Source organism: Streptomyces sp. NBC_01003 (assembly GCF_045162695.1).
GTDB lineage: Bacteria > Actinomycetota > Actinomycetes > Streptomycetales > Streptomycetaceae > Streptomyces.
Map to the genome: position 1 here is coordinate 4,459,004 of NZ_CP108707.1, position 57,291 is coordinate 4,516,294.

Below are 57,291 nucleotides of genomic sequence, written 5' to 3' on the forward strand. Positions count from 1 at the left end.
CCGGGCGGGCGGAGGTGCCGGCAGCGGTCTGGGCCTGGCGATCGTGCAGGGGGTGGTGTCGGCGCACGGCGGCGAGGTGTCGGTGCGGACGGCTCCGGGGGCGGGGGTACGGGTGACGGTGGTGCTGCCGGGGGGTGGGGGGCCTGTGGGTGAGGTTCCTGCTGTGGCTGAGGGGGATCCCGTGAGTGAGGCCTCGTCGGATCCGGTCAGATCCAGCCGAGCTGCCACAACCGGAACACCCCGGTTCCGTCCGACAGATACTGCCCGCCGGTGATGTCCTCCGTGCTCAGCACGTACTCCTTGCGCTGCCACAGAGGGATGAGCGGGACGTCGCGCGCGACCGCTTCCTGGAGCTTGCGGAAGTCGCCCATGGTGCGGCTGCGGTCCTCGTACTGCTGACTGGCCTGGATCAGGCCGTCGACCTCTTTGCTGCTGTATCCGTTGTGCATGCCGGACCCGGTGCGCACGAGCTGCGCGGTGAACGTGTCCGGATCGGGGAAGTCCGGCAGCCAGCCGACCGCGTACGCGTCGAGCTTCCCGCTCGCGTACCGCGTCTGGAAGTCGGTCCACTCGTAGTAGCGCAGGCTCACCTTGAACAGCCCGCTCGCCTCCAGTTGCCGCTTGATCTCCTTCGCCTCTGACGCGGACGCGGCGCCGCGCGAGTACGCGAACTCGAAGCGGACCGGCGCGCTCACCCCGGCCTCCTGGAGCAGCTTGCGCGCACGGGCGGCGTCCGGCTTCGGATACGCGTCGAAGAACGCGGTCGTGTGCCCGGTGATGCCGCGCGGGATCAGGGAGTAGAGGGAGTCGACGGTGCCTTGGTACGTCGAGGAGACCAGCCGGTCCCGGTCGAGGAGCGTGGCGAGGGCCTGCCGCACCCGGCGGTCGTGCAACGGGCGGCCCGTCCGCACATTGAGGACGAGATTGCGGGTCTCCGCGCTCTCGACCTCGGTGAGCCGCTCCCCCTTGTCGCTCGGCGCGTACGAGGCGAGCAGCGCGGGCGGCAGCTGCCGAGCGGCGACGTCGACCGAACGGGCCTTCCAGGCGGACTCGAGGGCGGCCGAGTCCTTGAAGTAGCGCAGGGTGGTGGGCTTCCCGACGCTCTGGACCGCGCCCTGGTAGTGGGAGTTGGGGACGAGCTTGGCCTGTTTGCCGGGCGTGTACGAGCTGAGGCTGTAGGGGCCGGTGCCGTCGACACGGGTACGGGTACGCAGGCTGCGCGCCGGGTACTGGGTGCTGTCGACGATGGAACCGGCGCCCGTGGCGACCTTGAACGGGAACGTCGCGTCGGGCGAGGACAGCTGGAAGGTCACCGTCCGCGCCCCGCTCGTCTCGACCTTGCCGAGCGTGTCGAGCAGGGTGGCGGGGCCCACCGGCGAGTTGATGGCCTTGACCCGGTCGAAGGAGAACTTCACGTCCTTGGCCGTGACCGCGCGACCACTCGGGAACGTCAGCCCGTCACGCAGCTCGCAACGGTAGGTGAGCAGCCCCTGGCCGACGAACCCGCAGTGCTTCGCGGCATCCGGCACGGGCGCGGCGCCACCCGCGTCGAACGTCAGGAGTGACTGGAACACGTTGCTGTACAGCGCCCATGATCCGGCGTCGTACGCACCGGCCGGATCGAGCGACGTCACGGCATCGGTCGTCCCGACGGTGATCGTCTTCCCCTGCTCGTCCCGTTCCGGAAGCAGCTGCCAGGCGCCGGCTCCGGCGGCGGCAAGCACCATGAACGTGGCAAATACCCGCATGCGAATCGACCGCATCGCGCCCCTCCCCAGTGACGTGGATCACTGAATCACAGGAGTTTGAGCCGTGGGAAGAGGAGGTGACGAGCTTTTGAAGACCTTGAGGCACCCTGTGAGCAACTTGTGGGCAAGGGGGTTTCGAGCCTGTTTCGGGGCGGGGTCTTTTGGGGGGACGGAGGGCGACTGACGGGCTTCTTTGGGGCGGCGGGCCTTTTCGGGGCGGTGGCTTTGGGTCGGGGCGGCGGGCTTTTCGGGGCGGTGGCTTTGGGGTTGGGGCGGCGGGCTTTCGTGGCGGTGGCTTTTTGTTGAGGGCCGGGGAGATGCCTCCCCCGGTCCCCAACCTCACGCCTGCTTCGACGCCAGCTCGACGACCGTGATGTCCGAGGGAGCGCCCACCCGGACCGGCGGGCCCCACGCGCCGGCCCCCCGGCTCACGTACAACTGCGTGTCGCCGTACCGCTCCAGGCCCGCCAGCGTCGGGTTGGCCGCGTCGGCGATGAAGTTGCCCGGCCAGAGCTGGCCGCCGTGAGTGTGGCCCGACAACTGGAGGTCGACGCCATGCTTCACCGCCTCGTGGATCATCACGGGCTGGTGGGCGAGGAGAACGGCGGCGCGGCCGGGGTCGCGGGCGCCGAGCGCCTTGTCGTAGTCGGGCCCGTCGCCGTAGTTCTCGCCGGTCACGTCGTTCACCCCGGCCAGGTCGAACGCGCCCATCTCTGCACGCGCATTCTCCAGAGGCCGCAGGCCGATCTCACGGACGTGCTCGACCCACGGCTCGGCGCCCGAGAAGTACTCGTGGTTGCCCGTCACGAAGTACGTGCCGTGGCGGGCCCGCAGTCCCGCGAGCGGCGCGACGGCCGGCGCCAGGTCCTCGACACTGCCGTCGACCAGGTCTCCGACGACCGCGATGAGGTCGGGCTGCGTGGAGTTGATCGTGTCGACGACCTTCTGGGCGAACCCACGCCCCAGAACCGGTCCCAGATGGATGTCGCTGACGACCGCGATCCTGAACCCGTGCGCCGAACGCGGCAGCCGTGCCAGCGGAACCGTGACCCGCTTCACCTTGGGCCCGCGCAGCACGCCGTACGCACCGGTCCCGACGATCCCGGTGGCCGCGACGACGGCGGCACCACCGACGACGCGAGAGACAAAGAGCCGACGCGAGGGCTCGGACGCGACCGGGGACATATCGGGCTTGAGGGTGTGGCCGCTGGTGTTGGTGCTGGTGTTGGCGTTGGCGTTAGTGGGGGTGGAGGACGCGGCGGACGGCTCGTCGGGCTCGCGCGTCGGAACCAGTACGGGCTCCGGCACGGGCCCCGCCTCCGCGCCGCCCGGCGCGGACCTGCGATCGAGGAAACGCCGCAGCAGGGGGCGCACCACCTCACCCACGAGGACCGCGAGCACCAGATAGAGGGAGAAGGCCATCCACAGGAACCCGGGCCAGGACAGGACCTGCTGCAACCAGAACGGCGCACCGGCCCGCTCGCTCGCCACCGCCGCGAACATCAGCAACGGCCCCAACACGAACACGACCGTGCCCGCTCGCCGCGCGAGACCGGCCCGAGCCGTGGTGTCGCGCACCAGGCGGCGCCACGCGTACCAGTGCAGACCGGCGAACGCCGCGAGCGACGCAAGCCCTGCGATCACTAATACGGCGATCACTACACCGCTCCCCCCGTTGCGTTCGTCGCGCTGTCCGTTGCGGTGTTCCTCACGTCACGCCCGACGCAGGGCACGCAGCCCGCGGAACCCGATGACCCCAACCACCGTCCCCAAGACAAAGGAGACAACGGCGAGCGTCAGATGCACCCAGAAGTAGGCGGTCGGGTCGCCGGCGTCGTCGAAGGCAAGCCCGCTCCCGTCCTTCCACAGGTTCTTGACGAAAGTGACCCAGATGACCCAGCTCCAGACACCGAAGGCGAGCAGGAACCAGGAGACGGGGCGGCTGAGCTTCATACCCTCAGTATCGCCAGTCCTCCGTCCGCACCGCCGCCGGGGTGGGGAGCAGGAGACACAGGACACCTCGGCGAAGACTTACGAGCCCCAGCCATGTACGTTCACGACCGTGCCTGCCTCGAATGAGTCGTATTTCACGACCGCCTCTGCCAAGATCGAGTCTCTTTTTGAGCGTTCCGGTCTGAAGCGTTCCGGTCCTCGGCGCTCCGGTCCTCGGCGTGCCGGGCGCTGGTCCGCCGTAGCCGCCACGGTCGCCGCCTCCGCCACTCTCGTCTCGGTCTGCTGCGCATCACCCGCACTGGCAGACGACAAGCCGGGGTCTTCCAAGGACAAGGCGAAGCCGCCGGCCTCGATGTCGACGGTGGGCGGCGCACAGCTGGGCAAGCCGGGCACACAGGTGAATCTGGCGAACGGCGCCCCCGTCCTGCCCAAGAATCTGAGCGCGCGCTCCTGGATCGTCACGGACGCCGAGTCGGGCCAGGTACTCGCCTCGCACAACGCGCACTGGCGCCTGCCCCCCGCCAGCACCCTCAAGATGCTCTTCGCCGACACGGTCCTCCCCAAGTTCCCCAAGACGCAGACGCACAAGGTCGTCCCTTCCGACCTGGCCGGCATCGGCGAGGGCTCCAGCATGGTCGGCGTCAAGGAGGACTACACCTACACCGTCCACGACCTGTGGCTCGGCGTGTTCCTCCGCTCCGGCAACGACGCGGTCCACGTCCTGTCCGCCCTCAACGGTGGTGTCCCGCAGACCGTCAAGGACATGCAGTCCCACGCCGACGAGCTCCAGGCCCTCGACACCCACGTGGTCAGCCCCGACGGCTACGACGCCCCCGGCCAGGTCTCCTCCGCCTACGACCTCACTCTCTTCGCCCGCTCGGGCCTGCAGAAGAAGGACTTCCGCGAGTACTGCGCGACGGCGACCGCGAAGTTCCCCGAGTCACAGAAGAAGGGCAAGACCACCAGCTCCTTCGAGATCCAGAACACCAACCGGCTCATCACCGGCGACATGGGCCTCGACCCCTACAAGGGCATCGCCGGGGTCAAGAACGGCAACACCACCAACGCCGGCGCCACCTTCACCGGAGTCGCCGAACGCAACGGCAAGGTCCTCCTCGTCACCGTCATGAACCCCGACTCCGGCGAGAACCAGGCCGTCTACCAGGAGACGGCCCGTCTCCTCGACTGGGGTTTCAAGGCCGACGGCAAGGTCACCCCGGTGGGACAGCTCGTCGCGCCCAAGAGCGCCGACACCGGCGGCTCCGGCGGCTCCTCCGCGAGCCCGAAGGGCGACAACGGAGCTGCGGCACCCGGCAAGGCGTCGACCGCCCACGCCTCCGTCCAGAACGGCTCCAGCGGCGTGGGTACCGCCCTGGCCATCACTGGCGGCGCCCTCCTCCTCCTGGCCGCGGCCGCCTTCCTCGTCAACCGCCGCTGGCCCCTGCCCGAACTGGTACGCCGCCTCCCCCGGCGCTGACGGGCCCCCGCCCGGGGCGCCACCTCTGCCCGGCTCAAGTGCACCGGCGCCGTCCGTCTCAGGCGGCGCCGGCCCGCGCCACCCCCGGCGGTTCCGCCCCCGGCTCGGCCTCGTCCAGTACGTCCGAATCGGGCCGCCCCCGCGTGGCCGTCCAGGCCGCGCAGAACAGCAGCAGCTTCGCCGTGAAGTTGATCCACAGCATCAGGGCCACCGGCGTACCGAACGCCCCGTACATGCTCTTCGACGCCACCTCCTTCATATAGCTGCCGAGCAACAGCTTCAGCAGCTCGAACCCTGCCGCCCCGATCAGCGCCGCCGTCAACAGCTCCCGCCTATGCGGGTGAACACCCGGCAGCAGCGTCAGGACATAGAGCAGCAGCAGGAAGTCCGCGAGCACAGCGATCGCGAACGCCACCGCCCTGAGCAGCGCGCCGCCCCATCCGTCATGGGCGATGCCGAGCTGGTCCGCCGTCCACCCCACTGCGGTCGAGGCGAGCATCGACGCCGCCAGTGAGGCGAGCCCGGCCCCACCCAGCCCCACCAGAACCCCGGCGTCCGTGACCTTGCGCATGACCGGGTTCTCGTCCGTGTCCTCCAGCTCCCAGACGGCGCGCAGGCACTCTCTTATCGAGCCGACCCACCCGATGCCGGTGAAGAGCAGCAACGCCCCCGCCACCAGACCCACCGTGCCCGCGTTCGCGACGAGCGAGCCCAGGTCCAACTGGTCGGAGATGCCGGGCACCTGCTCCGCGATCTTGTCCTGGAGCGTCTTCTGCCGCTCCGCGCTGAGCGTGCCGGCCGCGATCGCCGCGGCCACGGTCAGCAGCGGGAACAGCGCCAGGAAGCTGATGAACGTCATCGCCGCCGCGAGCCGCGTCCAGTGCACCTGGTCGAGCCGCTCGTAGGCGCACCACGCGTGCGTACGCATGAGCCGTACGACGATCGGCCCGACGCCGGGGAGTCTCTTCAGCCAGTCCATGATCCGAGCCTGCCCTCCCTGACCGTTCTCGCACGTCTCGCCGGCATCGCCGCCCGGAAGACAAGGGTCCGAGTACCCCAGAACCGCAAAGCCGTGGCCAGCACCATGCCCACCCCCGCCCCGGACACCGTGTCCGCGCGCTGCGACGTGAGCCCCAGCCCGTAGTGCGACACGGCGATACACAACAGCTGCACCAGCGCCCCCGCAACATTGACCGCGAAGAACACCCCGTACCGCCGCACCCGTGACACCTCGACCACCGCCCGGCGATAGGTACCGAGCGCGTTCCCCACGTACGCGACCGTGCAACCAGCAAGGAACGAAAGCGACTTGGCGACGATCGGATCCCACCCCACCGACCCTCTCAGCCACACGAAGATCCCCAGGTCGGCGACGTACGCCCAGCTCCCCACAATCGCGAACCCCACCAGCTCGCGCCCAAGCCTCTTCATCCACCACCATCCCCGAACCCACCACGACCGCTCATCCCCCACGCCCCACGTGCCGCGCCCTCCCGGAACGGGCCTGCCCTCAGCACGCCCTCACTCGACACGCCCTCACTCGACACTCACCAGTTGGCGACCGCGAGCCCGTACATCGCCACCCACACCAGGCCGATCACGGCCAGTGCTCTGTCCCGCAGAACGACGTCCTCCGGCTCACCCGCCGTGCCACGGTCGGCGAAGACCGCGTAGCGCAGGACGGCGAGAATGAAGGCCACCATCGACAGCTGTCTCCACGGCAGCAGACTTGTTCTCGCCACCCCGCCTTCCTCCATGGCCCAGAGGCAGTAGGCGAGAACGGCCACCCCTGCGGCAAGCTGCCAGACGAACCGCAGATAGCCGGTCGTGTACTCCGACAGCAACGCCCGCGTCGCCCCCGACTTCCCGGCCATCTGCACGGCCTCGGAGTACCGCTTGGCCGACACCATGAACAGCGCCCCGAACCCCGTCGTGATCAGGAACCACCGTGACAGGGGAATCCCCAGCGCGAGCCCGCCGATCATGGCCCGCATCAGAAATCCGGCGGTCACCACGACGAGATCGACGACGAGAACGTGCTTGAGACTGATGCAGTACGCCAGTTGCATCCCGACGTAGGCGGTCAGCAGCACCGCCGTCATCGGGGTGCACAGGGCCGCGGCCACCAGCGGCGCGAGAACCGCGAGCCCGCCCCCGACCACATAGGCCACCGCCACCGGAACGTGCCCCGCGGCCACGGGCCTGTTCCGCTTGACCGGGTGCGCCCGGTCCGCCTCGGCGTCCCGCGCATCATTGATCAGATACACGGCGGAGGCGGCCGCCGTGAACAGCAGGAAGACCATGACCAGTTGTGCCGCCGCGTGCCACGAAAACAGCTCACCGGCCGACGCGGGTGCGGCCACAACGAGCACGTTCTTCACCCATTGCCGCGGCCTCGCCGTCTTCAACAAGCCGGCCGGCAATCCGGGCATCGTCGCCGCGCGCGGCCCCGGCATCGACTGCCCCCGCGGCCGGTCCAACAACGCCGTGGGCGCCCTGTGCCGCGCCTGTTCGGACGCGTGCGCCAACGACGTTCCGTCTTCCGCTCCCCCCGCATCCATCGCGTTCCCCACCTCTTCCCTTCGCTCAGTCCGTTCCGTCATCGCCGGGCACCCCCGGCCACCCAACGAGCCCCGAGCCGCGCGGCGACCGCCCCGAGCGCAGCCCCCGCGGCCACGTCCGACGGGTAGTGCACCCCGACGACCATGCGAGAGACGCACATCGCCGCCGCCAACGGCGGGACGAGCCGCGCCCCCACCGGCCGCAACGCCCCGTACGCCACTGCCGCAGCGGCGGCCGAAGCCGCGTGCGAGCTGGGGAAGGAATGCCGCCCCGCCGTCCGCACAAGCGGTTCCACACCGATCTCCACGCCCGGCCGCGGCCTCCGGACGACCCGCTTGACTCCCATGCTGGCCAGGTGCGCCGCGGCGGTCAGCGCCGTACCGCGCAGCCACGCCCCTCGTCGCTCCCGGTCGGCCACCGCCCCCAGCAGCCCCGCACCGAGCCAGAGCGCCCCGTGCTCCCCGCTCCAGGACAGTGCGCGCGCGGCCATTGCCACGCGCCGGTCCGTACCGCAGTCGCGCAATGCCGACAGCAATCGGCGGTCCATGTCGTCCACGTGGCTCACTCTGCGGGCCAAAACCCCCATATCTCAGACAATTTGTGATGACATCCACTCAATCACCCATTTCAGTGAGAGCTTGGTTCGTTTGGGGCGAAGGCCTCATCTATGGGCGATACGGTCGCATTCATGGCTGCCGATCCCGCTCCCCCCGCTGCCCGCACACCCACCGTCGCCCCCGGCGTCACACCCCCCGGCCCAGCCGCCCCTGCCGCGCCGCCCACATCTGCGCCCACATCTGCGCCCGCACCTGCGCCCGTCTCACCGGCCGCCCCAGCACCGAGCACTCCCCCGACCGCTTCGCCTTCCCCCGACGCCGCCCACGACGGTCCCTCCGGCGGCATCCTCGACACCGTCCCCGTGACGGGCTGGGGCCGCACCGCCCCCACCGCCGCCCGCATCGTGCGCCCCCGTTCCTACGCGGAAGCAGCAGCCGTGGTCCGTGCGTGCGGGACGTCGGGCCACCGGGGCAACATCGCCCGTGGCCTGGGCCGGGCCTACGGAGACGCGGCGCAGAACGCCGGCGGCAGCGTCCTGGACATGACCGGCCTGGACCGCATTCACGCGATCGACGCGTCCGGCGGGACCGTGCTGTGCGACGCGGGCGTCTCCCTGCACCGCCTGATGGAAGTCCTCCTCCCCCTGGGCTGGTTCGTCCCCGTGACCCCCGGCACCCGCTACGTCACGGTGGGCGGCGCGATCGGCGCCGATATCCACGGCAAGAACCACCACGTCTCGGGCTCGTTCTCCCGCCACGTCCTCGCCCTGGAACTGCTCACGGCCGACGGTGAGGTGCGGATCGTCGAGCGCGGCAGCGAGCTCTTCGACGCCACAACCGGCGGCATGGGACTCACCGGGATCATCCTCACCGTCACCCTCCAACTCCTCCCTGTCGAAACCTCGTTCATGTTGGTCGACACCGAACGTGTCGTTGACCTCGACGGCTTGATGGCCCGACTCACCGAGACCGATCACCTCTACCGCTACTCAGTCGCCTGGATCGACCTCCTGGCCCGCGGTGCCGCGATGGGCCGCTCGGTACTCACACGCGGTGATCACGCCCCGCTGGATGCCGTTCCCGCACGGGCCCGCAGGGCGCCTCTGACGTTCCGCCCCGGACAGCTCCCAGCACCGCCCGGATTCGTGCCCGAAGGGCTCCTGGGCCGGAGGACCGTCGGCCTCTTCAACGAGCTCTGGTACCGCAAGGCCCCTACGTCACGCGTCGGCGAGATCCAGAAGCTCTCCTCGTTCTTCCACCCCCTCGACGGCGTACCGCACTGGAATCGCATCTATGGGCGCAGTGGATTCGTCCAGTACCAATTCGTCGTCGGATTCGGCCAGGAGGAAGCGCTTCGCCGCATCGTGCAGCGCATCTCCGAGCGCCGCTGCCCCTCTTTCCTGGCGGTCCTCAAGCGCTTCGGCGACGGGGATCCCGGCTGGCTTTCCTTTCCCATGCCCGGCTGGACGCTGGCCCTCGACATTCCCGCGAACCTGCCGGGCCTCGGCGCGTTCCTCGACGAACTCGACGAGGAAGTGGCCGCGGCGGACGGACGCGTCTACCTCGCCAAGGACGCGCGGCTAAGGCCCGAACTGCTCTCGACGATGTATCCCCGCCTCGACGAATTCCGTGCCCTGCGAGCCACGTTGGACCCGCGAGGCGTATTCCGCTCGGATCTGTCCCGGCGCCTCGGACTCTGAATGGATCGGGAACGAGCGCCACGACCAGGGCCCTCGCACATGCCGGCAATCGCTCCCCCACATCGCGCGCACGTCGTACCCCCCTCACCCGGCACGGCCCCTCCGCACCGATTCACTTTTGGTACACCGCTCGCGCCGTCCGGGTTCCCATCCCGCCCCCACCGATTTCGGTCCCGCCTATTTGGAGTTCGGTTCTCATGAAGGACGCTTTCGGCACCCCCCAGTCCCTGCTCGTCCTCGGCGGCACCTCCGAGATCGCCCTCGCCACCGCCCGACGCCTCGTGGCACGGCGGACCCGAACGGTGTGGCTGGCCGGCCGCCCGTCCCCCGCCCTCGACCGTGCGGCCGCCGAACTCCGCGACATGGGCGCCGACGCCCGTACCGTCGCCTTCGACGCGCTCGACTCCGAGGCCCACGAGGTGACGCTGGGCAAGGTGTTCGCCGAGGGTGACATCGACATGGTGCTACTGGCGTTCGGGATCCTCGGCGACCAGGCCCGCGACGAGGACGAGCCGCTCTCCGCCGTGCGCGTCGCGCAGACCAACTACACCGGCGCCGTATCGGCGGGCCTCATCTGTGCCCGCGCCCTGCAGTCCCAGGGCCACGGCTCGCTGGTGGTGCTCTCGTCGGTCGCGGGCGAGCGGGCCCGCCGGTCCAACTTCATCTACGGGTCGAGCAAGGCCGGCCTGGACGCCTTCGCGCAGGGCCTCGGCGACGCGCTCCACGGCACCGGCGTGCATGTGATGGTCGTCCGCCCCGGCTTCGTACGGTCAAAGATGACAGCGGGCATGGCGGAAGCGCCGATGGCCACCACGCCGGAGGCGGTGGCACAGGCGATCGAGACGGGGCTCAGGCGCCGGTCGGAGACCGTGTGGGTGCCGGGGGCGCTGCGCATGGTGATGTCGGCGCTGCGGCATGTCCCGCGTCCGGTGTTCCGGCGCCTGCCGATGTAAGCCGCGTCGGACAGCGGCCGGCCGAGTCGCTTCGCGTCAGCGAGCCGGCTGTCGGCCCCGCTTCGAACGGTCGGGACCCTGCGCGGGCACGGCCGGGCCGCCGAAGGGGAACTCGCGCAGCTTGCGCCAGATACCGTCGGCGCCCTGCTCGTACAGCGCGAATCCGGTGCACTGCCAGGCCGCCTCATATCCGGCGAGGTCCTCGTATGCCCGGTCCATCGCTTCCTCCGCGATGCCGTGCGCCACCGTGACGTGCGGGTGATACGGAAACTGCAGCTCGCGCGCGACCGGACCCGACGCGTCACGTACCTGCTTCTGCAGCCACGTGCAGGCCTCGGCGCCCTCCGCGACCTGTACGAACACAACGGGAGACAGCGGACGGAAGGTTCCCGTCCCCGCGAGCCGCATCGCGAAGTTCCGCCCCGCGGCGGCGACCTCCTCGAGATGGGCCTCGATCGAAGGCAGCGACCCGTCCTCCACCTCTGTCGGCGGGAGCAGAGTGACGTGCGTGGGGATGCCGTGCGCCGCGGGGTCACCGAAGCCCGCGCGCCGCTCCTGGAGCTGGCTGCCGTGTGGCTCCGGGACCGCGATCGAAACGCCGATCGTTACGGTCCCCACGTCGTACTCCTGTCGTCGTGTGGTGGGCGGGTGGCGGTAAGGCCGTTCAGGCGGGGCTGGGGCTCAGTGCTTCGCGGGCAGCAGCCCGACCTTGTCGTATGCCTGGGCGAGGGTTTCGGCGGCGACAGCACGCGCCTTCTCCGCGCCCTTGGCCAGGATCGAGTCGAGCGTCTCCGGGTCGTCCAGGTACTCCTGGGTACGGGTCCGGAACGGTGTCACGAAGTCCACCATGACCTCTGCCAGGTCCGTCTTGAGCGCACCGTACATCTTGCCCTCGTAGTTCTGCTCCAGTTCCGGGATACCTGTGCCGGTGAGGGTGGAGTAGATGGCGAGGAGGTTGCTGACGCCCGGCTTGTTCTCCGGGTCGAACCGGATCACGGTGTCGGTGTCGGTGACCGCGCTCTTGACCTTCTTGGCGGTGATCTTCGGCTCGTCGAGAAGGTTGACGAGCCCCTTCGGCGTCGATGCCGACTTGCTCATCTTGATCGACGGGTCCTGGAGGTCGTAGATCTTCGCCGTCTCCTTGAGGATGTACGGCGCCGGGACCGTGAAGGTCTCGCCGAATCGGCCGTTGAAGCGCTCGGCGAGGTCGCGCGTCAGCTCGATGTGCTGACGCTGGTCCTCGCCCACGGGCACCTGGTCGGCCTGGTAGAGCAGGATGTCCGCGACCTGGAGGATCGGGTACGTGAAGAGGCCGACGGTCGCGCGGTCGGCGCCCTGCCTGGCGGACTTGTCCTTGAACTGCGTCATGCGGGAGGCCTCGCCGAAGCCCGTCAGACAGTTCATGACCCAGCCGAGCTGCGCGTGCTCGGGGACTTGGCTCTGCACGAACAGCGTGCAGCGGTCCGGGTCCAGGCCGGCGGCGAGGAGCTGCGCCGCGGCGAGCCGAGTGTTGGCCCGGAGCTCCTTCGGGTCCTGCGGCACGGTGATCGCGTGCAGGTCCACAACCATGTAGAACGCGTCGTGAGACTCCTGCAGCGCCACCCACTGGCGGACCGCGCCGAGGTAGTTGCCGAGGTGGAACGAGCCTGCGGTGGGCTGGATTCCTGAGAGCACGCGGGGACGATCAGAGGCCATGCTCCTCATTGTCTCAGGTGTCTCTCATTGGTTGGAAACAGGTGGGCGACGGATGCACGACAAGTGCCGAACCGTGTACGGAGAGCCGTCGCCCACCCCGCCCGGCGTGTCGCCGGGATCTGGCTCCGAGATCTCGCTTCGGACCTGTCTGCGGAGCGAGTTCGGAAAACCTGTGCGACGGGTGGGAACCGATGCGCGGGGTGCGGTGTATCAACGATGTGAGGACACAGGGGGAGGTCCTGGAGGGGGGCCGCGTCGTCGACGACGAGCGTGCGGTGATCGCTCGCGTGCGCGCCGGAGATGTGGAGGCGTACGCAGTGTTGGTGCGCGCCTTCACCGGGCTGGCGCTGCGGGCGGCCCGGGCCCTCGGGGCGGGCGCGGACGCGGAGGACGTGGTGCAGCAGGCCTTTTTCAAGGCCTACTGCGCCCTGGGACAGTTTCGGGACGACTCGTCGTTCAAGCCGTGGCTGCTCGCGATCGTCGCCAATGAGACGAGGAACACAGTGCGCTCGGCGGTGCGACAGCGTTCGGTCGTGGGGCGGGAAGCGACGTTGATAGAGGCCGAGCCGCTGATACCCGAGACCACGGATCCGGCGGTCGCGGCCGTCCACGACGAGCGGCGGACGGCATTGCTCGCCGCGCTCGAGGAGCTGAGCGAGGAGCATCGGCTGGTCGTCACGTACCGGTATCTGCTGGAGATGGACGAGGCGGAGACGGCCGAGGCGCTCGGCTGGCCGCGCGGCACAGTGAAGTCGAGGCTCAATCGCGCGCTGCGGAAGCTGAAGCGGATTCTTCCGGCCGAGCTGGACCCGCGGGAGGGAGGTGATGAGCATGAGTGAGCCGCGCCACGAGCACGACGGGAGCCACGGCCCCAGCAAGGCGCACGGGCCCCGCGCGGGTCGCGGGCTGCCGGATGAGCTGCGGGCGCTGGGCAGGTCCCTGGACGGTCTGGGCCCCGGCGGCGAGTCGATGGCCGAGCGGGTACTGGCGCAGATACTCGCCGAGTCGGTTCCGGCGCCGGTGGCCGAGCCGGGGGCGGCCCCTGCCCAGGTGCGGCGGGCGCGCCGCTGGATACGGAAGCGGTGGCGGATGCTCACTGCGGGGATGTGCGGAGTGCTGACCGTGCTCGTGCTCACGCCTCCGGTGCGGGCCGCGGTCGCCGACTGGTTCGGCTTCGGCAGCGTGGAGGTCCGGTACGACCCCTCGGCCCTGCCGTCGTCCGGTGCTCATGTCCCCGGGTGCGGTACGTCGCTCTCGCTGGGTGAGGCCCGACGAGAAGCCGGATTCGAACCCCTGGTGCCGGACGAGCTGGGGATGCCTGACGCCGTCACGGTGACGCGGGAACCGAGATCGCGTTTCTTGATCACGCTGTGCTGGCGCGAGGACGGGCACACGATCCGACTCGACGAGTACCCGGCCCAGCTCGACATCGGGTACACGAAATCGGTGCGTATGCAGCCGCGCTGGGTCGACCTCGGCCCGGATACGGGGCTGTGGTTCGCCCAGCCCCATCTGCTCAGTTTCTGGATGCTCGACGGCAACGGCGACCGGTGGACCCGCTCGGAACGCGCCGCGGGCCCGACGCTCCTGTGGACCCGTCGGCAGCAGGTGACACTCCGCCTGGAGGGAATCGACTCCCAGGAGCGGGCGATGGAGATCGCACGCTCGGTACGGAAGCCGGACGCCGTCCGCTGATATCCGCGGGCTGAGCCGGCGGGCTCCCGCACACCCGAGAACTCACGCGCCAAAGTTGGGAACCCGGTCGGGTCGAGCGGTGTACCAGAAGTGAATCGGCACGGGCGGGCCGTGCCGGGACCAGCTGGGGGGGGAACGGATGCGAACAGTACGAAGGCTGGCCGCGCTGGCGGTGGCCCTGACGGCGGCACTCGCCGCGATGCTGCTGAGCGCGTCAGGGGCGTCGGCCGGCGGACCGACGAGCGTTCTGGTGGTGTCGCCCGAGAGCGGCCAGAGCGCGTCGCTCTACTTCAGTGACAAGAAGTACGGGCCCCTGGAAAGCCTCCTGGGCGAGCCGGACCAGGGCCGACGGGAGGAGCCGCCCGGCTTGGGCATAGGCGCGGGACGTCAGCTCAATGTCACCTGGCTGCTGCACGACGTGCTGCCGTGGCGGGTCGACCAGGTCTATCCGGACTCGCCGGGCACGAAGGACGTCTGGATACACACAGCGACACACGTGCCGGACTCCTACAACGGGTACTGGCACAAGGCGCAGAAGCCGGCAGAGCTGCGCGCGCTGCTGAAGGGCCTCGGAGTCATGGGCGAGCGGTCCCAAAAGGGCGGGAGCCCGATCTTCCCGGCACCCTGGCAGTCGCCCGACCGGTCCAAGGAAGCGCTCGGTGGAGCTCCGGCTCCGGCAGCCGACAGTCGCGGTGCCGGGCAGTCCGCAGGCGCGCGGGCCTCGGCAGCCCGGGCGGGCGAGGGGACGGACTGGTGGTGGGCGATACCGGGGCTGGCGGCGGGTGCCGCGCTGGCTCTGGTGCTGCGGCCGCTGGCCGGCAGGCTGCCGCGTCGTCGCGGGACGGGCGAGTCCCCGCCGGACACCGGACCACGGCAGCAGCTGATCGACTCCTGAGAGTCGCCCGTCAGCTCTCACGGCTGCGAGTACGCACTGACCGGCCCGTCGGTGCGGCTGATGACGGGCCGGTCAGGAGATCACGGAGCTAGGGGGTCAAGCGATCAGGTGAGGTCGACTTCCGGGTAGAGCGGGAAGCCGCTCAGCAGGTCGGACGCTCGCGTGGAGACCTCGTCGGAGACCTTCTCGTCCAGGATGTGCTGGGCCTTGGAGGGCGCGCCCTTGCTGGTGGTGCCCGGTTCGGCAGCGGTGAGCACGCGGTCGATGAGGCCGGCGACCTCGTCCATCTCCGCGGTGCCCAGGCCCCGGGTGGTCAGAGCGGGGGTGCCGATGCGGATGCCGGACGTGTACCAGGCCCCGTTGGGGTCGGAGGGGATGGAGTTGCGGTTGGTGACGATGCCGGAGTCGAGGAGCGCGTTCTCGGCCTGGCGGCCGGTGACCCCGTAGGAGGTGGCGACATCGATCAGGTTGAGGTGGTTGTCCGTGCCGCCCGTGACAAGGGTGGCGCCGCGGCGGGTCAGGCCCTCTGCGAGGGCGCGGGCGTTGTCGACGACGGACTGGGCGTAGTCGCGGAACTCGGGGCGGCGGGCCTCGGCCAGGGCCACGGCCTTGGCGGCCATGACGTGGGGCAGCGGACCTCCGAGGACCATCGGGCAGCCGCGGTCGACCTGGTCGACGAGCGAGTCGTCACAGAGCACCATGCCGCCGCGCGGGCCGCGCAGCGACTTGTGCGTCGTGGTGGTGACGATCTGGGCGTGCGGCACCGGGTCGAAGTCGCCGGTGAGGACCTTGCCTGCGACGAGGCCCGCGAAGTGCGCCATGTCGACCATGAGGGTCGCCCCGACCTCGTCGGCGATCTCGCGCATGATGCGGAAGTTCACGAGGCGGGGGTACGCGGAGTAGCCGGCGACGATGATCAGCGGCTTGAAGTCGCGGGCGGTGGCGCGCAGGGCTTCGTAGTCGACGAGGCCGGTCTGCGGGTCGGTGCCATAGCTGCGCTGGTCGAACATCTTGCCGGAGATGTTGGGGCGGAAGCCGTGGGTGAGGTGGCCGCCGGCGTCCAGGGACATGCCGAGCATGCGCTGGTTGCCGAAGGCCTGACGGAGCTCGGCCCAGTCGGCGTCGGAGAGGTCGTTCACGTTGCGGACGCCGGCCAGCTCCAGGGCGGGGGCCTCGACGCGCTGGGCGAGGACGGCCCAGAAGGCGACGAGGTTGGCGTCGATACCGGAGTGCGGCTGGACATACGCATGGCGGGCGCCGAAGAGCTCGCGGGCGTGTTCGGCGGCGAGGGCCTCGACGGTGTCGACGTTGCGGCAGCCGGCGTAGAAGCGGCGGCCGACGGTGCCCTCGGCGTACTTGTCGCTGAACCAGTTGCCCATCGCGAGGAGGGTGGCCGGGGAGGCGTAGTTCTCGCTGGCGATCAGCTTGAGCATCTCGCGCTGGTCGGCGAGCTCCTGGCCGATGGCGTCGGCCACGCGGGGCTCGACGGCGCGGATCACGTCGAGGGCGCTGCGGAACGCTACGGATTCGGTGGAGAGGGCGGGCTCTGACATGACGGACCTCCGGACGGATGGGACCTCCACTGCCCGAGCGAAGTCGAGAGCGGGGGTTCACGGGTCGGCCCAGGCGCACGGCACACAGTTCACAGGCCGCTCCCCGATGGTCGGTCCCATCCCAGCGCGCCAGTCACGGCCCTGCGGGCCACCCTACCGGGCGCGCCGGGAAGCGAGGTTCCCGGTCCACGATGCGAGCGACGGTAGGAAGGGGCCACAAGCCCACGTCTTCGCGTCATAAGAGCCGTAAGAACGGAGATCCCGTGACTGCTGTGACTCCTCCGAATGCCGTAACGGAAGCCTTCATCACCGCGTCCGAAGCGCACAGTGCGCACAACTACCATCCGCTGCCCGTCGTGGTCGCCACGGCGGAGGGGGCGTGGATGACGGATGTCGAGGGGCGCCGGTATCTCGACATGCTCGCCGGCTACTCGGCTCTCAACTTCGGCCATGGGAACCGGCGGCTCATCGAGGCCGCCAAGGCGCAGATGGAGCGGGTGACGCTGACGTCCCGCGCCTTCTACCACGACCGGTTCGCCGAGTTCTGCACCCAGCTCGCGGAGCTGTGCGGCATGGACATGGTGCTGCCGATGAACACAGGGGCGGAGGCAGTGGAGACCGCCGTGAAGACGGCGAGAAAGTGGGGGTACCAGGTCAAGGGGGTGCTCGACGGCAGGGCGAAGATCATCGTGGCGGGCAACAACTTCCACGGGCGCACCACGACCATCGTCAGCTTCTCCACGGACCAGGAGGCGCGCGCGGACTTCGGTCCCTACACGCCGGGGTTCGAGATCGTGCCGTACGGCGATCTGACGGCACTGCGTGGCGCTGTCACCGAGAACACCGTGGCCGTGCTGCTCGAACCGATCCAGGGCGAGGCCGGTGTCCTCGTACCACCGGCCGGATACCTGCCGGCGGTAAGGGAGTTGACCCGCGAGCGGAACGTGCTGTTCATCGCCGACGAGATCCAGTCGGGTCTCGGGCGGACCGGGCGGACGTTCGCCTGTGAGCACGAGGGCGTGGTGCCCGACATGTACGTGCTGGGCAAGGCGCTCGGCGGTGGGGTCGTGCCGGTGTCGGCAGTGGTGTCCAGCAGCGAGGTGCTGGGGGTGTTCAAGCCGGGTGAGCACGGGTCGACGTTCGGCGGGAATCCACTGGCCTGTGCGGTGGCGCTCGAGGTCATCGCGATGCTGCGCACCGGGGAGTTCCAGCAGCGGGCGGCGGAGCTGGGCGAGCATCTGCACGCGGAGCTCGGACTGCTGGTGGGCACGGGCAAGGTGACGCAGGTGCGGGGACGCGGGCTGTGGGCGGGGGTCGACATCGATCCGTCGTACGGGACGGGAAGGGAGATCTCGGAGAAGTTGATGGACAAGGGCGTCCTGGTCAAGGAAACCCATGGGAGCACGATCCGGATCGCTCCGCCTCTGGTGATCAGTCAGGAGGACCTGGACTGGGGGCTCGACCAGCTTCGGGCGGTCCTGGCGGTCTGACGGTGGTGCGCCTCCGGCAGGGGCCGCCGGCTCGTGGTCCGGCCGTTCACGGGGGCGCCCCCCGGAGGGTGGGCCGCCCGCGAGCCGCCCGGTGCGGGGCACCCTCTACAGTCGCTTTGTGCTTCTTGGAATGGTTTGCGCGCTCGGGGCTGCGGTCTGTTTCGGTACGGCTTCCGTGTTGCAGGCGATGGCCGCGCGGGCCGCGGAGCCGGGGTCGGGGTCCGGCGTCGACGCCGCATTGTTGCTGCGGGCGCTGCGGCAGTGGCGCTATGTCGCCGGGCTGGGACTCGACCTCCTCGGGTTCGTGTTGCAGGTCGTGGCGCTGCGATCCATTCCGATCTATGCCGTCGGCGCGGCGCTCGCCGCGAGTCTGGCGGTGACGGCGGTGGTGGCCTCGCGGCTGCTGGATGTGCGGTTGAGCGGTGTCGAGTGGGGCGCCGTCGGAGTAGTGGTGGCGGGGCTTGCGATGTTGGGCCTGGCGTCGGGGACGGAGGGAGACAAGGCCGGTTCGGACGCGTTGCGGTACACGATGCTGGGGACAGCGCTGGGGGTGTTGTTGATCGGGGCGGTGGCCGGGCGGCTTCCGGGGAGGGGGCGGGCGCTCGCGCTGGGGCTCGGTTCGGGGTTCGGGTTCGGGGTGGTGGAGGTGTCGGTGCGGCTCATCGACGACGTGTCGCCCGGCGCGTTGCTGAGCAATCCGGCGACATATGCGCTGCTGCTCGGTGGGGGCTCGGCGTTTCTGCTGCTGACCTCGGCGTTGCAGAAGGGGTCGGTGACCACGGCCACCGCGGGGATGGTCGTGGGCGAGACAGTGGGGCCGGCGCTGGTCGGGGTGATCTGGCTCGGGGATCGCACGCGCGAAGGGCTGGCCTGGCTGGCGGTTCTCGGGTTCGTGGTGGCCGTGGCGGGGGCGTTGGCGCTGGCGCGCTTCGGGGAGGCGCCGGTGGGGGACGCGTCCGCACCGGCCCGGGTCTGACCCGAAACCACCCGACCCGAACTCGTTCCGGCCCGACCCGACCCGAACCGAACCCGTTCTGACCCCGAACCGACCCGACCCCGAACCGACCCTGAGCTGACCGTCCACGACCGCCCATGGCCGCCCGACCCGAACCCGGGCCGCTCAAGCCGAGACGCCCACTGCCCGACGCCCGCCCCCTAAGGCAGCACCCGGCACAACGCATCGAGCGCGCTGGTCCAGGCGTGGTCCGGTGGGGTTCCGTAGCCGACTACCAGGGCGTCCAGGGGTGGTTCGGCGGGGGCCGCTTCGTGGCGGAAGCTGGAGAGGCCGGCGACTCCGAGGCGCTGCCAGGCGGCGGCGCGGACCACGGACTGTTCGGTGCCGGGCGGGAGTTGGAGGACGGCGTGCAGTCCGGCGGCGATTCCGGTGGCGCGGACGCCGGGGGCGCGTTCGGCGAGGGCGGCGACGAGCTGATCGCGGCGGCGGCGGTAGCGCAGGCGGGCGCCGCGGACATGGCGGTCGTAGGCGCCCGAGTCGATGAACTCCGCGAGGGTCAGCTGGTCGAGGACGCCGCACGACCAGTCGGCGACGCCCTTCGCCTCGATCACCTCCCCGATGACGGAGGGCGGCAGCACCAGCCAGCCGAGGCGCAGGCCGGGTGCGAGGGATTTGCTGGCCGTGCCGCAGTAGACGACGCGGTCGGGGTCGAGGCCCTGGAGGGCGCCGACCGGCTGGCGGTCGTAGCGGAACTCGCCGTCGTAGTCGTCCTCCAGGATCAGTCCGCCGGTGCGGCGGGCCCAGTCGACGACGGCGGTCCGGCGGTCGGGGTGCAGGGCCCCACCCACCGGGAACTGATGGGCGGGGGTCAGGAGGGCGGCGCCCACATCCGGTTCACCGGTCGCCAACTCATCGGTGCAGGTGCCGAGTTGATCGAGAGGAAGGGGGTGGGTGCGCAGGCCTGACCGCGTCAGGACGTCCCAGTGGATGTCGAGCCCGTACGTCTCCACGGCCACGTCTCGCACGCCCCTGTTGCGCAGCACCTCGCCGAGCAGCATCAGACCGTGGACAAAGCCGGAGCAGATCACGATGCGGTCCGGGTCGGCGTGGACGCCGCGGGCGCGGGCGAGGTAGCCGGCGAGGGCGGTGCGCAGTTCGATGCGGCCGCGGGCATCGCCGTAGCCGAGGGCGTCGTTCGGGGCGGCGTTGAGGGCGCGGCGCGAGGCCTTGAGCCATTCGGCGCGCGGGAACGAGGAGAGGTCGGGGGTGCCGGGGTGCAGGTCGTGGCGGAGTCCGGCAGGAGCGCGCCGGCCGCGGGTCGGGGCCGGCCGGGGCGCCTCCACCGGCCGCTCCGCGACGCGCGTCCCCGAGCCCTGGCGCGCGGTGAGCCAGCCCTCGGCGACGAGGTCGGCGTAGGCGTCGGCGACCGTGTTGCGGGCGATGCCCAGATCGGCTGCGAGCGTGCGGGAGGATGGGAGGCGGACACCGGGGGCGAGGCGGCCGCCGCGTACGGCGTCACGGAGCGCGTCGGTCAGGCCTTTGCGCAGGCCGGAGCCGGTCGGCTCGACGTGCAGATCGATACCGAGCGCTTGACCGGAGGGCGAAGTGGCCCAGGATTCCACCATGGAATTGGACCATACCCGTGGGCTACTCCGCTCGTAGGGTCGATGTCATGACGACGAACGAGAACACCACCGACAGCACCGGCCCGACCACCGACGCCGGCCGGACCACCAAGGAGTACGTCCACGAGCACGCACCCCGGCTGGCCTGGGCCAAGCACGCTCCGGAGGTCTACAAGGCCATGATCCGGCTCGACGCGGAGGCCCGTAAGGGCGTCGACCCGGTGACGCTGGAGCTGGTCAAGATCCGCGCTTCGCAGCTCAACCACTGCGCGTTCTGCCTCGACATGCACTCCAAGGACGCGCTCGCCGCGGGCGAGAGCGTCGAGCGGATCATCCAGCTGGCCGCGTGGGAGGAGTCGCAGCACTTCTACACGCCCAGGGAGATCGCGGCGATCGAGCTGACCGAGGCGATCACCGTGCTCACGGACGGGTTCGTGCCGGACGAGACGTACGAGAAGGCGGCGAAGCTGTACGACGAGAAGGAGCTGACGCAGCTGATCGCCGCGATCACGGTGATCAACGCGTGGAACCGGTTCGGTGTGTCGACGCGGATGGTGCCCGGGCACTACACCGCGGGCGACTTCAAGTAACAGCCCTTACGACGCACTTGGACATGGGTGTGCGCGACTGGACACGGGTGTGCGCGACGCGATGATCGCGCTCGGCGCCGCCGCGAAGAAGGGGCTCGGCGACCCGGTTCTCGCCGAGCTGGTGATGATTCGGGCCTCGTAGATCAACGAGTACGCGTTCTGCCTGGACATGCACGTGGACCTCGCCGTCGAGAAGAACGGCGAGAGTGCGGTCGGGGTATCCCCTGCTCGAGCGAAGTCGAGAGCTTGAGGAAGGATCGCGCTGCTCCATGCCTGGGCGGAGGCCCCCGAGCACTCCACCGAGCGCGAGCAGGCGGCGCTCGCGCTGACCGAGCTCCTCACCGTCCTCACCGTCCTCACCGTCCTCACCGACGGGTTCGTGCCGGACGAGACGTACGAGAAGGCGGCCAAGCACTTCGGCGAGGCCGAGCTCGCCCATCTCCTCGGCGTGATCAGCGTCATCAACAGCTGGAACCGGCTCATGGTGAGCCGCCGGATCGCGCCCGGCGGACCGCAGTGGTGACGTGCCGACCACGCCCCCACCCGTAGAAGTCCGCGCACAGACGTGCCGGGTGCCCCCGTCAGGAAAGGCACCCGGCACGCGCGCGGGAAGGAGCCCTGCGGCTACTTCGGCAGCCAGGACCGCCAAGTCGACTCGTGCTCGTCGATCCACTTCTTCGCCGCCTCGTCCGGCGACAGCTTCTGATCGGCGATGAGCAGAGAGACCTCGTTCTGGTCCTCGGTCGTCCACTTGAAGTTCTTCAGGAAGGCCGCCGCCTTGCCGCCGCTCTTCGAGAAGTCCGCGTTGAGGTACTTCTGCAGCGGCGTCTTCGGATAGGCGCAGGCCACCTTCTTCGGGTCGGCGTCGCAGCCCTCCTTGTACGCGGGCAGCTTCACCTCCGTCATCGGCACCTTCTTGAACAGCCACTGCGGCTGGTACCAGTACGTCAGGAACGGCTTCTTGGCCTTGGCGAACTGCTTGATCTGGGTGATCTGAGCCGCCTCGGAACCGGAGAACACGACCTGGTACTTCAGCTTCAGGTTGTTGACCAGTGCCTTGTCGTTGGTGACGTACGACGGGGAGCCGTCGAGGAGCTGGCCCTTGCCGCCGCTCTCGGCAGTGCGCAGCTGGGACGCGTACTTGTTGAGGTTCTTCCAGTCGGTGACGTCCGGGTGCTGCTTGGCGAAGTACGTGGGGACGAACCAGCCGATGTGTCCGGTGACGCCGAGGTCGCCGCCGTTCACGATCGTCTTCTTGTCCTTGACGTACCGCTGCTCCTGGTCGGGGTGGCCCCAGTCCTCCATGATCGCGTCGACGCGGCCCTGGCTGAGCGCGTCCCACGCGGGGACCTCGTCGACCTGGACGGTGTCGACGCGGTAGCCGAGCTCGTGCTCGAGCAGGTACTGGGCCACCGCGATGTTGGCCTGCGCGCCGACCCAGGACTGGACCGACAGGGTCACCGTCTTCGCGCCCTGGGCGTTGGCGTACGGGGAGGACTGCTTGGTCATGTCGGCGGCGCCGCAACCGGTCGCCACCAGGAGGGTGCCCGCGGCCGCGAGCCCCATGGTCATCCTGCGTGCCCGCACCGGGCGGAAAGATCGAAGTGTTCGCATCGCGATCACGCTCCCTTCTTCGCGCGGCGTTCGGTCGGCTGGGTGACCCGGTCGAGCATGAGGCCGAGACACACGATCGCCGCGCCGCCGACGAGCCCGGTCGCCAGGTCGCCCTGGGCGAGGCCGAACACGACGTCGTAGCCGAGCGCGCCACCGCCCACCAGACCGCCGATGATCACGACGGCGAGGACGAGGACGACACCCTGGTTCACGGCCAGGAGCAGCGCGGGCCGGGCCAGCGGCAGCTGGACCTGGCGCAGTTGCTGCCCGCTCGTCGCGCCCATCGACCGGGCCGACTCCATGGCGGCCCCGTCGACGTGGCGCAGCCCCTGCGTCGTGATGCGGACGACGGCCGGCAGCGCGTAGACGACGGCGGCGGCGACCGCGGGGGCACGGCCGACGCCGAACAGCGCGACCACCGGGATCAGATACACGAACTGCGGCATCGTCTGGAAGACGTCGAGCACGGGCCTGAGCACGCGTTCGAGTCGCTCGCTGCGCGCGGCCGCGATCCCGACCGCGAAGCCGACGACGAGCGTCACGGCGACGGCCGCGAGCACCTGCGACAGCGTGTCGAGGGACGGCTTCCACACGCCGAGGACGCCGATGGCTGCCATGGCGAGCACGGCCGTCACGGCGGTGCGCCAGGTGCCGATCAGCCAGGCCAGCGCGGCGACGATGAGAAGCACGGACCACCAGGGCAGCCACTGCAGCCCGTCGCGGATCGGGTCGAGAACCCAGGTGGTGAAGTGCCCGGCCCAGTCGGCGGTTCCGCCGACGTAGGGGACACCGGAGTAGAGGTGGTCGGTCATCCAGTCGACGGCGTTGTTGACCGGGTCCGCGAGGTTCACGGTCCAGCTGTCGGGCCAGTCGATCCGGTCCGCGAGGCGGCCCACGAGGGCGACGACCACCGTGAGGACGGCGGCCACGACCCAGCCGTACGGGCCGTGCAGACGGCGGCCGTCGGGTTCGGCGGCGCCGAGGCGCGCTCCCGCCGCGGCCGTCGTACGGTCCAGGATCACGGCGAGCAGCACGATCGGGATGCCGGCCGCGAGGGCCGCGCCGACGTCCACGGAGGCCAGTGCCTGGTACACGCGGTCGCCGAGGCCGCCCGCGCCGATCACCGACGCGATGACGGCCATCGAGAGCGCCATCATGATCGTCTGGTTGAGCCCGAGGAGGAGTTGCTTGCGGGCGAGCGGGATCCGGGCCGTCAGGAGCCGCTGCCGCGCGGTCGCGCCGAGCGAGGCGACGGCCTCCATCACGCCGCCGTCGGCGCCGCGCAGGCCGAGCGCCGTCAGACGGGCCATCGGCGGGGCGGCGTAGACGACGGTCGCGAGGACGGCCGCGGGCACGCCGATGCCGAACACGAGAACGACCGGCAGCAGATACGCGTACGCGGGAAAGACCTGCATCGTGTCGAGGACGGGCCGCAGCGCACGGTACGTGCGGTCGGAGAGTCCGGCCGCGAGTCCGAGGACCACACCGAGCACGACCGAGGCGAGAACCGCGACGATCATCAGCGCGAGGGTCTGCATGGTCGGCACCCACATGCCGAACGAGCCGCACACGAGGAGCGCGGCGACGGCGGCCGCCGCGAGCCTCAGGCCCGCGACGCGCCAGGCGATGAGCCCGGCCGCGGCGGTGACGCCGGCCCAGCCGGCCGCGAGGAGCACCAGGTAAGCGCCGCGCACACTCAGGACGACGGCGTTGCTGATGTGGCCGAAGAAGTAGAGGAACAGCGGGTGGCTGTCCCGGTTGTCGATGATCCAGTCACTGGTCTTGCCCAGTGGTTCGGTCAGGTCGACGGTGAGCGCGTGCGGCCAACTGCCGCTCGCCCACTTGGCGTTCACGATCGGTACGAGGACGGCCGCGACGACGGCGAGCAGCAGGAGCTTGCCGAGGGCGCGGTTGCGCAGAAGCGCGCCGAAGCGCGGGGTGTCCGCCGCGGGGGCGGTGGCGGTACTGGCGGCGGCCATCAGGCGACCTCCTCGCCCGGCGGCGTGACGGGCGCGGGCGCGTCGGCCACGGCCGCATCGGAACCGGAACCGGAAGCGCCGCCCGAGTCGGACCCGGCCACACCCCCGTCTCCGGAGGCCCCCGAATCCGTCCCCGCCACCACACCCAGCAGCCGCGCATGGTCCACGACCCCCAGGCACCGCCCCTCGTCCATGACCCGCACCGCGAACCCGGTCCTGGCGACCGCCTCGATCGCCTCCGACACGGTCGCGCCGGGCGCGATGACGGGGCCGCGATCCCGCTCGTCGGCGTCGGCGGGCCGCATCGCGCGGCGCACGGTCATGACCTGCTCGCGCGGCACGTCCCGCACGAACTCGCGTACGTAGTCGTCAGCCGGCGAGCCCACGATCTCCTCGGGCGTGCCCAGCTGCACGATCCGGCCGTCGCGCATCAGCGCGATCCGGTCGCCGAGCCGCAGCGCCTCGTTGAGGTCGTGCGTGATGAAGACCATGGTCCGGCCCTCCTCGCGGTGGAGCCGGATGACCTCCTCCTGCATGTCGCGGCGGATCAGCGGGTCGAGGGCGCTGAACGGCTCGTCGAACAGCAGCACTTCGGGGTCGACCGCGAGGGCGCGCGCGAGACCGACACGCTGCTGCTGACCGCCGGACAGCTGCCCGGGCCGCCGCTGCTCAAGGCCGTCGAGGCCGACCTTCGCGACGACCTCCGCCGCCCTGGCGCGCCGCTCGGCGCGGCCCACCCCCTGGATCTCCAGGCCGTACGCGACGTTGTCGAGCACGGTGCGGTGCGGAAGGAGCCCGAAGTGCTGGAAGACCATGGCGGCGCGGTGCCGGCGCAGTTCGCGCAGGCGCCCCTTGTCCATGCCGAGGACGTCCTCGCCGTCGATGGATATGCCGCCGGAGGTCGGCTCGATGAGCCGGGTCAGGCAGCGTACGAGGGTGGACTTGCCGGAGCCGGAGAGGCCCATGACGACGAAGACCTCGCCCTTGCGCACATCGAAGCTGACGTCGCGCACGGCGGCGGTGCACCCGGTGCGGGCGCGCAGCTCGGCGGCGCTCAGGCCGGCCAGCTCCGCGTCACCCGGCACCCGGTCGGCCTTCGGCCCGAAGACCTTCCACAGGTTGTTCACGGAGAACACCGGCGAACCCGCCTGCGCGTCCGCCACCTCAGCGTTCGACATCGTGTTCGTACTCATCACGCATCACCACCCAGCAGCTCGGCACACTTCTCCCCGACCATGAGCACCCCGATCATCGGGTTCACCGCCGGCATCGTCGGGAAGACTGACGCGTCGGCAATGCGGATCGCTTCCAGGCCCCGGATCCTCAACTCCGGGTCCACAACGGCGAGTTCATCATTCCTGGCGCCCATGCGACAGGTCCCGGCGGGGTGGTAGACGGTATGCGCGACCTTGCGCGCGTACTCGCCGAGCTCCTCGTCGCCCACGACGTCGGACCCGGGGCACACCTCGCGCTTGAGCCAGCCGGCGAGCGGCTCGGTCTTCGCGATCTCACGCGCGATCCTGATTCCGTCGACCAGCGTCCGGCCGTCGTAGTCGTCCTCGTCCGTGAAGTAACGGAAGTCGAGGGCGGGCTTCTCGGCCGGGTCCGCGCTGGTCAGGTAGAGGCGGCCGCGGCTGCGCGGCTTGGGGATGTTCGGCGTCATCGAGACCCCGTGCTCCGGCCTGACGTAGCCGAGGCGCTCCGGGTTGTCGGTGAACGGGATCTGGTAGAAGTGGAACATCAGGTCCGGCCCGCTCGCCTCCGGATCGCGCTGCACGAAGAGGCCCGCGTCGCTGTCCATGGCGGAGTTGTCGGGGATCGGCCCGTCCGTCTCCCACACGATCACGGACTCGGGGTGGTCGAGCAGGTTCTCGCCGACGCCCGGCAGATCGTGCAGGACCGGAATCCCGAGCTTCTCCAGGTCGGCCTTCGGCCCGATGCCGGAGTGCATGAGCAGCCGGGGCGTGTCGACCGCGCCGGCGCACACGACGACCTCGTGCCGCGCCTCGACGAGCAGCTCCTCGCCGTCCTTCGTCCGTACGTGGACACCGCGCGCCCGCGTGCCGTCCATCTCCAGCCGGTACGCCCACGTCTCCAGCAGGAGCGTCAGGTTGGGCCGGTCGCCGGCCTCCATGTGCGGGTGCAGATAGGCGACGGAGGCGCTGGAGCGCTTGTTGTTCTCCGGGTGGTACGCGAGGTCGAAGAAGCCGACGCCGTCCTTGAACGGCGCCTTGTTGAAGCCGTCCACGCGCGGCACGCCCGTGGCGGTCTGCGCGGCGTCGACGAAGTCGCGGGCGATCGCGTTCCGGTCCTTCTCGTCGACCGCCACGATGTTGTTGCGCAGCTTGCCGAAGTACGGGTCCATCGCCTTGTGGTCCCAGCCCTCGGCGCCCGCCGCCGCCCACTCGTCCCAGTCGCCGGGCAGCGGCTTGAACGAGATGAGGGTGTTGTGCGACGAGCAGCCGCCGAGCACCTTGGCGCGGCTGTGCAGGATGTGCGAGTTGCCGCGCGGCTGTTCGGTCGTGGTGTAGCCGTAGTCGAGGTCGCCGCCGAGGAGGCCGAGCCAGCGGCGCAGGGTCAGGACGTCGTCGCGGTCGATGTCGCTCGGGCCGCCCTCGATGACGGCGACGGTGAGGTCGGGGTTCTGGGTCAGCCGGGACGCTATGACGGACCCGGCGGTGCCGCCGCCGACGACGACATAGTCGTACGTGTTCACGGACTTCTCAGGCATACGTCAACTCCAAGGTTCTGCGCGTAATGGGCGGTGCGAAGTGCGGTTGGTCGGCCCAGCGCGGAAGAAACGGGTGGTCAGCCCGGTGCGAGGGGTGGGTGGTCAGCCCGCGAACCAGCGCACGGGCTTCGGCGCCAGGTTCTGGTAGACGTGCTTGGTCTCGCGGTACTCGGCGAGCCCGGCCGGGCCCAGCTCGCGGCCGATCCCGCTCTTGCCGAAGCCGCCCCACTCCGCCTGCGGGAGGTAGGGGTGGAAGTCGTTGATCCAGATCGTGCCGTGGCGAAGGCGTCCGGCGACGCGCCGCGCGCGCCCCGCGTCGGCGGTCCAGACGGCGCCCGCGAGTCCGTACTCGGTGTCGTTGGCGAGCGCGACGGCCTCGTCCTCGGTGCGGAACGTCTCGACCGTCAGGACGGGTCCGAAGACCTCCTCGCGGACGACGCGCATCTCGCGGTGGCACTGGTCGAGGACGGTCGGCTCGTAGAAGTACCCGTCGGCGGGCCGTACTTCACTGGGCTCGGGCCGCTTGCCGCCGCTGCGCAGGACGGCGCCCTCGGCCAGGGCCGACGCCACGTACGACTCGGTCTTGTCGCGCTGCTGCGCGGAGACGAGGGGGCCGCACTCGACGCCGTCCTCGGTGCCGCGGCCGAGCCTGATCTTCTCGGCGCGGCGGGCGAGTTCGGCGACGAAGCGCTCGCGCACGGACTCCTCGACGATGAGCCTGGCACCGGCGGAGCAGACCTGGCCGCTGTGGATGAAGGCGGCGTTCAGCGCCTGGTCGACGGCGGTGTCGAAGCCTTCCTCGGTCTCGCAGGAGTCGGCGAAGACCACGTTCGGGTTCTTGCCGCCCAGTTCGAGGGCGATCTTCTTCACGTCGGCGGCCGCGGCCTGCGCGACCTTCGTGCCGCTGATCAGGCCGCCGGTGAAGGAGACGAGGTCGACGTCCGGGTGCTCGGCGAGCCGGGCGCCCACGGTGTGGCCCGGCCCGGTCACGATGTTCGCGACGCCCGCGGGAAGGCCGGCCTCCGCCAGGAGCTCGACGAGGACCACAGTCGTCAGCGGCGTGATCTCACTCGGCTTGATGACAAAGGTGTTTCCGGCGGCGAGGGCCGGGGCGACCTTCCAACTGGCCTGGAGGAGCGGGTAGTTCCACGGGGTGATCAGGGAGCAGACGCCGACGGGCTCGTGCACGACGACGCTGTGGATCTCGTCGGACCCGGCGTCGACGACGCGCCCGCCGCCCTCTCCGACGACCAGATCGGCGAAGTACCGGAAGGCGTCGGCGACACAGTCGACGTCGACGCGCCCCTCCTCGACGGTCTTGCCCGCGTCGCGGCTCTCGAGCAGACCGATCTTCTCCCGGTCGCGTACGAGGAGATCGGCGACGCGGCGCAGCAGCGCGGCACGCTCGGCGACGGGCGTCGCCGGCCAGGTTCCCTCGTCGAAGGCGCGGCGCGCGGCGGCCACCGCGGCGTCCGCGTCCCGCGTGCCGCCCTCGGCGATCAGTGCGAACGGCTGGGCATCCGCCGGGTCGAGAATCTCGCGCGTGGCCCCGGAGGCGGCGCTGCGCCACTCTCCGTCCACAAAAATGCTCTGGTTTTCAGACACGTCCCGTTTTGCCTTCCGTTCCCGAACCGTCCCCCTGAACATCGCGAAACTCCCTTTTCACGGAGAGCCCGCGACGTCGGAACCCCCTGCCCCTGGGATCGGAAAGCATGCACAACCCGTGGCCGAAAGTGGTCCGTGTCACGGCATACATGGTGAGTAAGTCCGAAATGTCACCGCTGGTGTCGCTACTCGGGGTGCATGCCCCATACAAACATGCCCTGTACAGACAAACCGCGCACAAACACCGCGCCCCCGCCTGTCCGGATCGACCGGACGGACGGGGGCGCGGGTGAAGCCGCGTGCAGGTGACCAGGGGTACCTGCGGGACGCGTGGATCAGATGAGGCCGAGCTCGCGGACGGCGGCGCGCTCCTCCTCGAGCTCCTTCACCGACGCGTCGATGCGGGCGCGGGAGAACTCGTTGATGTCCAGACCCTGGACGATCTCGTACTTGCCGTCCTTGGTGGTGACGGGGAAGGAGGAGATCAGACCCTCCGGGACGCCGTAGGAGCCGTCCGACGGGATACCCATGGAGGTCCAGTCGCCCTCGGCGGTGCCGTTCACCCACGTGTGGACGTGGTCGATCGCGGCGTTCGCGGCCGAGGCGGCCGAGGACGCGCCACGGGCCTCGATGATCGCGGCGCCGCGCTTGGCGACGGTCGGGATGAAGGCGTCGGCCAGCCACTGCTCGTCGCCGCCGATGGCCTCGATGGCCGGCTTGCCCGCGACGGACGCCTGGAAGATGTCCGGGTACTGGGTGGCGGAGTGGTTGCCCCAGATGGTGAGGCGCTTGATGTCCGCGACCGTCGTGCCGGTCTTCTTCGCGAGCTGCGTGAGCGCGCGGTTGTGGTCCAGGCGCGTCATGGCCGTGAAACGCTCGGCCGGTACGTCCGGGGCGGCGGCCTGCGCGATGAGCGCGTTCGTGTTGGCCGGGTTGCCGACGACGAGGACCTTGATGTCGTCCGCGGCGTTGTCGTTGATCGCCTTGCCCTGCGGCTTGAAGATGCCGCCGTTGGCGGAGAGCAGGTCGCCGCGCTCCATGCCCTTGGTGCGGGGGCGGGCGCCGACGAGGAGGGCGACGTTGGCGCCGTCGAACGCGACGTTCGGGTCGTCCGAGATCTCGATGTTCTGCAGCAGCGGGAAGGCGCAGTCGTCGAGCTCCATGGCGGTGCCCTCGGCGGCCTTGAGCGCCGGGGTGATCTCCAGGAGGCGCAGGTTGACCGGCACGTCCGCGCCGAGCAGCTGGCCGGAGGCGATGCGGAAGAGCAGTGCGTAGCCGATCTGGCCGGCTGCGCCGGTGACGGTGACGTTCACGGGAGTGCGGGTCATGGCGTTCTCCGTATGACAGCAGGGCTTTTTTGATCGATCTCTCGGCATCAAGAGATCCGCCCGTCAGGCTATCGCGCCCCGGACCCCCCGCACCTCCGGGTGCATGTGGCCCGCCCCACAGAACACCCGCTCCCCTCAACCGGAACAGGTGACACGTCACCGGAACAGGTGACGCGGAGCGAGAGGTGACCCAACGGCAGGCGGCCGCCTGCTCGGGAGAGGTGGGCAGACGGCCGCCTGTGGGGGGTGCCACTTGGTGACTACTCCCGTGGGGGTACTGCTCCGCCTGCCCCGGCCCGGGGCAGGCATGCCCCCATCTCGCAATGAATTCCGCGGCACCTCCGCCACGGTCCCGCGCTGCGCCCGTCCCTACTGTGTGCAGCCCTGCCGGCCGGCCTTCAGCGTCGCGCAGGCCTTCGCCTCGCTCGCCTTCGTGACGGCCACCATCGGGGTGTACGCGTCGAAGTCCGCGTCGACCGTGCCCTTCTGCGCACCGGTGGCGCCGGCCTGCTGGATCCGGACCTCGTCGCCCGGCGCCGCCTGCGTGATGCGCGCCCACGCGGCCCCGCATGTCTTGCTGTAGCGGACCTCGATCTTGGCCTGGCCGACGAGCACGGAGTCCGTGGTCCGCGCGAACTCGCCGCCGCAGCCCATCGCCTCGGGGTCCTTGCCGGTGCAGTCCTTGCCGCTGCACTGAACTCCCGCGGGCAGTTCGGGGGCGCTGCTGGTCGGCGTCGCCTCCGGCTTCGCTTCGTCGTCCTTGCCGCCCTTGCCCGCGTCCGTGAGGTACACGGCCGCGGCGATGACGACGAGCGCGCCCACGACGCCCGCGAGGAACATCGTCAGCCGACGCCTGCGCCGCTGCCGGTCCGGCGAACCGCCGCCCGTCCCCGGCTGCCCGGCCGGTCCGCCACCGCCGCCGCCCGCGTAGGCCCCCGCGTTCGCGTAGGCCCCCGCCCCGCTCGCGTACGGAACGCCTTCCCCGGCTCGCTCCCCCGGACGGAACCCCTGCTCCCTCTCGCTCCCGTACGGCACCGAGTCCGCCAGGGGAGCCTGCCCCTGTGGCGGCACGGTCGGCGCGACGCCCGCGGGCCCCGCGACGCCGGTCGCGCCGCCGCCGGACGGCCTGGCCGCCGTCCTGCTGCCGCCGCCCGCGCCCCCGCTGCCGTTCCTGCCGTTCTTCGTGGCCGTCGGTCCGAACTCCCCGAGCGCTGCGCGCGCCTGGGAGATCCGTATCGCCTCCATCGTCATGTCGTGACGCATCTCGGAGCGGCTCCAGGCGCGCTCCGCGAGCTCCCACATGGTGGTCAGATGGACCGGATTGGTGCCCGTCACCTCGGCCAGGGTCACGATCGCGCGCTTGGGCGCGAGCAGCCGGCCGTTCAGATACCGCTCCCAGGACGTCTTGCTGTACCCGGTGCGGTCCGCGACCGCGGCGATGCTCAGACCGCTGCGGTCGACGAGCCTGCGGAGCTGGCTTGCGAACTCCCTGACCTGCGGGTCGAGTTCATCCGGTAGCGCCCTCCAACGAGGCATTGCTTCCCCCTATTCCCCCCGTACGTGCCCTGATCCCCCGCGCCGCGCCGCACCCCTCGCGCTGCCCTCGGCCGGCGTTGGCTGCACCGGCCCACTCTGGCTACCCAGTGGGATGCGCGAAGCCAGGATGTCAGTTCCGGGGGCGGGGGCGCACGGGGGCATTCGACGGCGTTCGACCTCACCGGCGTGCACCGTTGCACGACCGGAGGCCCACGGTCCAGTGTCCCACCGGGGTCCCCCACCCCCTCGCGGAACCCCGAACGCCCCAGCTCAGCGCCTGGGTCGCCCCGGACCGTCCCGATTGCCCACGTTAGCCCCGCTGTCGAGGCAGCTGACGGTAAATCCGCGAACTTGTCGATACATCAACACACTTCGACACAGGAGGAATGACGCATTACGGGAAGTGCCCGGCAGACCGATCGTTGCCGTCCTCGCACACCGTGGCGGAATGGTCACTTCCGTGCCACAGCGGCCCGCTCAACCTTGAAGCCCACCTGACGCGTCCATGACTCTGATGACCACGGCAGGGAGATCTCCTCGGAAAGACTCCGGCCCCAAAGAACGGCGGCGCCCGTCCTCCCTCGGGGGAGAGGACGGGCGCCGCCTTTGTGCGCGCGCTGCGGGCGTCAGCTGATCGTGAAGTGCAGCGTGTCGTTCAGGAACGGGATGACCAGCCAGGGATTCGGCTGCACCATCAGCGCGAGCAGCACGATGACGACGCCCAGGAACCCGTACGTCACCATGTCGGTGAAACGGGAGCGCACCGCGAGCATGCCCACGGACGGGAGCGTCCAGCGCAGCGCCGCACCGCCGATCAGGGCGACGCCGATCAGCAGCGTCCCGACGCGGAACGCATCGAACGCGGTGAGCAGCAGTCCGACGCCCACCAGCGAGATCACCGCGAGGATCGGCCACTGGCGCGCCGGGGCCGGGGCGTCACCCGGCGCCGCGCGGCCGCCTCCCTCGGGGCGCGCGGTGTCCCTGGTGAAGAGCGGGAACCGGCGCGAGGCACGCCGCGGCTCCCCATCGGCGCCCGGGGCCGACACCGCACCCTCGGCGCCTTCCGGGGTGCCGGTGCCGGCGTCAGCCGACACCGTTCGCGTTCCGTTCGGCGGCCTCGACGACGTTCACGAGGAGCTGGGCACGGGTCATGGGGCCGACGCCGCCCGGGTTCGGGGAGATCCACCCGGCGACCTCGGTGACGCCCGGGTGCACATCGCCGACGATCTTGCCGTTCTCGTCGCGCGAGACGCCGACGTCGAGCACGGCGGCGCCCGGCTTGATGTCCTCGGGCTTGATCAGGTGCGGGACGCCCGCGGCGGCCACGACGATGTCGGCTCGCTTGAGGTGGGCGGCCAGGTCACGGGTGCCGGTGTGGCACTGGGTGACCGTGGCGTTCTCGGACTTGCGGGTGAGCAGCAGCGGCATCGGGCGGCCGATGGTGACGCCGCGGCCGACGACCACGACCTCCGCGCCGTTGATCTCCACGCCGTGCTCGCGCAGCAGCGTGATGATGCCGAAGGGGGTGCAGGGCAGCGGCGCCGGCTCGTTCAGGACGAGGCGGCCGAGGTTCATCGGGTGCAGGCCGTCCGCGTCCTTGGCCGGGTCCATCAGCTCCAGGATGCGGTTCTCGTCGATGCCCTTGGGCAGCGGGAGCTGGACGATGTAGCCGGTGCAGGCGGGGTCCTCGTTGAGCTCGCGGACGACGGCCTCGATCTCCTCCTGCGTGGCGGTGGCCGGCAGGTGGCGCTGGATGGAGGCGATGCCGACCTGGGCGCAGTCGCGGTGCTTGCCCGCGACGTACTTCTGGCTGCCCGGGTCCTCACCGACCAGGACGGTGCCGAGGCCGGGCGTGACGCCCTTCTCCCTCAGGGCCGCCACGCGGGCGGACAGATCGGACTTGATCGTGGCTGCGGTGGCCTTGCCATCGAGAATCTGGGCGGTCATGCCCCCCATCTTCGCGGATGGGACCGCCCCGGTTCCAATCCGGGCGTCCCAGCTTGATCACCGTTGTTGCACTTCCACAACGCATACGGAATGCGGCTGGACAAATAAGCCGCACCTAAAGAACCATGAGCGGCAACAGTGCCGCGGGCAGTACCGGGGGGACGACCGCTCTGTAGACCTTTCCTCCACTTGGTGCCGCGCGTTGTCCCCGCACTAAGGCAACGGAGGAAAAAGCCATGAGTTTCGGCGACCCGAACAACCCCTACGGTCCGCCGCAGGGCCAGCCCGGCCAGCAGCCCGGCTACCCGCCGCAGGCGCCCCAGGCGCCGCAGGGCCAGCCCGGCTACGGGTACCCGCAGGCACCGCAGGGCGTCCCGCCCCAGCAGGGCTACGGCTACCCGCAGGGCCAGCCCGCGTACCCGGGCTTCCCCGGCGGCAACCAGATGCCGATCGAGATGCCCGGCCTGATGAAGACCGCGCGCGTGCTCCTCTTCATCCTCGCCGGCTTCCAGCTCCTGTTCGGCATCATCGCGGGCGTCGCCATCGGCGCGGCCCAGGACGTGTCCAACGGCGTCGGCTCCGGTGACGCCACGGACACACTCGCCGGCCTCGGCTTCCTCATCGCGGCGCTCATGGTGGCCCTCGGCGCCCTGTCGATCTTCCTGGGCGTGAAGTTCAAGAACGGCGGCAGCGGCATCCGCATCACGACGATCGTCTACGCGTCGCTGATGATCATCGGTGGTCTCGTGAACACCATCAACGGCGGCGGCGGTTCGGCGACCTTCGGCGGACTCATCTCGCTCGCCATCGCCGGCATCATCCTCGGTTCCATGGTGAACAGCGCCGCGACCACCTGGTTCAACCGCCCGCGCTACTGATCGCGTTCGCGACGAACCAGGGGTTTCCCGCCCTTCACCCGTAAGGGCCGCTCTCTCCCGTCACAAGGGGAGCGCGGCCCTTCGCCGTCCCCCTAGGCTGTTGGGTTGTCCGGCTGGGAGAGGACTGGCTTTTGTACAGCATCGTCGTCGTGCCGCCACTGACCGAACCACCGTGCAAGGAAGCCCAGTTCAGGCTCGCTCCGGGTGAGCGGCTCACCTTCTGTCCGTGCGGTCGGCCGCTACACCTGCGTGGTCTCCGGCCAGCTCCGGGAACCGGCCGAACTCCCGGGAAACCGCGGGGTCCTGATCGCCACCGGATGCGTCACCTCCGCCGAGCGCGTGAACACGTCGCACGGGGTGCGCGTGAAGTACAGGGTCTTCGTGGCACGGATGGAGCACTACCTCAAGGAGTACACCGTTCCTAGATAGTGAGCGGGAGTGAGTCGTAGATCCACTCTCGTTCGCTATGCCCGTCCCGAACGGTGTTGGGCGGGCTGGGTCGCCGCTTTCGCTTCCCTGGTGGCGTCACCACTGCTGGTGGTGGTCCGGTCCGGGGTGGGCGGTCTCCCTCACGTCCGGGGTTTCGGGGTGCGGCCTGGACGATCCGATGCCCCACTCCGGTTGCGTGGGGGCGGTGTCGTCCGTCGCCGTGCCCCGAATCCCTGGGCGCGCCGTCCGATCACGAGGCTCGCGGCCTCATGCCGGGTGGTCTGATGGGTGGGGATGCTGGTCGGCTTCTGCCAGTGCTCGGCGCCCCACCGGCTGCTGTACGCGGCATCGACCGCGATCACGCTGATGCCCTGCTCGGCAGCCATCGAAATGAGCCGGGCGGCCAGCCGTGCGGCGGGAAAGCGGGAGATCAGACGGCGGAAACGCTTGTTACGGCCGTGCTTCTCCCGGGTCTTGGAGCCCGCGAAGTCGAGGTCCTCGACCGCGATGGCGCTCGCGCCGCACTGGTGCGCGTAGTGGAGCAGGCGGCTGATGGCGTGCCGGATCTGCGCATCCCGATGCAGGGCATTGCCGGACAGGTCATAGAAGAAACGCTCCGGACGCCCGATGGGGTTGCCGTGGACGTCGAGGCGCCAGGCGGCGTAGTGATCGTTGTTGGTGTCCACGCCGATCACGGTCCCGCCTGCCAGGGCGGCTTCCAGGGTGAGGACAGGAGCTGGGGTGCGCTGCCAGGATGCGGTCACATACCAGCGCTCTCGCACCACATCATGGTGGATGCGATACGCAACTGCCCGGTGATCAACCACCCGGTCCGCCCACTCCTGGCCCCGGTGCGCGAGCACCGCCCGGCCGGCCAGCACGTAGCGGCCGTTGGGGGCGTTCGCCAAGTGGGCGAGCGGGGCGGGGAGTTTGAGGCTCAACTGCCCGTCAAGACCGAGACGGATGGTCTCGTTGCCGAGGCGTTTGCCGGACTCGCCGTCAGCGGACAGGAACATCCGGGCCGCCTCCCAACGAGAGCGCCACCCCTGCTCGCTGAGCCCGGCCGCATCCAGGTGATGCCGGGTATTGGCCAGGTGCTTGCCGCCACGCACCACCCGCACCCGGCCCGCCGCCCAATCCGCCCGCGCCCGGGCCAAACGGTCCTCAAGGACGCGCAGGCGGCGCGACTTGGCATGCCACTCACGCCGGGAGCGATACCCGCCCGGCACGCCCCGCTCGCCCTTGGCGCCCAGCTCCAGCGCGAGGCGCTGCCGGATACAGGCGATGCCCGCCTCCAGCTCCCGGACATGCGTAGCCAGGCACCGCCGAGCCAGCGCCCACTGGTCATGCGAGGCCTTGGTAACCGACCCCGCCCACCGCGCCGATGACAAGGCACTCACATCCCGCTTACGCGCCGCCCATTGACCGGCATCGTGACCGAGCCCAGCCCTGCTGCGGACCTTCAGATCCCGTCCGGCCAACGACCCCAAATGCCGCCCCACCACACCGAGCACCTCGGTATCGGTTGCGGACAGGCCCTTGAGACGGGTCCGCACTGCCACCCCGCTCGGCAACGGAGCCACGAACGGAGCCGCCAACACCCGCAACGCCTTCCCCGCCACCCCACCCACCCCGTCCAGCGAGCCACTCACGCAATCCGATCATCAGTCCACCCGCCCAACGAGCCCCACCCGACCGAGGTCACGCATTCGACCCAGGATTCCGTGTCCCCACCGGACGCTCCACACACTCACACTCACTCCCGTGCGGGTAGCGCACGCTCAAAGCCCAACTCACCCCCGCCCCTCCCTTCCCGCTCCCAGTGCTGTCATCCGATCAACGACACCCATGAGAAAGGTCACGCATTCGATCTACGCACCCACGTACGACACCGAGACCGCTCATGGACACATGGCATGACGCCGGCCCACGACACATCACTACGGATCCCAGAGGAAACAGGTAAGCCTGACAGCCACGGGCCGACAGGTCACGGAAAACGACCGCGGGCCGTGCCTTCACGGGGGAAGGCACGGCCCGCGGTGGTGTGCCGCTCGCTGAGACCTAGTGGAAGAAGTGGCGCGTGCCGGTGAAGTACATCGTCACGCCCGCCTTCTTCGCGGCCTCGACGACCTGCTCGTCACGGATGGAACCGCCGGGCTGGACGATCGCCTTCACACCGGCGTCGATCAGGATCTGCGGCCCGTCCGGGAACGGGAAGAACGCGTCCGACGCGGCGAACGAACCTCGCGCCCGCTCCTCGCCGGCCCGCTCCACGGCCAGCTTGCAGGAGTCGACGCGGTTGACCTGGCCCATGCCGACGCCGACCGAGGCGCCGTCCTTGGCCAGCAGGATCGCGTTGCTCTTCACCGCGCGGCACGCCTTCCAGGCGAACGCCAGCTCGTCGAGCTCGCCCGGGGACAGCGCGTCGCCCGTCGCGAGGGTCCAGCTCGCCGGGTTGTCTCCGTCGGCCTGGACGCGGTCGGTGACCTGGAGGAGCGCGCCGCCGTCGATCTGCTTCGTCTCGACGACCGCCGCCGGGCCCCGGTGGGCGCGCAGCACGCGGATGTTCTTCTTCTTGGTGAGGGCCTCGAGCGCGCCGTCCTCGTACTCGGGCGCGACGATGACCTCGGTGAAGATGTCCGCGACCTGCTCGGCCATCTCCTTCGTCACCGGCCGGTTGACGGCGATGACGCCGCCGAACGCGGACATCGGGTCACAGGCGTGCGCCTTGCGGTGCGCCTCGGCGACGCTCGACGCGACCGCGATGCCGCACGGGTTGGCGTGCTTGATGATCGCGACGCACGGGTCGTCGTGGTCGTACGCGGCACGGCGCGCGGCGTCCGTGTCCGTGTAGTTGTTGTACGACATCTCCTTGCCGTGCAGCTGCTCGGCCTCCGCGAGACCGCCGGTGCCGTCGACGTAGAGGGCGGCGGCCTGGTGCGGGTTCTCGCCGTAGCGCAGGACGTTCTTGCGCCCGTACGTCGCGCCGAGGAACTCGGGGAGGCCGCTCTCGTCGGCGGCCGCGTAGCCGTCGGCGAACCAGGACGCGACCGCGACGTCGTACGCCGCCGTGTGCTGGAAGGCCTCGCCGGCGAGGCGCTTGCGGGCGGTCAGGTCGAAGCCGCCGTCGCGAACGGCCGAGAGGACGTCGGCGTACCGGGCGGGGCTGGTGACGACGGCCACCGACGGGTGGTTCTTGGCGGCGGCGCGCACCATCGAGGGGCCGCCGATGTCGATCTGCTCGACGCACTCGTCGGGAGTGGCGCCCGAGGCGACGGTCTCCTTGAAGGGGTACAGGTTCACGACGACGAGCTGGAAGGGCTCCACGCCGAGCTCGTCGAGCTGGCGCCGGTGGTCCGCCAGGCGCAGGTCGGCGAGGATGCCCGCGTGGATCTTCGGGTGCAGAGTCTTGACGCGCCCGTCGAGGCACTCGGGGAAGCCCGTGAGCTCCTCGACCTTGGTGACGGGCACCCCGGCGGCGGCGATCTTCGCAGCGGTCGAGCCGGTCGACACCAGCTCCACGCCCGCCTCGTGCAGCCCGCGCGCGAGGTCTTCCAGACCGGTCTTGTCGTAGACGCTGACGAGCGCCCGGCGAATGGGCCGCTTGTTGCTCTCGGCGGTCACTGGATAACTACCTTTCGTCCCTCAATGCGATAGCCGTTGCGGGCCAGACGCCCCACGACATCGACGAGCAGCCTGCGCTCGACTTCCTTGATGCGCTCGTGCAGAGCGCTCGCGTCGTCCTCGTCCCGGACCTCGACCACGCCCTGGGCGATGATCGGACCGGTGTCGACGCCGTCGTCGACGAAGTGGACGGTGCATCCGGTGACCTTGGCGCCGTACGCGAGCGCGTCGCGCACGCCATGGGCTCCGGGAAAACTGGGGAGCAGGGCGGGGTGCGTGTTCACGAACCGCCCGCCGAACCGGGCGAGGAACTCCTTGCCCACGATCTTCATGAACCCGGCCGAGACCACGAGGTCCGGCTCGTACGCCGCCGTGGCCTCGGCGAGCGCCCGGTCCCACTCCTCGCGGGTGGCGAAGTCCTTCACCCGGCAGACGAAGGTGGGCAGCCCGGCGCGCTCGGCGCGCTCGAGCCCGGCGATGGAGTCACGGTCGGCGCCGACGGCCACGATCTCGGCGCCGTAACCCTCCGCGCCCTCGGCCGCGAGGGCGTCGAGCAGAGCCTGCAGGTTCGTGCCTGATCCGGAGACCAGCACGACGAGCCGCTTGGCCACAGCGAGGGCCTTTCTCGGGAGTGCGTTTGTAGGGTCGCACAAAGGCTTCATGGTTCCCGATACGGGGAACTCTACGAAGCGGTCGACCGTCAGCAACGATACCGGCACATGGAGCGGCCCCCACGGGACGGGGGCGCGGCCGGAAGGTAGCGTCTGTGGCGGATTCGCCACCGAAGGAACGCCGCCCGCTTGCGGGACGTTCACTTCAGAACGGGCTCGCCCGCAGCCGCGCCACGATCGATCTAGGGGAAGACGCACACCTGATGCCGGACCGAAGCCTCCGCCTGCCGCTGCTGCCCGCCGGCTCGACCCTGTTGCGCGAAGGCCGTCCCACGCCTCCTCCGCCCCAGGACACACCGCCCCAGTCCCCCGATTCCTCCAAGCCGTCCAAGCCTTCCGAGGACGACAACCCGTTCGCGCCACCGCCGGAGGGCGCGCCCGACCGCCCGTGGCAGCCGCGCCGCCCCGAGGGCGGTCAGGACGGTCAGGGCGACGGGTCGGGCGGGGACCGGAACCCGTGGGGCGGTCAGTGGAGCGACCGGCAGCCGGGCCGCGCCCAGGGCGGCCGCTTCGGCGACCGTCCCGGCCAGGGCGGCGGTCCGGGCGGTCAGGGCGGACCCGAAGGCCCCCAGGGGCCCGGTTCCGGCATGCGCTGGGACCCGACGGACCCGGCCCAGCGCCGCGCTCGCTACGCACTGCTCTCCGGCATGTGGGGCTTCTTCTTCGCCCTGTTCAGCTGGCCTTACGTGGCTCTGCTGCTCGGCGCGCTCGCCCTGTACTGGGGCATCACCGCCCTGCGCGCCAAGCCCCGCACACCGAACCCGGACGCCCCGGCGCCCACCGGTCCCGCCGCCGGTTCGAGACCGCAGACCACGGCGGCCGTCAGCGGCCTGGTCACCGGCTCCCTCGCCCTGGCCCTGGTCGCCGCCACGTTCACGGCCCAGCTGGTCTACAGCGACTACTACACGTGCGTGAACGACGCGCTGACCAGTGCGTCTCAGAAGGCGTGCAACGACAAGCTCCCGAAGGAACTGCGCACACTGCTCGGCACGCGCGACTAGGGAGTGTCCAGCGGGCGGGGCTCTTCGGGGGCCGCGCCCGGGTCCCTGTTCGCGCCCGCCTCCGGTTCCGTGTCCCGGCTCGTGTCGGACGCCTCCTTGAGCGCTGCCCAGCGCGCTTCCCTCGTGGATCCGCCCGGCCAGGCGTCGCCCACCCGGACGGGCCCGTCCGGGAAGGGGTCCACGGAGAAGGGGTCGGCGGAGAACGGGTCCGCGGGAAAGAAGTCGTACAGCTCGAACGCGGCGTCGCCCGACGGGGCCTGCCCGGCCTGCGCCGCCCCCTCCCGGCGCCGTCGCGGCAGCCAGTTCCTCGGCGACGGGATCCGGGGGCGCCGCCACCACGACGGGGCCCGCTCCTCGAGGGATTCCTCGGCCCGCTCCTCAGCTCGCTCCTCAGCCGCTTTCCCGGCCCGTTCCTCGCCCGTTTCGCCGACCCGCTCATCGCGCGGCACCCTGACCCGCCACGCCCGCAGCCCCACTGTCACCGGCACCCCCACCAGCGTCGTCCACCCCGCCGCCGCGAGCCCCGTCAGCCACCCCACGGGCCCGAACTCCGCGAGCCCCGCGACGCCCATCGGACCGCCGGCCGCCACCGCGAGCCCCGCGAAGGCGAGCCCGCACAGCACCGCCGCGACGCCCGCCGCCATCGCCGTACGCCCCCGCGACCACGCCGCGTCCCGCTCCCCGTGCCGGGGCGCCGCCGCCCCCGCCACGAACCACGCCACCGTCAGCCCGGCCATGACCGGCACCGCCCCCGCCGACCAGTTGAGCGGCGCCCCGGGGCCCGGCTCCGGCACCGCCGCGAGCAGCGGGAAGGCGGGCAGCAGCGGCCCCGACGACACCCCGAGCGGCCCGGCCACACTCCCCCCGCCGAGCGCGAAGCCGGGACCGAGCGCGTACGCGGCGCCCCATACCGCCGCGTTCGGCACCAGCGCGGCGGCCAGCAGGAGCACCGCGGCCCGTCCCGACCACACGTCCGTGAGCTGCTCGAACGAATGCCGCACCGCCTCGGCGTGCCACACCGTCGACGCCGCCACGACCAGCGCGCCGCCCGCCACGAGCACGAGCGCCCCGGCGGCCGCGGCCCGCGCGGCGACCGGCAACAGACGGCGTACGAACACCTCGCGCTCGCCGTCCTGGACGGCGTCGAGACGATGGCGCGGGAGCGCGGGAACCGGGATGCGCGGGCGGCCGTGGGCCGTCCAGACACCGGCGCCCGCGGCGGCCACGGCGACGACGGTCAGATGCGCGGTGACGCTCGGCCAGGACGGCCGCAGCTCACCGGCCGACGCGTAGAACGCGGCGCCGCCGCCCACCAGCAGATACCCGATCACGACCCCGCACCATGCGGTCCGCCAGGCCGTCTGCGGCGCGTCCCCGTCGTCCGCGCCCTCCACCGCGTCACGTGCCGCGCGGTGCAGCAGCCACACCGGAATCACCAGAAGGAGCAGTGGCGCGACGCCGATCGGCGCCGGGGTCCCCGAGAGCGTGTCCGTCCTGACGACCTCGGCGCCGTGCGCGAGGAGCCACAGCGCGGCGGCGGCGTGCAGGGCCCCGCCGGGACCGCTGTCCGGGTAGGGCGAGCTGATCCACAGCATCATGACGAGCACGGCGGACGAGCCGAGTCCGAGGCCGGCCGCGACGACCCCGCCGAACAGGCAGGCGGCGGGCCCCGGGGAGCGGTCACGCACGCGGGAGAGCAGGAGCGGCAACGACGGGCCACGGTCGGTCATTTGGGTCACGCGGCCATGCTCCCAACGACGCACGCTTTATTCGCGTAACAGGCGAAGACCGGATGTGTCGCTCAAGATACGTTTATGTACTTATTCACGCGAAAGGGTGTGTGGAGTCCCCTATGACGCAGAGCCCCGCCTCCCCGCTGCCGGCCCCCGACGAGCGCCGCAAACTCCGCGAAACGAAGTCCCTGACTCAGGCTCAGGTCGCCGCGCAAGTGGGCGTCACCCGGGAAACGATCCGGTCCTGGGAATCCGGCCGGACCGCCCCGAGGGGCCGCAAGGGGGAGGCGTACGCGACGTTCCTGGCGGACATCGAGGCGGAGAGACAAGCGCCGGCCGCCAAGGCAACAGTCACCGCCAAGGCAGCAGCCACCGCCACGACGGCCCCCGCCCGGACCAGACGCTCCGTCGGACGCCGGGACTCCGCCCCGCTCGACCGGGGCCAGGAGCGCGGCGGACGGTGGGGGCGGCCCGCGGCCACAGCCGAGGCGGGCGGGAGCCCGAGCCCGGCGCAGTCCCCGAACGACGCCACCAAGGCCTTCGACCGGCTCTACACCCACGCGGCCCCGGGCCTGGTCCGCCAGGCCTACCTCCTCACCGGCCGCCGCACCCTCGCCAGGGAGTCCGTGGAGCGCGCCTTCCAGGTCGCCTGGCAGCGCTGGCCCGAGGTCGCCGTGGACCGCGATCCCGTCGGCTGGGTCAGGGCCGCCGCCTACGAGTACGCCATGTCGCCCTGGCACCGGCTCCGCCCGAGCCACCGGCACCCCGAGGCGCCGCCCGCCGACGCCGACCACCGCGCGCTGCTCGACGCACTCCTGAGCCTGCCGTCCTCGTACCGCCGCACCCTGCTGCTCTACGACGGGGTCGGGCTCGATCTGCCCGAGACCGCCGCCGAGACGGAGGCCACCACGCCCGCTGCGGCGAATCGACTGCTCCACGCGCGGGAGGCCGTGGCCGAGCAGCTGCCCGCCCTCGCCGTACCCGACCAGCTCCACCGGCGCCTGACCGAACTCGCGGGCGCCGAGAAGCTCCAGGCCCCCAAGTCGACCCTGGTCCGCACGGAGGGCGAGCGCCGGACCCGCTTCTGGACCCGCTCGGCCATCGCCTTCACCGTCCTGATCGTCGGCGCGACGGCCCTCACGCTGCGCACCGCGCCGACCCGTTACGAACCGATCCCCGCCCCCGGCTCAATGATCACCGGAGTGCCGCCGCGGACGGGGTCGGGACCGCTCACGCAGGCGGACAAGAAGCTGCGCGACAAGCTGCACAAGTCGACGCAGAACAGCCCCCACCGCCTCGTCCCCGCGACCGACTGAGCCCCGACGGGCTTCCCGGACGGGCCCCCGGACGCGCTTCCCGCACGTGGTTCCCTCACAGGGTTCCCGTACAGACGCAACGACAGTGGGCCCGCACCCCCGAAAGGGTGCGGGCCCACTGATGTCAGGCAGGTGGCGGAACTACGAGAGCAGCTCGCGCGCCAGCTTGGCGGTCTCGGTCGGCGTCTTGCCGACCTTCACGCCGGCGGCCTCGAGGGCCTCCTTCTTGGCCTGTGCGGTGCCAGAAGAGCCGGACACGATCGCGCCCGCGTGACCCATCGTCTTGCCCTCGGGGGCGGTGAAGCCCGCGACGTAGCCGACGACCGGCTTGGTGACGTGCTTGGCGATGTAGTCCGCCGCACGCTCCTCGGCGTCGCCGCCGATCTCGCCGATCATGACGATCAGGTCGGTGTCGGGGTCGGCCTCGAACGCCTCGAGGGCGTCGATGTGCGTCGTACCGATAACCGGGTCGCCACCGATGCCGACGGCGGACGAGAAGCCGAGGTCACGGAGCTCGTACATCATCTGGTACGTCAGCGTGCCGGACTTCGAGACCAGGCCGATGCGGCCCGGCTTCGTGATGTCGCCCGGGATGATGCCGGCGTTCGACTGGCCCGGGGTGATGAGACCGGGGCAGTTCGGGCCGATGATGCGGGTCTTGTTGCCCTTCGACTTCGCGTACGCCCAGAAGGCGGCGGAGTCGTGGACGGCGATGCCCTCGGTGATCACGACAGCGAGGGGGATCTCGGCGTCGATCGCCTCGACGACGGCGGCCTTGGAGAAGGCCGGCGGCACGAAGAGAACGGAGACGTTGGCGCCCGTCTTCTCCATGGCCTCCTTGACCGTGCCGAAGACCGGGACCTCGGTGCCGTCGAAGTCGACGGAGGTGCCGGCCTTGCGCGGGTTCACGCCGCCGACGATGTTCGTGCCGTCACCGAGCATGAGCTTGGTGTGCTTCATGCCCGTGGCACCGGTCATGCCCTGGACGATGACCTTGCTGTCCTTGGTGAGGAAGATAGCCATGGTGGTCTGAGTCCCTCTTCCTTACTTCGCAGCCGCGGCGAGCTCGGCGGCCTTGTCGGCCGCGCCGTCCATGGTGTCCACACGCTGGACGAGCGGGTGGTTGGCGTCGCTGAGGATCTTGCGACCCAGCTCCGCGTTGTTGCCGTCGAGTCGCACGACCAGCGGCTTGGTGACCTCTTCGCCCTTGTCGGCGAGGAGCGCCAGGGCCTGCACGATGCCGTTGGCGACCTCGTCGCAGGCGGTGATGCCGCCGAAGACGTTGACGAACACGGACTTGACGTCCGGGTCGCCGAGGATGATCTCCAGGCCGTTCGCCATCACCTGGGCGGACGCGCCGCCGCCGATGTCGAGGAAGTTGGCCGGCTTCACGTTGCCGTGGTTCTCACCGGCGTACGCGACGACGTCCAGGGTCGACATGACCAGACCGGCACCGTTACCGATGATGCCGACCTCGCCGTCGAGCTTGACGTAGTTGAGGTTCTTGGCCTTGGCAGCAGCCTCGAGCGGGTTGGCTGCGTCCTTGTCCTCGAGCGCCTCGTGCTCGGGCTGGCGGAAGTCGGCGTTCTCGTCGAGGGAGACCTTGCCGTCAAGGGCGATGACCTTGCCGGAGGCGACCTTGGCGAGCGGGTTCACCTCGACGAGGAGGGCGTCCTCCTTGATGAAGGTGTCCCACAGGGTGACGAGGATGTCGGCGACCTGGTCGGCGACCTCGGCCGGGAACTTCGCCTGGGCGACGATCTCCTGGGCCTTCTCCTTGGAGACGCCCTCGTTGGCGTCGACCGGCACCTTCGCGAGGGCGTCGGGGTTCTCCTCCGCGACGACCTCGATCTCCACGCCGCCCTGGACGGACGCCATGGCGAGGAAGGTGCGGTTGGTGCGGTCGAGGAGGTACGAGACGTAGTACTCCTCGAGGATCTCCGGAGCGGTCTCGGCGATCATCACCTTGTGGACCGTGTGGCCCTTGATGTCCATCCCGAGGATGTCCGTCGCGCGGGCGACGGCCTCGTCCGGGGTGGCGGCGAGCTTGACGCCGCCTGCCTTGCCACGGCCGCCGACCTTCACCTGCGCCTTGACGACCGACTTGCCGCCCAGTCGCTCGGTGGCCTCGCGCGCCGCCTCAGGCGTGTCGATGACTTCACCGGCCAGCACCGGTACACCGTGCTTGGCGAAGAGGTCCCTCGCCTGGTACTCGAACAGGTCCACGCGCGTCCGTCCCTTTTCCGTGATCTCGCTGCGATCTCGCTGCTTTGTGGTCAGCTGTCTGCGTGGGCGTGCCGCGAAGGGCAACGTGACTGCGCTGTCACAGGGGAGGCGTAGGACGGAGTCCGGTACGCGGCATGTCCGTCTCGCAGGTTATCGCCGCTCACCCGGGGTCCCTAAATCGCAGATCGCACATGGGCGGTGATAACAGTCACAGATCGGGGCCCCACCGGCCTGGGGTGCGCCCGGTGGGGCCCCTGAGAGCCCCCGAAAGACCCGGTGGGAGGACCTGGAGAGCCCTGCCGCCGGGCCGGGAAGGGCCCGGGCGGGTGATCCTCACCCCAATGGGGACCACCCGCCGCCATCTGCCGGGCCGGGCCCGGCTTGTCACTCCGGTCCCCGGCTGCCCGCAGACGACGTTTTCAGTCCGCTTCAGTCCGCCGACGCGTTCCGCGGTTGCGCCGGACGGACCACAGATACGGACCGCAGATACGGACTTCGGACGGAGAGCCTCTGCGGCGCCTCAGACACCGATGCCGTTGGCGGCGGCGCCCGTGGCGTTCGTCAGGTAGCTCGGGGCGACCGAGGCGGCCACGCCCTGGACGCCCTGGACCGCGTTCCCGGCGAGCGGCTGCGCGTCGGCGCCGACCGTGCCGGTCAGGTTCTGCGCGAACGGCGAGACCTCACCGACGACCCCGCCCGCGAACGGCGTCACGTCGCCGACCACACCACCGGCGAACGGCGTCACGTCGCCCACGACGCCCTGCGCCAGGTACTCCGCGCTGCCGCCGACGCCCTGCACGACCGGCTGCACCTGGTCGTACACGGCCTGCACGAGGGGCTGGACCGCGCCGACGACCCCGCCCGCGAACGGCTGCACGTCGTCCGCGACGACCGACTGCGCGAAGGGCTGGACCTGGCCCACGACCCCGTCCGCGAACGGCGTGACGTGGCTGACGACACCACCGGCGAACGGCGTCACGTCGCCGACCGCACCGCCCGCGAGCGTGCCGACGTCACCGACCGCCTGGCCGGCGACCGGGACCACGCCGTGCACGGCGGTCGCGGCGATGGGAGGAAGCACCGCGGCGGAGGTCTCGTCGACGACGGGACCGGCGGCCGTGGTCACTCCGCCGACGGTGCCGGAGGCGGTGGCCGGGACGTTCTGGGCGTAGCCCGGGACCTGCGCCGCGGTGCCGTACGCCTGGGCGGCGATGCCCTGGACCTGGGTGGTGGCGCCCTGGACGTGGCCCTGCGCCCCGGTCACCGTGCGGTCGACGTCGGGGGCGAACGCGGACAGGGGGCCGAACAGGTAGTCGATCTCCTGCGTGGCGCCGTCCTGTACGGCTCCCGCCCGGGCGCCGGCGTTCTGCGCGACGGCGTCGGCCGACACGTTCGGGACCCCGGCGGTGCGGGCGTGTGCGGCGCGGGCGGCGGCGGTGCGGGCGGTGTCGGCGACGTCGGTGACACCCTCGACGTAGGTCCGGGCCTGCTGCTTGGCGTGCGCGGCGACGGCCTCGACCCGGGCGTCGGTGTGGCGGACCGCGCCCTGGGCCCCGGCGACGGCGGGACCGGCCTGGGGCGCGGCCTTGGCGGCGGTGCCGGAGACGGTTCCGGAGACGTTGGAGACCGCGCCGGAGGCGGTCGTCCGGGTCTGGCCGGTCACGCCCGCCACGGTGTCCTGGGCCTTGCCGGTGACCGAGCCGACGGTGCCACGGGTGACGTCGTCGACGGTGCCCTGGACGTGGGAGACCGTGCCCTGGACATCGGCGACCACGTCACCGGCCAGGTCCGGGACCGCCACGGAGTGGGCGGGCATTTCGTCGGCGCTGGCGACGGCGGAGCCGAGCGCCCACGCACCGGAGACGCCGGCGGCTATCACGATGGAACGGCGGATGTTCTTGTTCATGCTTGCGTCAGATCCTTCGAATTCTCATGTCCGGTCCCGCACTGGAGGTCCAGCGGTGGGCCGGCGGCGTCCGGCCGGAGTGGTCCGGCCGGCGGGCAGACCTGTGCCGCCCCCGCGCGGCAGGTCACGTGCGGGGAACGGGCTGCCCTAGCCGGGGAATTCGGGGATTTCTCGGTGCCTGTCGCGGGTGGGGGCGGCGTGGGAGGACGCCGTCGCGCCGGGCAGCAGCCGGGCCGTCCCGCCGCTGCCGAACGCTGCCGCGGCGAGATCGGAGTGCCGCGTCGTGCTGCCGTCCCCCGCCGACTGACCGACCGCGCTGCCACTCGGGAACGCGGGTGCGGGAGCCGGGCTGCCGGCCGTCTTTGTGGCCGGGGTTCGCGCGGGTACGGCGTGGCCGCCTGCCGAGGCGAACACGTCGCCCACGGGCACGGCTGCCTCTCGCTTGCCGGGCCTTGCGCCGTCGCTGTGCCCGGCGGCCGCATGGGCTCCGGCGCTCGGAACCGGTGCCGTGTGGGCGCCGTTCCCGGGCTGGCCGGGGGCACCGGGGGCGCCGATCTGCCCCGGGACGCCGGGCAGCCCCGGCATCGACGGCGGACCCGGCAGGAACTGCGGCGGAGCCTCGGCGGCGAGCCCGCCGACGAGCTCTCCGGCGAACTCCCCCACTTCCCGGACCTCTTCCCGCACCGCTCCCTGGACCGTTCCCCGCACGTCGCGTACTCCTCGTACGACGGGTGCGGCGACCTGAGTGCGGACCGGCTCGGTCACGTGGGTCCGGACGGGCTCGACCACGCGATTCCGGGCGGGCTCCACGGCTTGCTCCCGCACGGCCCCGACTGCTCGGGAACCGCCGGCGGGAGACGTGCGGTGCGCCGCCTGCGCGGGGACGGGTGCGTGAACCGGTGTCTGAGCGGTTGCGTGAACCGCCTGCTCGCCCGTGGCCTCCGTCGGCGGCAGAACTCCCTCCGCCGCATGCGCCCTTCCCCCGCACAGCAGGCCGAACACGATCAGGCCCCCCGCAAGGAACATCACCCGGAGCGCCACGTTCAGCGCACGCCGCCCGGCCGCTGCGCGCACGACGCGCAGAGCGGCAACAGGCAGAGCGACCGGGGAAGTCAAAGTGGGGAACCCTCCCGTACGAGGGGCGCGGGGACGCGGGACGCGTGGGCTCGGGGATGAGAAGAGCCGCGCCGATCCTTGCACGGGACGCCCGAGGTTGCGCAAGCCCCCTGTTACCGATGGGTAGTCATGTCCGGATTTACGACGTCCCGCACCTACGACGCCCCGTTCGCCGGGTTCTCCGAGTCCGGTATCGGCAGCGGCCGCTTCTCGATCGCCGCCGCCATCACCTCCGGGAAAAGATCCGGCGTGCAGGCGAACGCCGGTGCTCCCAAGGCCGCGAGCGCCGCCGCGTGCTCCCTGTCGTACGCGGGTGCCCCTTCGTCGGACAGCGCGAGCAACGTGACGAACTGCACTCCTGACGACTTCATCGCGGCGACCCGCTTCAGCATCTCGTTCCGGATTCCCCCTTCGTAGAGGTCGCTGATGAGGACGACGACGGTCTCCGCGGGGCGCGTGATCTGCGACTGGCAGTACGCGAGCGCTCTGTTGATGTCGGTGCCGCCGCCGAGCTGCGTGCCGAACAGGACGTCGACCGGGTCGTCGAGCTGGTCGGTGAGGTCGACGACGGCCGTGTCGAACACGACGAGCCTGGTGTTGATGGACCGCATCGAGGCCAGCACAGCGCCGAACACGGAGGCGTAGACAACCGAGGCAGCCATCGAACCCGACTGGTCGATGCAGAGGATGACCTCCTTCTTCACCGACTGGGACGCGCGGCCGTATCCGATGAGCCGCTCGGGGACGACGGTGCGGTACTCCGGCAGGTAGTTCTTGAGGTTGGCCGCGATCGTGCGGTTCCAGTCGATGTCGTGGTGGCGGGGCCTGTTGATACGGGCACTGCGGTCGAGCGCGCCGGTGAGCGTCGCGCGGGTCCGCGTGGCGAGGCGCTTCTCCAGGTCCTCGACGACCTTCCGCACGACGGTGCGTGCCGTCTCCTTCGTCGTCTCCGGCATCGCCTTGTTGAGGGAGAGCAGCGTGCCGACGAGGTGCACGTCGGCGTCGACCGCTTCCAGCATCTCCGGTTCGAGCAGGAGCGCGGACAGGCCGAGGCGGTCGATGGCGTCTCGCTGCATGACCTGGACGACGGAGGACGGGAAGTACGTCCGGATGTCGCCGAGCCAGCGCGCCACGGAGGCCGCGGACGCCCCGAGGCCGGCCGAGCGGTGACGCCCCCGCTCGGCCTTGTCACCTCCCCCGTAGAGCGCGGTCAGGGCGCCGTCCATCGCCGCGTCCTGGCCGCCGAGCGCGCATCCGGTGCCGTCCGCCTCGTCCCCGCCGAGCACGAGCCGCCAGCGCCGCATCCGCTCGTCCCGGGCTCCCCCGCTGAGCTCGTCCACCTGGTCGACCGCCATCAGGCCACCCCCACAAGGTCGTTGTCACCCGGGCCGGAACCGGTTCCCGAGTCGGATCCGGCGTCGGCGTCGTCCGTCCCGAGCAGCAGCCGCAGCACCGGCAGCACCGAGTCCGCGCGCACCTGGTCGAGGCCGGGCGCGAACCCCGGCGGCGCCGTCCCCACGGCCGCCGTGGGTCCCGCCCCCGCGGGCCCGCGCCGCACCAGCTCCCCCAGCGTGCGGCGCACACCGGATTCGTAGGCGGAGAACGTGCGGCGAAGCAGCGGCAGTACGTCCGTGAACGCGTCAGCGGACACTCCCGTCAGCCAGTCGTCGACGAGTGCGAGCAGCCGCTCGTCGTGTACGAGGAGCAGCCCGCCGCCGGAGCCGCCGCCCACGAACCCCTCGATCCACGCGGCGGCCTCGGCGGGCCCGGTGCCGGGCGAGAGGGCGAGCCCCATCAGCCGCGCGGCCTCGCCCTCGGCCAGCTGTCCGTCGTCGAGGAGCAGCCGCGCGCACCGCCCCCGGATCACGCCGGCCACACTGTCGCGTGCGGCGAGGACCCGCAGCACGGAGTGCCAGCGGCCTCTGTGTCCGGCCGTCCCGTCGTCCTCCAGGAGCCCCACCGCCGCGTGCACCGCGTCCACATGGCCGCGCATCTCCGCCGCGGCGTCCCCGTCGAGCCCCGCGCACGCGGGCGGCAGGCCCACGAAGACGCGCTCGGCGAGACCGGCCGCCACCTCGCTCAGCGCCTGGGTGTCCGTCCCTCGCACATCGCCGTAGCGCAGGGAGCGGACGAGGGCGGGCAGGGCCTGGGCGAGATGGCCGACGTCCGCGTCCATCGCGGCGCGGTCGGCCAGCACACGCATCACCACCGGGAGCGCATCCGGCAGTTCGGCGAGGAGGCAGCGCTCCGCGAGGGCGGTGACGTCGGCGAGGGCCGGCGCGCCGATCGCGTCCGCCTCGGCTCTGGCGGTGGCCGCCGAGAGCACGGTCGTCCCCCAGACCCCCGCCTCGGCGACGCGCACGGACAGCTCGGGCTCCCAGCGCAGCAGCCAGGTCTCCCGGAACGTGCCCGTGGAGGCGCGCGTGGACCGTGCCGCCTCGCCCCAGCCGACGTCGAGGAGGCGGAGCCGGTGCAGGAGCCGACTGCGCGCCGCGTCCGTCTCCCTGCGCAGGTCGAGCTCCAACTCCCGTTCCGAAGCCTCCGGTTTGAGCCGCAGGGAGCGCTGGAGCCGCGTGAGGTCGCGTTGCAGCGGCACGGCGGGCGCCGCGTCCGGGACTTCGCCGAGTGCGTCCCCGACGACGAGCCGGTCGTGGACGAGCGACAGCGGTACGTCCGATCCCTCGCACATCACGGCGCGGATCGCGTCCGTGGTCTCGGTCAGCCCGGCCAGCGGACGGCCCCGCATCGCGGCGAGCGTCTCGGCGAGCCGCACCGCCTCGATGACGTGCGCCGACGACACGATCCTGTCCTCGTCCCTGAACAGCCCGGCGACCTTGGTCATCCAGCGTTCGACGGGCCGGTCCGGGGCGCTGAACAGATGCCCGTACCAGCCGGGCGAGTCGATACCCGCTCCGTATCCGCCGGCCCGGGCGAGCCGGCGGTGCGTCCAGGGCACCCAGGTCATGTCGACCTTGGCCTTGGGCAGCCCTTTGAGGGTGGCCCGGTCGGCGGCGACCGTGGTCTTCACATACAGCGCGGGAACGTGCCAGGCGCCGCACACCACCGCGACACCGTCCCCGAACTCCTTCTGTGCGGTGCGCAGTTGAAGGCGCATATAGGCCTCCCGCACGAGGTCCCGCTCGTGCCCGCCGTCGCCGTACTCCTCCCGCAGCGCGCCCATCGCCTCGCCGAGCGCCTCGAACGGCGCGAACGCGTCCCCCGACGCGCCCCGGTGCTCGATGACGTCCTCCCACCAGCGCTCCGGGTCGTCGTGCCCCGCGGTCTCGGCGAGTACGGCGAGCGGATCGACGCGCATCGCCTCCCTGGAATCCTCCTCGCCCTGCCCCCCGCCCTGGTCCTCGCCCTGCTCTCCGTCCCCCTCGGGGTCGTCCTGCGTCGCGCCCTGGTCGCGCAGGGCCAGGCTGTGCGCCGCCGGCAGGTCGATGAAGCGGACCGGAACGTCCCGCTCCAGGGCCCACCGGATCGCGACCCACTCCGGGGAGAACTCGGCCAGCGGCCAGAACGCGGAGCGCCCCGGCTCGTCCACGACATGTGCCAGCAGCGCGACCGGCGGCACCATGCCCTCGTCGGCGGCGAGCGCCACCAGGGCGTCCGCCTCGGGCGGCCCCTCGACCAGGACCACACTCGGACCCGCCGCGTCGAGCGCGGCCCGGACAGCCCTGGCCGAACCGGGGCCGTGGTGACGCACCCCGAGCAGCAGCGGTCCCTGCCCCCTCCCCCGCTCGCTCATACACTCACCTCGCGGCACGCGCGGTAGAAGTCCTTCCAGCCGTCCCGCTCGCGGATGACGGCCTCCAGATACTCCTGCCAGATCACCCGGTCCGCGGCCGGGTCACGGACGACGGCCCCGAGGATGCCCGCCGCGACGTCGGACGGCCGCAGCACCCCGTCCCCGAAGTGGGCGGCCAGCGCGAGCCCGCTCGTCACGACCGAGATCGCCTCGGCCGTGGACAGCGTGCCGCTCGGCGACTTCAGTTTCGTACGCCCGTCCTCGGTGACGCCGCTCCGCAGCTCCCGGAAGACCGTGACGATGCGGCGGATCTCGTCGGTGCCGTCCGGAGCGGCCGGCAGGTCGAGGGAACGGCCGATCTGGTCGACGCGGCGCGAGACGATGTCGACCTCCGCCTCAGCGCTCTCCGGCAGCGGAAGCACGACGGTGTTGAAACGGCGGCGCAGCGCGCTCGACAGGTCGTTGACCCCCCGGTCCCGGTCGTTCGCCGTGGCGATCAGGTTGAAGCCTCTGACGGCCTGCACCTCCTGGCCCAACTCCGGTATCGGCAGCGTCTTTTCCGACAGGATCGTGATCAGCGTGTCCTGTACATCGGCCGGGATACGGGTCAGCTCCTCGACCCGGGCCGTCATGCCCTCGGACATGGCGCGCATGACGGGGCTGGGCACGAGGGCGTCCCGGCTCGGGCCGTGCGCGAGAAGTCGCGCATAGTTCCACCCGTAGCGGATCGCCTCCTCGGGGGTGCCCGCCGTGCCCTGCACGAGCAGCGTCGAGTCGCCGCTGACGGCGGCCGCGAGATGCTCGGAGACCCAGGTCTTCGCGGTGCCCGGCACACCGAGCAGCAGCAGGGCGCGGTCGGTGGCGAGCGTGGTGACGGCGACCTCGACGATGCGGCGCGGCCCCACGTACTTCGGCGTGATGACGGTCCCGTCGGGCAGCGTCCCGCCGAGCAGATACGTGGCGACGGCCCACGGCGAGAGGAGCCAGCGCTCCGGGCGCGGCCGGTCGTCCTGCGCGGCCAGCGCCGCGAGTTCGGCGGCGAAGGCGTCTTCGGCATGCGGCCGCAGTGCCTGCGCGGCGCCCTGGTCCCCCGCGGACGCGGCGCTCTTCTCGGTCGGTTCGACGGACACGGTCATGGCGATCCCCCTCGATTTCGGCCGGGCTCGGCCGGCACGTCCGGCACATCCCGAGCACTCGGCCGGGATGTGACTCCACCGTGCACCACGCCACTGACAATCACCGGTCGTACGCCGCTGACCTGTGCGAACACCCGCGCCACGACCGATTGTCAGTGGCGGGACCTACCTTCGAGAACATGACTCAGCAGGGGGTGCGCTGGACGGCGGACCAGGTGCTGGCACTGGCGCCTGACGCCCCGTCACGCAAGGCGGGAAGCAAACTCGGCGTCGCCGGACCTTGGTCGGAGGCGGGAAGTTCGGGCGAGGGGATGGTGTGGGGGCTCTGCAAGGGCAGTGGCAGCAAGCCGTATCAGACGGTCGTGGACGTCGCGGACCCGGCGGGCCCGGCCTACAAGTGCAGTTGTCCGAGCCGTAAGTTCCCGTGCAAGCACGCCCTCGGGCTCCTCCTCCTGTGGGCGGGTGCGGACGGCTCGGTGCCGGACGCGCAGACGCTTCCGGACTGGGCGGAGCAGTGGGCCGAAGGGCGCAGGAAGCGGGCGCGGACCAAGCGGGAGACGGATGCGGCCGGCGGCGCCGCCGCCGATCCCGAGGCCGCGCGCCGCAGGGCCGAGCGGCGCGCCGAGCGGGTCACGGCGGGCGCGAGCGAGCTGGAGCAGCGGCTCGCGGACCTGCTGCGCGGCGGCCTCGCCTCGGCCGAGCAGGCCGGTTACGGGATGTGGGAGGAGACCGCGGCACGCATGGTGGACGCGCAGGCGCCCGGACTGGCCGCGCGGGTAAGGGAGTTGGGTTCGATACCCGCGTCCGGCCCCGGCTGGCCCGTCCGGCTCCTGGAGGAATGCGCGATGCTGCACCTCCTCGACAGCGGCTGGCTGCGCCGCGACCTGCTCCCCGCCGGACTCGCCTCGACGGTCCGCTCCCGCATCGGGCTGCCGTCGTCGGCGGAAGGGCGGCCGGCCCGGGACCGATGGCTGGTCCTGGCGCAGTACGACACGGCCGACAGCCGGCTCACCACACGCCGGATATGGCTGTACGGGACGGAGTCCGGCCACACGGCGCTCCTCCTCTCCTACGGGGCGGCGGGCCGCGCCCCGGCGCTCTCACTGCCGGTCGGCCTGGCGCTGGACGCCGAGCTCCGCGCGTACGCGGGCGACGGGCAGCTCCGCGCCGACCTGGGCGAACAGTTCACGGCGCCCGCCCCAAGTCCCGTACGGCCCAAGGGGGCAGGTGTGGCGGAGGCGGCGGCTCGGTACGGGGACGCGCTGGGCCGCGACCCCTGGCTGGAGTCGTGGCCGGTGACGCTGAGTCGGGTCATACCCACGCCGGATGAGGCGAGCGGCAGCGGCAGCGGCTGGCAACTTGCTGATGCGGACGATGACTTGACACGACCCCATGCGGCGCGACCGGCCTCGGAGCGGCTGGCGCTCCCGATCACGCCGCAGGCCGCTTCGAGCCCGGGGCTGTGGCGGCTGGCGGCGCTGTCCGGCGGAGCCCCAGTCACCGTCTTCGGCGAATGCGGTCACCGGGGCTTCACCCCTCTCACGGCCTGGCCCGAAGGCCCGGGAGAAGCGGTGGCGCTGTGCTGACGAGCCGGACGACAGAGACGACGGAAACGACTACGCGGACCCATCCCCTGGAGAGGAGCGACATGAACGGACCTTCGACCGCCGGCGCCACACCCACCAGCACCACCACCGGTGACCCATGGGAAGAGCTGGTCACCGTCGCCCTGCTCGGCACGGACCGGCGGACGCCGCCAGGCCGCTCGACCGGCGCCGACGCACCCACCGCCCTGCTCGACGCCGCCGCCGTACAGACCGTACGACGGCGGGCCGGACTGCGGCCCGCACCCGCTGCCGCACTTCCGGCACGGGCGGCGGACGACCCGCGGCCCCTGCTCCCCGCCCCCGCGCGACGCAGACTGGCGATGCTGCTCACCGACCGCCCCGGCACCGGAGGCGGCCGCCGCGGCACGGCCCCCGACCTGATGGAGCTGCTGCCCCAGTGGCTGGCCGGGGCCAACGCAAAGGGGTACGCGGCCCCTCCGGATCTCCTCCCCGCACTCCTCGACGCGGCGCGCGGGCGCACGGATCTGCGGCCGCAGGCCCTCACGTTCGCCGGCCCGCGCGCACTGTGGCTGGCCCGGCTGAACCCGGACTGGAAGTTCGCGCTCCGTGCCGCCCCCGGCGGCGGCACGGCACTCCCGGCGCCCGAGGACGGGGCAGACGTGCAACGCCTGTGGGAGGAAGGCCTGTTCGCCGAGCGGGTCACACTCCTGGCCCGGGTGCGCGCACACAGCCCGGACGCGGCGCGGGACCTGCTCGCAACCACCTGGCCCGCCGAGCGGGCCGAGGACCGGCTGATGTTCCTCGACTCACTGCGGTCGGGGCTCGGCGACACGGACGAGCCGTTCCTGGAACAGGCATTGTCCGACCGCAGCCGCAACGTCAGAGCCACGGCCGCCGAGCTGCTCTCCGCACTCCCCGGCTCGGCGCTGGCAGCCCGGATGGCCTCGCGCGCCGCCTCCTGCGTCGCCGTCGACCGCACCCAGGGCGCGGCGACGATCACCGTCGAGGCACCGCACGAGTGCGACGCGGGCATGGAGCGGGACGGTGTCGCCGCCAAACCGCCGACGGGCCGGGGCGAACGGTCGTGGTGGCTGGGCCAGTTGGTCGAGGCGACGCCGCTCGGCTGCTGGACCGCGCGGTTCGGCGGGCGCACGCCGGAAGAGATCATCGCGCTGCCGGTGGCCGACGACTGGCAGGGCGAACTGCATGCCGCCTGGTGCCGGGCCGCTGTGCGCCAGCGGGACGCCGTATGGTCGCGCGCGCTCCTCGGCGCACCCGCCTCACCGGACGCCGGAGGCCCGGGCGCCGTATCGCTGTCCGAACGCGCGAAACTCCTCGGCGCACTCCCCGACGGTGAACGCGCCGAGTGGGTGGCGGGGTTCATCGCGACGCACGGCCTGTCCGAGGCGTTCCAGCTGCTCGGGGTCTGCGCGCAGCCCTGGGCCGAGCCACTCGGGCGGGCCGTGGTCGACGCGCTGAACATCGCGCGGGACGCGGGCAGTTACCCCTGGAGTTTCAGCGGCGTCATGGGCCTGGCCGAACGCTGCCTGGACCCCGCGGAAGCGTCCCGGCTCGAAGGCCTCACCGCCACCCCGGACGAACCGGAGGACGCGGCCCCCGGAGCCGGGGGCTACTGGTCGGAAGCGTTCCAGCGCCTGGTCAGCACGTTGCGCCTGCGGCAGGCGATGCGGGACGAGTTGAGAGGGGCGCAAGCGCAATAAGTACGGGGTGAGGCAGGGCAAAGG

General features: G+C 71.2%; 46 protein-coding genes, 2 pseudogenes and 1 riboswitch (1 of these 49 running past the window's edge). Of the genes and pseudogenes, 17 read left to right on the plus strand and 31 right to left on the minus strand.

From position 1 onward, the window contains the following. Window positions 1-274, plus strand: the final stretch of a protein-coding gene (locus tag OG698_RS20295) for an ATP-binding protein (RefSeq protein ID WP_406104526.1). The gene continues 1,250 nt to the left of window position 1, outside the view; 274 of the gene's 1,524 nt are visible here — the last part of the coding sequence; its start codon lies off the left edge, out of view; it ends in the stop codon at window positions 272-274. Here OG698_RS20295 and OG698_RS20300 read toward each other — a convergent pair. The 3 genes from OG698_RS20300 to OG698_RS20310 form a co-directional block, all read right to left on the minus strand. Continuing rightward, window positions 207-1,763 (minus strand): ABC transporter substrate-binding protein, encoded by a 1,557-nt coding sequence (locus OG698_RS20300; RefSeq protein WP_406104527.1) that lies wholly within the window; start codon window positions 1,761-1,763, stop codon window positions 207-209. The two genes, OG698_RS20295 and OG698_RS20300, sit on opposite strands and share 68 nt — an antisense overlap. Before the next feature lie 324 nt (window positions 1,764-2,087). Next, window positions 2,088-3,407, minus strand: coding sequence for a metallophosphoesterase (locus tag OG698_RS20305; RefSeq protein WP_406104529.1), 1,320 nt, complete (start codon window positions 3,405-3,407; stop codon window positions 2,088-2,090). A gap of 54 nt (window positions 3,408-3,461) precedes the next feature. Beyond that, window positions 3,462-3,701 carry an SCO4848 family membrane protein gene (locus tag OG698_RS20310; protein ID WP_234374403.1) on the minus strand — a complete coding sequence of 80 codons (240 nt, stop codon included), beginning with the start codon at window positions 3,699-3,701 and terminating at the stop codon, window positions 3,462-3,464. Here OG698_RS20310 and OG698_RS20315 point away from each other — a divergent pair. After that, complete coding sequence (locus OG698_RS20315; protein WP_406104531.1) at window positions 3,640-5,178, plus strand: D-alanyl-D-alanine carboxypeptidase; 1,539 nt, start codon at window positions 3,640-3,642, stop codon at window positions 5,176-5,178. The two genes, OG698_RS20310 and OG698_RS20315, sit on opposite strands and share 62 nt — an antisense overlap. Before the next feature lie 58 nt (window positions 5,179-5,236). Here the strand turns inward: OG698_RS20315 and OG698_RS20320 are convergent, their stop codons facing one another. From OG698_RS20320 to OG698_RS20335, 4 genes are all read right to left on the minus strand, one after another. Then, window positions 5,237-6,157 carry a YihY/virulence factor BrkB family protein gene (locus OG698_RS20320; protein WP_406104532.1) on the minus strand — a complete coding sequence of 307 codons (921 nt, stop codon included), beginning with the start codon at window positions 6,155-6,157 and terminating at the stop codon, window positions 5,237-5,239. After that, window positions 6,145-6,609 (minus strand): GtrA family protein, encoded by a 465-nt coding sequence (locus OG698_RS20325; protein ID WP_406104534.1) that lies wholly within the window; start codon window positions 6,607-6,609, stop codon window positions 6,145-6,147. The genes OG698_RS20320 and OG698_RS20325 overlap by 13 nt, the downstream gene beginning before the upstream one ends. A gap of 116 nt (window positions 6,610-6,725) precedes the next feature. Then, window positions 6,726-7,739 (minus strand): decaprenyl-phosphate phosphoribosyltransferase, encoded by a 1,014-nt coding sequence (locus OG698_RS20330; RefSeq protein WP_406111179.1) that lies wholly within the window; start codon window positions 7,737-7,739, stop codon window positions 6,726-6,728. A gap of 38 nt (window positions 7,740-7,777) precedes the next feature. Next, window positions 7,778-8,287: a phosphatase PAP2 family protein gene (locus OG698_RS20335; RefSeq protein WP_406111181.1), complete on the minus strand. Its 510-nt coding sequence runs from the start codon at window positions 8,285-8,287 to the stop codon at window positions 7,778-7,780. Window positions 8,288-8,428: 141 nt separating this feature from the next. On the opposite strand from OG698_RS20335, the gene OG698_RS20340 reads away from it, so the two are divergent. Next, a complete protein-coding gene (locus OG698_RS20340) occupies window positions 8,429-9,997 on the plus strand; it encodes an FAD-binding protein (RefSeq protein WP_406104535.1) in 1,569 nt (522 codons plus the stop codon). A gap of 197 nt (window positions 9,998-10,194) precedes the next feature. Further along, the gene (locus tag OG698_RS20345; protein ID WP_100594776.1) at window positions 10,195-10,950 is read left to right on the plus strand and encodes a decaprenylphospho-beta-D-erythro-pentofuranosid-2-ulose 2-reductase; all 756 of its coding nucleotides are present in this window, start codon (window positions 10,195-10,197) and stop codon (window positions 10,948-10,950) included. 36 nt (window positions 10,951-10,986) lie between these two features. Here the strand turns inward: OG698_RS20345 and OG698_RS20350 are convergent, their stop codons facing one another. Together OG698_RS20350 and trpS are read right to left on the minus strand one after the other, a co-directional pair. Then, window positions 10,987-11,568 (minus strand): 2'-5' RNA ligase family protein, encoded by a 582-nt coding sequence (locus OG698_RS20350; RefSeq protein WP_406104537.1) that lies wholly within the window; start codon window positions 11,566-11,568, stop codon window positions 10,987-10,989. 63 nt (window positions 11,569-11,631) lie between these two features. Continuing rightward, complete coding sequence (trpS, locus tag OG698_RS20355; RefSeq protein ID WP_406104539.1) at window positions 11,632-12,645, minus strand: tryptophan--tRNA ligase; 1,014 nt, start codon at window positions 12,643-12,645, stop codon at window positions 11,632-11,634. 191 nt (window positions 12,646-12,836) lie between these two features. Between trpS and OG698_RS20360 the strand changes: the two genes are divergently transcribed. The 3 genes from OG698_RS20360 (at window position 12,837) to OG698_RS20370 (ending at window position 15,235) form a co-directional block, all read left to right on the plus strand. After that, window positions 12,837-13,484, plus strand: coding sequence for an RNA polymerase sigma factor (locus OG698_RS20360; protein WP_383616017.1), 648 nt, complete (start codon window positions 12,837-12,839; stop codon window positions 13,482-13,484). Then, complete coding sequence (locus tag OG698_RS20365; protein WP_406104541.1) at window positions 13,477-14,340, plus strand: hypothetical protein; 864 nt, start codon at window positions 13,477-13,479, stop codon at window positions 14,338-14,340. The genes OG698_RS20360 and OG698_RS20365 overlap by 8 nt, the downstream gene beginning before the upstream one ends. 139 nt (window positions 14,341-14,479) lie before the next feature. Further along, window positions 14,480-15,235 (plus strand): hypothetical protein, encoded by a 756-nt coding sequence (locus OG698_RS20370; RefSeq protein WP_406104542.1) that lies wholly within the window; start codon window positions 14,480-14,482, stop codon window positions 15,233-15,235. A gap of 104 nt (window positions 15,236-15,339) precedes the next feature. Here OG698_RS20370 and OG698_RS20375 read toward each other — a convergent pair whose 3' ends face one another. Then, the gene (locus tag OG698_RS20375) at window positions 15,340-16,788 is read right to left on the minus strand and encodes a glycine hydroxymethyltransferase (RefSeq protein WP_399971163.1); all 1,449 of its coding nucleotides are present in this window, start codon (window positions 16,786-16,788) and stop codon (window positions 15,340-15,342) included. A 60-nt stretch (window positions 16,789-16,848) separates the two neighbouring features. Then, window positions 16,849-16,935, minus strand: a riboswitch (ZMP/ZTP riboswitch). Window positions 16,936-16,979: 44 nt separating this feature from the next. Here OG698_RS20375 and rocD point away from each other — a divergent pair. Together rocD and OG698_RS20385 are read left to right on the plus strand one after the other, a co-directional pair. Next, complete coding sequence (rocD, locus tag OG698_RS20380; protein WP_406104544.1) at window positions 16,980-18,278, plus strand: ornithine--oxo-acid transaminase; 1,299 nt, start codon at window positions 16,980-16,982, stop codon at window positions 18,276-18,278. Window positions 18,279-18,408: 130 nt separating this feature from the next. Further along, complete coding sequence (locus OG698_RS20385) at window positions 18,409-19,254, plus strand: hypothetical protein (protein WP_406111183.1); 846 nt, start codon at window positions 18,409-18,411, stop codon at window positions 19,252-19,254. Between the two features lie 179 nt (window positions 19,255-19,433). On the opposite strand, the gene OG698_RS20390 is transcribed toward OG698_RS20385, so the two are convergent. Continuing rightward, window positions 19,434-20,858, minus strand: coding sequence for a PLP-dependent aminotransferase family protein (locus OG698_RS20390; RefSeq protein ID WP_406104545.1), 1,425 nt, complete (start codon window positions 20,856-20,858; stop codon window positions 19,434-19,436). A 47-nt stretch (window positions 20,859-20,905) separates the two neighbouring features. On the opposite strand from OG698_RS20390, the gene OG698_RS20395 reads away from it, so the two are divergent. Next, window positions 20,906-21,448 carry a carboxymuconolactone decarboxylase family protein gene (locus OG698_RS20395; protein WP_399971160.1) on the plus strand — a complete coding sequence of 181 codons (543 nt, stop codon included), beginning with the start codon at window positions 20,906-20,908 and terminating at the stop codon, window positions 21,446-21,448. A 61-nt stretch (window positions 21,449-21,509) separates the two neighbouring features. Beyond that, a pseudogene (locus OG698_RS20400) lies at window positions 21,510-21,971 on the plus strand (carboxymuconolactone decarboxylase family protein). Window positions 21,972-22,072: 101 nt separating this feature from the next. Here OG698_RS20400 and OG698_RS20405 read toward each other — a convergent pair. The 9 genes from OG698_RS20405 to OG698_RS20445 all read right to left on the minus strand — a co-directional run bounded on the left by OG698_RS20405 (window position 22,073) and on the right by OG698_RS20445 (window position 34,188). Continuing rightward, the gene (locus OG698_RS20405; protein WP_326778561.1) at window positions 22,073-23,014 is read right to left on the minus strand and encodes an ABC transporter substrate-binding protein; all 942 of its coding nucleotides are present in this window, start codon (window positions 23,012-23,014) and stop codon (window positions 22,073-22,075) included. Between the two features lie 53 nt (window positions 23,015-23,067). Then, window positions 23,068-25,041: an ABC transporter permease gene (locus OG698_RS20410; protein WP_406104547.1), complete on the minus strand. Its 1,974-nt coding sequence runs from the start codon at window positions 25,039-25,041 to the stop codon at window positions 23,068-23,070. Continuing rightward, window positions 25,041-26,234: a glycine betaine/L-proline ABC transporter ATP-binding protein gene (locus tag OG698_RS20415; RefSeq protein ID WP_406104548.1), complete on the minus strand. Its 1,194-nt coding sequence runs from the start codon at window positions 26,232-26,234 to the stop codon at window positions 25,041-25,043. The genes OG698_RS20410 and OG698_RS20415 overlap by 1 nt, the downstream gene beginning before the upstream one ends. Continuing rightward, window positions 26,234-27,772, minus strand: a complete 1,539-nt coding sequence (locus OG698_RS20420; RefSeq protein WP_406104550.1) for a GMC family oxidoreductase — start codon at window positions 27,770-27,772, stop codon at window positions 26,234-26,236. Before OG698_RS20420 ends, OG698_RS20415 begins: the two co-directional genes overlap by 1 nt. Window positions 27,773-27,874: 102 nt before the next feature. After that, window positions 27,875-29,377 (minus strand): aldehyde dehydrogenase family protein, encoded by a 1,503-nt coding sequence (locus OG698_RS20425; protein WP_406104552.1) that lies wholly within the window; start codon window positions 29,375-29,377, stop codon window positions 27,875-27,877. A 335-nt stretch (window positions 29,378-29,712) separates the two neighbouring features. Beyond that, complete coding sequence (locus OG698_RS20430) at window positions 29,713-30,705, minus strand: malate dehydrogenase (protein WP_326774451.1); 993 nt, start codon at window positions 30,703-30,705, stop codon at window positions 29,713-29,715. 369 nt (window positions 30,706-31,074) lie between these two features. Further along, window positions 31,075-32,241 (minus strand): DUF2690 domain-containing protein, encoded by a 1,167-nt coding sequence (locus OG698_RS20435; protein ID WP_406104554.1) that lies wholly within the window; start codon window positions 32,239-32,241, stop codon window positions 31,075-31,077. Window positions 32,242-32,867: 626 nt separating this feature from the next. Beyond that, window positions 32,868-33,287, minus strand: coding sequence for a DUF3017 domain-containing protein (locus OG698_RS20440; protein WP_399971253.1), 420 nt, complete (start codon window positions 33,285-33,287; stop codon window positions 32,868-32,870). Between the two features lie 37 nt (window positions 33,288-33,324). Then, complete coding sequence (locus tag OG698_RS20445; RefSeq protein WP_100594794.1) at window positions 33,325-34,188, minus strand: bifunctional methylenetetrahydrofolate dehydrogenase/methenyltetrahydrofolate cyclohydrolase; 864 nt, start codon at window positions 34,186-34,188, stop codon at window positions 33,325-33,327. 236 nt (window positions 34,189-34,424) lie between these two features. Here OG698_RS20445 and OG698_RS20450 point away from each other — a divergent pair, with 236 nt between their 5' ends. Both OG698_RS20450 and OG698_RS20455 read left to right on the plus strand, forming a co-directional pair. Continuing rightward, window positions 34,425-35,066 carry a proline-rich domain-containing protein gene (locus OG698_RS20450; protein WP_406104556.1) on the plus strand — a complete coding sequence of 214 codons (642 nt, stop codon included), beginning with the start codon at window positions 34,425-34,427 and terminating at the stop codon, window positions 35,064-35,066. A gap of 204 nt (window positions 35,067-35,270) precedes the next feature. Next, the gene (locus OG698_RS20455) at window positions 35,271-35,495 is read left to right on the plus strand and encodes a hypothetical protein (protein WP_406104558.1); all 225 of its coding nucleotides are present in this window, start codon (window positions 35,271-35,273) and stop codon (window positions 35,493-35,495) included. Here the strand turns inward: OG698_RS20455 and OG698_RS20460 are convergent. The 3 genes and pseudogenes from OG698_RS20460 to purN all read right to left on the minus strand — a co-directional run bounded on the left by OG698_RS20460 (window position 35,488) and on the right by purN (window position 39,784). Then, window positions 35,488-37,147 (minus strand): annotated as a pseudogene (locus tag OG698_RS20460) (IS200/IS605 family accessory protein TnpB-related protein). The gene OG698_RS20455 and the pseudogene OG698_RS20460 sit on opposite strands and share 8 nt — an antisense overlap. 412 nt (window positions 37,148-37,559) lie before the next feature. Then, window positions 37,560-39,122: a bifunctional phosphoribosylaminoimidazolecarboxamide formyltransferase/IMP cyclohydrolase gene (purH, locus tag OG698_RS20465; protein ID WP_406104560.1), complete on the minus strand. Its 1,563-nt coding sequence runs from the start codon at window positions 39,120-39,122 to the stop codon at window positions 37,560-37,562. Next, window positions 39,119-39,784, minus strand: coding sequence for a phosphoribosylglycinamide formyltransferase (purN, locus tag OG698_RS20470; RefSeq protein WP_100594959.1), 666 nt, complete (start codon window positions 39,782-39,784; stop codon window positions 39,119-39,121). Before purN ends, purH begins: the two co-directional genes overlap by 4 nt. 212 nt (window positions 39,785-39,996) lie before the next feature. On the opposite strand from purN, the gene OG698_RS20475 reads away from it, so the two are divergent. Further along, a complete protein-coding gene (locus OG698_RS20475) occupies window positions 39,997-40,794 on the plus strand; it encodes a hypothetical protein (protein ID WP_406104562.1) in 798 nt (265 codons plus the stop codon). Here the strand turns inward: OG698_RS20475 and OG698_RS20480 are convergent. Continuing rightward, a complete protein-coding gene (locus OG698_RS20480) occupies window positions 40,791-42,524 on the minus strand; it encodes a DUF6350 family protein (RefSeq protein WP_406111186.1) in 1,734 nt (577 codons plus the stop codon). The genes OG698_RS20475 and OG698_RS20480 overlap by 4 nt on opposite strands. A 122-nt stretch (window positions 42,525-42,646) precedes the next feature. On the opposite strand from OG698_RS20480, the gene OG698_RS20485 reads away from it, so the two are divergent. Beyond that, window positions 42,647-43,843 (plus strand): helix-turn-helix domain-containing protein, encoded by a 1,197-nt coding sequence (locus tag OG698_RS20485; RefSeq protein WP_406104564.1) that lies wholly within the window; start codon window positions 42,647-42,649, stop codon window positions 43,841-43,843. A gap of 141 nt (window positions 43,844-43,984) precedes the next feature. Here the strand turns inward: OG698_RS20485 and sucD are convergent, their stop codons facing one another. The 7 genes from sucD to OG698_RS20520 form a co-directional block, all read right to left on the minus strand. Continuing rightward, window positions 43,985-44,866, minus strand: coding sequence for a succinate--CoA ligase subunit alpha (gene sucD, locus OG698_RS20490; protein WP_100594802.1), 882 nt, complete (start codon window positions 44,864-44,866; stop codon window positions 43,985-43,987). A gap of 21 nt (window positions 44,867-44,887) precedes the next feature. Then, window positions 44,888-46,069 carry an ADP-forming succinate--CoA ligase subunit beta gene (sucC, locus tag OG698_RS20495; RefSeq protein WP_326774459.1) on the minus strand — a complete coding sequence of 394 codons (1,182 nt, stop codon included), beginning with the start codon at window positions 46,067-46,069 and terminating at the stop codon, window positions 44,888-44,890. Between the two features lie 520 nt (window positions 46,070-46,589). Next, on the minus strand, window positions 46,590-47,975 hold the full coding sequence (locus tag OG698_RS20500) for a hypothetical protein (RefSeq protein ID WP_406104566.1): 1,386 nt from the start codon (window positions 47,973-47,975) through the stop codon (window positions 46,590-46,592). Between the two features lie 147 nt (window positions 47,976-48,122). Next, entirely contained in the window at window positions 48,123-48,785 is a 663-nt protein-coding gene (locus tag OG698_RS20505) for a hypothetical protein (RefSeq protein ID WP_406104567.1), read from the minus strand. Between the two features lie 461 nt (window positions 48,786-49,246). Beyond that, window positions 49,247-50,446 (minus strand): VWA domain-containing protein, encoded by a 1,200-nt coding sequence (locus tag OG698_RS20510; RefSeq protein ID WP_406104568.1) that lies wholly within the window; start codon window positions 50,444-50,446, stop codon window positions 49,247-49,249. After that, window positions 50,446-52,842, minus strand: a complete 2,397-nt coding sequence (locus OG698_RS20515) for a DUF5682 family protein (RefSeq protein ID WP_406104570.1) — start codon at window positions 52,840-52,842, stop codon at window positions 50,446-50,448. The genes OG698_RS20510 and OG698_RS20515 overlap by 1 nt, the downstream gene beginning before the upstream one ends. Then, window positions 52,839-53,978, minus strand: coding sequence for an AAA family ATPase (locus OG698_RS20520; protein ID WP_406104572.1), 1,140 nt, complete (start codon window positions 53,976-53,978; stop codon window positions 52,839-52,841). The genes OG698_RS20515 and OG698_RS20520 overlap by 4 nt, the downstream gene beginning before the upstream one ends. 179 nt (window positions 53,979-54,157) lie before the next feature. Here OG698_RS20520 and OG698_RS20525 point away from each other — a divergent pair, with 179 nt between their 5' ends. Continuing rightward, window positions 54,158-55,564 (plus strand): SWIM zinc finger family protein, encoded by a 1,407-nt coding sequence (locus tag OG698_RS20525; RefSeq protein ID WP_406104573.1) that lies wholly within the window; start codon window positions 54,158-54,160, stop codon window positions 55,562-55,564. Window positions 55,565-55,626: 62 nt separating this feature from the next. Next, entirely contained in the window at window positions 55,627-57,267 is a 1,641-nt protein-coding gene (locus OG698_RS20530) for a DUF5691 domain-containing protein (RefSeq protein ID WP_406104574.1), read from the plus strand. Window positions 57,268-57,291 lie beyond the last annotated feature (24 nt).

Excerpts from the sequence above, each read along its gene's own strand:
- OG698_RS20525 (WP_406104573.1), top strand. The coding sequence starts at position 54,158 with ATGACTCAGCAGGGGGTGCGCTGGACGGCGGACCAGGTGCTGGCACTG.
- OG698_RS20520 (WP_406104572.1), bottom strand. The coding sequence starts at position 53,978 with ATGACCGTGTCCGTCGAACCGACCGAGAAGAGCGCCGCGTCCGCGGGG.
- OG698_RS20370 (WP_406104542.1), top strand. The coding sequence starts at position 14,480 with ATGCGAACAGTACGAAGGCTGGCCGCGCTGGCGGTGGCCCTGACGGCG.
- OG698_RS20445 (WP_100594794.1), bottom strand. The coding sequence starts at position 34,188 with ATGACCGCCCAGATTCTCGATGGCAAGGCCACCGCAGCCACGATCAAG.
- OG698_RS20510 (WP_406104568.1), bottom strand. The coding sequence starts at position 50,446 with ATGGCGGTCGACCAGGTGGACGAGCTCAGCGGGGGAGCCCGGGACGAG.
- purN (WP_100594959.1), bottom strand. The coding sequence starts at position 39,784 with ATGAAGCCTTTGTGCGACCCTACAAACGCACTCCCGAGAAAGGCCCTC.
- OG698_RS20500 (WP_406104566.1), bottom strand. The coding sequence starts at position 47,975 with ATGAACAAGAACATCCGCCGTTCCATCGTGATAGCCGCCGGCGTCTCC.
- OG698_RS20390 (WP_406104545.1), bottom strand. The coding sequence starts at position 20,858 with ATGGTGGAATCCTGGGCCACTTCGCCCTCCGGTCAAGCGCTCGGTATC.
- OG698_RS20420 (WP_406104550.1), bottom strand. The coding sequence starts at position 27,772 with ATGCCTGAGAAGTCCGTGAACACGTACGACTATGTCGTCGTCGGCGGC.
- OG698_RS20325 (WP_406104534.1), bottom strand. The coding sequence starts at position 6,609 with ATGAAGAGGCTTGGGCGCGAGCTGGTGGGGTTCGCGATTGTGGGGAGC.
- OG698_RS20375 (WP_399971163.1), bottom strand. The coding sequence starts at position 16,788 with ATGTCAGAGCCCGCCCTCTCCACCGAATCCGTAGCGTTCCGCAGCGCC.
- OG698_RS20360 (WP_383616017.1), top strand. The coding sequence starts at position 12,837 with ATGCGCGGGGTGCGGTGTATCAACGATGTGAGGACACAGGGGGAGGTC.
- OG698_RS20345 (WP_100594776.1), top strand. The coding sequence starts at position 10,195 with ATGAAGGACGCTTTCGGCACCCCCCAGTCCCTGCTCGTCCTCGGCGGC.
- OG698_RS20475 (WP_406104562.1), top strand. The coding sequence starts at position 39,997 with ATGCCGGACCGAAGCCTCCGCCTGCCGCTGCTGCCCGCCGGCTCGACC.
- OG698_RS20410 (WP_406104547.1), bottom strand. The coding sequence starts at position 25,041 with ATGGCCGCCGCCAGTACCGCCACCGCCCCCGCGGCGGACACCCCGCGC.
- sucD (WP_100594802.1), bottom strand. The coding sequence starts at position 44,866 with ATGGCTATCTTCCTCACCAAGGACAGCAAGGTCATCGTCCAGGGCATG.
- OG698_RS20300 (WP_406104527.1), bottom strand. The coding sequence starts at position 1,763 with ATGCGGTCGATTCGCATGCGGGTATTTGCCACGTTCATGGTGCTTGCC.
- OG698_RS20515 (WP_406104570.1), bottom strand. The coding sequence starts at position 52,842 with ATGAGCGAGCGGGGGAGGGGGCAGGGACCGCTGCTGCTCGGGGTGCGT.
- trpS (WP_406104539.1), bottom strand. The coding sequence starts at position 12,645 with ATGGCCTCTGATCGTCCCCGCGTGCTCTCAGGAATCCAGCCCACCGCA.
- OG698_RS20480 (WP_406111186.1), bottom strand. The coding sequence starts at position 42,524 with ATGACCGACCGTGGCCCGTCGTTGCCGCTCCTGCTCTCCCGCGTGCGT.
- OG698_RS20320 (WP_406104532.1), bottom strand. The coding sequence starts at position 6,157 with ATGGACTGGCTGAAGAGACTCCCCGGCGTCGGGCCGATCGTCGTACGG.
- OG698_RS20430 (WP_326774451.1), bottom strand. The coding sequence starts at position 30,705 with ATGACCCGCACTCCCGTGAACGTCACCGTCACCGGCGCAGCCGGCCAG.
- OG698_RS20450 (WP_406104556.1), top strand. The coding sequence starts at position 34,425 with ATGAGTTTCGGCGACCCGAACAACCCCTACGGTCCGCCGCAGGGCCAG.
- OG698_RS20385 (WP_406111183.1), top strand. The coding sequence starts at position 18,409 with ATGGTTTGCGCGCTCGGGGCTGCGGTCTGTTTCGGTACGGCTTCCGTG.
- OG698_RS20405 (WP_326778561.1), bottom strand. The coding sequence starts at position 23,014 with ATGGGGCTCGCGGCCGCGGGCACCCTCCTGGTGGCGACCGGTTGCGGC.
- OG698_RS20315 (WP_406104531.1), top strand. The coding sequence starts at position 3,640 with ATGACCCAGCTCCAGACACCGAAGGCGAGCAGGAACCAGGAGACGGGG.
- OG698_RS20310 (WP_234374403.1), bottom strand. The coding sequence starts at position 3,701 with ATGAAGCTCAGCCGCCCCGTCTCCTGGTTCCTGCTCGCCTTCGGTGTC.
- OG698_RS20340 (WP_406104535.1), top strand. The coding sequence starts at position 8,429 with ATGGCTGCCGATCCCGCTCCCCCCGCTGCCCGCACACCCACCGTCGCC.
- OG698_RS20530 (WP_406104574.1), top strand. The coding sequence starts at position 55,627 with ATGAACGGACCTTCGACCGCCGGCGCCACACCCACCAGCACCACCACC.
- OG698_RS20435 (WP_406104554.1), bottom strand. The coding sequence starts at position 32,241 with ATGCCTCGTTGGAGGGCGCTACCGGATGAACTCGACCCGCAGGTCAGG.
- OG698_RS20395 (WP_399971160.1), top strand. The coding sequence starts at position 20,906 with ATGACGACGAACGAGAACACCACCGACAGCACCGGCCCGACCACCGAC.
- OG698_RS20330 (WP_406111179.1), bottom strand. The coding sequence starts at position 7,739 with ATGGATGCGGGGGGAGCGGAAGACGGAACGTCGTTGGCGCACGCGTCC.
- rocD (WP_406104544.1), top strand. The coding sequence starts at position 16,980 with ATGCGAGCGACGGTAGGAAGGGGCCACAAGCCCACGTCTTCGCGTCAT.
- OG698_RS20415 (WP_406104548.1), bottom strand. The coding sequence starts at position 26,234 with ATGAGTACGAACACGATGTCGAACGCTGAGGTGGCGGACGCGCAGGCG.
- OG698_RS20485 (WP_406104564.1), top strand. The coding sequence starts at position 42,647 with ATGACGCAGAGCCCCGCCTCCCCGCTGCCGGCCCCCGACGAGCGCCGC.
- OG698_RS20335 (WP_406111181.1), bottom strand. The coding sequence starts at position 8,287 with ATGGACCGCCGATTGCTGTCGGCATTGCGCGACTGCGGTACGGACCGG.
- OG698_RS20365 (WP_406104541.1), top strand. The coding sequence starts at position 13,477 with ATGAGTGAGCCGCGCCACGAGCACGACGGGAGCCACGGCCCCAGCAAG.